Below are 55,424 nucleotides of genomic sequence, written 5' to 3'. Positions count from 1 at the left end.
CGTCTCGATACGGCTATCAGATGCTTGACCATAGGATAAAATATGACCGCCGGCCGCATAAACGACAAACTGCTCGGGGCCACTTCCCGCAACCCCGCTTGCGATAATCTTTGCGTGACCATCAATCTCTGTACGGTATTCGCTGGCCGCGGCACCATAATCACCAGACACCGCAACAAGACGCTGACCATCAAGGCAAAAGCGGTCATCGCCATCAAACTTGACCGCACGGATCGTCCCGTCCGGCGTCAGGCTCTGACTGCAGCGGGTAATCGCCGAAAGACCGCCGATCCCCCAGCCAACACCCAAAAGCCCATTACCGCTGCCCGAGCTGTAATAAAGCTCAACCTCCGGCACCAGATCACCGATACCGGGCGGCACAGAAACCGGGATGGCATAACTCGCCTCTCCGCTGGCCGTAACATCAAACTGACCGGAAAAATCACCCGAAACAGGACTTTGCGAATATGCTGGAGCAGCAAACAGACCAAAAGACCAAAAACACACTATCCCCGCCATAAGGCGTGACATAAGGCTGCCTGCCTGCATCGATATTCCCCCGAGCTATCGTCTCAGCCAAAAAAGGCTGTCTCTTCAACACTCGAAGATTATCGGCCAATATCAATCACTTCAACTCTAAATGCGCAACCTATGCGGAGTGGGGTGATGATATGATTCACGCAAAAGTTATTCAGCTCAAAGATCCAGTTTTTTAACTTCACTCATCCGTTGACGTAACTCGTTGGTCACCGCCCGTGATTCATCCGAGTTTCGAATAACTTTCGGAGTGATCAGGACAAGCAATTCAGTCCGAACCTTACTCTCTGACGTCGTTTTGAAAAGATTACCTAACAAAGGAATATCAGAAAGCACCGGTATACCGCTTACACCATCTGTATCTTTGGACTTAATCAGCCCCCCCAATGCAACGGTTTCACCGCCTCGGACAGCAATACTGCTAGATATCTGTCGTTGTTGAATGGTTGGAGAATCGATATCTGAAGTTGTTGTTTCAACAACATCAGAGACCTCTTGACTAACGTTTAAAACAACAGTTCCGGCAGCAGTAACACGTGGTGTAACGTCAAGGATCACGCCGGTATCCTTGAATTCGATCGAATTAACAATCGGAGAACTATCACTATCTGTTGAAACCGCAGACTGAGTGGCTATCGGCACTTGGTCTCCGACCTGTAACCTTGCCGTCTGGTTATCCAAGACCATTAACTGCGGTGACGAAATCACGTTTACGTTCGTAACTTGACTTAAAGCGTTTAGAACTACATTAGCGCTCGCACCAGCCAACGAGTATGAAAAACCAGGGAAAGCAGAGCTAACATTTCCGCTGCTAAGTGAGGAAAATGTAAAAGAACTGTCACCACTTGAGAACAGCCATTGAAGACCATATTTCAAGTCATCATTAAGAGTGACTTCAGCAATAGTTGCCTCAATCATCACTTGAAGAGGCATAACATCCAACCTCTCAAGTGCCTTCTCTAACAAGCCGTACTCATGCGGGTAAGCAAGTAGCAATAGAGAATTACTGCTTTCGTTAGCGATAATTTTAAACTCACCCGCTGCATTGTTCCCGCTGGTCATCAGGGGCTCAGTACGTGCCGCAGCATCCGAGCTACCAAGCTCAAACTTCTCAAGCCCCGGCGCAACATCGCTGATCGCGCTTACGTTTGAAGAATCCGCTGAAGAGCCCGTAAAAACTTGGTTCAGTAAAACAGCAAGATCTAACGCGCGCGCATTTTTTACAGAGTAGACATAAAGTTGACGCCCATTCCCACCACCAGAACGATCCAGCTCATTAATCCATGAGCGAACTTGAGAGAGGTAACGTGGTTGAGAAGAGATAATCAACAATGATTGCAACCTTTCGATCGCCATAAGTCGGACGACGCCTTTGAGAGGACCATCTTGCAAACTCAAAATATTATCGACTTCGGCCTTGACGGATTCCGGGTCCGAATTCACCAGCGGCTCCATGGCAAAAGACATGCCTCGCATCCAATCGACATCAAAGGTCTCCACCAGATCCACCAAGTTTCTCGCATCTGTACTACTCCCTGAAAAAAGGAGGACGTTGCGAACTGGATCTGCTGAGACGCTCCGGCCTGAATCCTGTTTCAGCGACGGGAGCACATCAAGCAACCCCGAAGCAGACACATATTGAAGTGGAATCACATAAAGCCCGTGCCCTTCAGAAAACTGCAAATTTCGGACTTGTGGCAACTGCTGCTGGATATCCGATGAAACGGCAATACGATAAAACTCGTCCTCTTTCAGCAGAGAAAGGCCGTTTGTTGCCAAGATGGTTTCAAAAGTCTTTAAAAGATTATCCTTGGAAATCGGTTTGGCAGTGCGCGCCGTAACAGTACCAGAGACATCTTGATCCATGATATAGCTGAGGCCAAGAGTATCCTTCAGAATGACGTCAGCAGCTTCTTTTACGGATACATTCAAGAGGTTTAACCCCACCTCACCCGAGGGAAGACGGTTAACAGATTTCGAAACCGAACGCACAAACTGCCCGGTCCCTTGCTTCGTAAAGCCTTCCCGCTCTTTCTCTTGCCCAACGGAGGTGTGGTCAACCATTGGCATCGCATCTAGAGGCTGAGGGCTCTCCACATTCAGCCCTGAGTGTTTAGCTTTCACCTGCTCAGCCTGTTCAACACCAACGGAAGTTGTATCGCTGAGAACGCAGCCACCGACTGTCGTAAAAAGCAAAATTAAACTCGGCAGCTCCCAAACCCTCAATGCCCGTCTCTTCAGCATTTACCCCCCAACTCCGATAATGCTTAAGCCATCAACAATGCACCTGCCAACAAGCATAAGTTGATGCAACAATCAATCGTCTATCTAAAGCTTTACTCGGAGAATGCAGCAAACGGTCACCAAAATTGAGTCATACCCCCGAATTATGACAAATTGGGTGATTGCTAGTTCAAACTGTTTCTATATCTATCTAACAATAGCGAAGCAGGTGTTCCTCTCGCCAACAACCAAAACATTTGATTGCGCATAATCAGATAAGCTTGCGCTAAAGTAGCATAACGCCCATGATACTTTTTAACAACAACACTGGGCGAATGGCCCCAAGGCACTCGACCAAACAGCAGAATACTAACTAAAGCTCCACGTACTAAACCTCCCGAGAGGATTCTTCGCGAGCCGCGCTTAATTACATCGGCGGACTTCGTGTCACCCCAAAACGCTAATTTACAGCTGTATTGGAGAAGGTAATGGAAAAATTGTGTTTCGTTATCATGGGGTTTGGCAAAAAGACCGAATACCCTTCCGGAAGAACTCTGGATTTGAACGCAACATATGAAGAAATAATACAGCCTGCAGTTACAGAGGCTGGCTTAGAGTGTGTTCGTGCCGACAAAATTGTAGAGTCTGGAACGATTGATCACTCAATGTATGAAATGCTCTATCGGGCAAATTTGGTCATCGCCGACCTATCCACAGATAATGTCAACGCAACATATGAACTTGGTGTCCGACACGCACTGAAACCCTATTCGACTATCGTCATGAAGGAGAGCGAAGGACAACTGCATTTTGACCTCAATCACATTCGAATTTTTCAATATCAACACTTGGGGACTGATATAGGAGCGAAAGAGGCAAGAAGAGCGATTGCCTCTCTGCGTGAACTAATTGATCGCTGCATATCCCAGAAAACCCCAGACAGCCCTGTATATACTTACTTGCCAAACCTTCAACACCCAAGAATGTCGAATGAAGAGTTTGAAGAACTTGTCGAGGAAACCAAAAATGCTGGCGAAGACCTTACTGAATTAATGAACAAAGGCAAGGCTGCTATGGCCAGCAGTAATTTTGATACTGCCGTGACCTGCTTCTCTGCAGCGCACGTGTTTCGTCCAGATGAACCATACATTACACAACAACTAGCACTAGCGTCTTACAAAAGTAAAAACCCCACACAACTCGACGCTCTTAACAAAGCCCTAGCAATAATCAGAAGCCTTAATCCTGACGATTCCACCGATCCTGAGACGCTAGGAATAGCCGGCGCGATCTGTAAAAATTTGTACAACTTATCTAAAGATCAGTCCCACCTAGACAAGGCTACTAAGTATTACAATAGGGGATTTGTAATTCGCAGAGATTACTACAATGGGGAAAATCTTGCATTATGTTACGACCTAAGGGCCAGAGAGAAGCGTAACTCTGAGGACGCAATTTTCTGCAGCGTCGCCGCACGCGAAACTAGAAACTCTGTAATCAATATTCTTCAAACAATCACTGCGGCCAGCAACTTTGAGGAACGATCCGATCACAAATGGGTATATGCAACATACGCAAACTGTATGCTTGCCTTGGGCTCTGAAGCTGATGCAGCGTTTTGGGAAGAAAAATTCCTATCAGAGAAGCCAGCGGAATGGGAGCTGGAAACTTATGAAAAAGGAAAGTCAAATCTGCTGGACCAGAGGTAACAAATGCACGTTGTTGGTGGATTTTATAAGGAACTATGTGAACTACCTAGATGGCAGGAAGAATTTGGATCCGGTGGACGTGCCGCTGCTCTCCTAAGTGGACTATCGGACGACACCACCCTACATACTTACAGCCGAGATCCAGCCTCTCCGGGCCTACTTAGCCTTAAAAAATTAGGTGTAAATCTCAAGATAGCCCCAAGAGCAACAGATTTCATATTTGCGTACTTTCATCCACTTTCCCGTCCACATATTGAACCTCAAACATACAGAACAGCAAAAGAACGCCCCATCCGCGTAGAAGCCGAAAACATCTTAGTCTTTGGTTTTCTAGAGGGTGAGTCCATAGTTTCTGGTGACAGAGTTGTCTTTGACCCGCAAAGCCCAATTCCAGGCCGAAGATTTAGAAGCAATGGCTCGAAAGCTCGACAACTTGCACTGGTACTTAATGAGCACGAAGCGCTAGTGTCATCGAAGAAGAACAACATAAATGAAGCAGCCTCACACTTGTTGACAGAGCATGAGTCTGACGTAGTCGTTGTTAAAGCAGGTGTTCGTGGCGCATGGGTATTTGAACGAAATCAGCCAGAACTACATGTTCCAATTTATCACTCTGACCAAGTTTTTAAAATTGGCACAGGGGACATATTTAGCGCAGCATTTTCCCATTTCTGGGCTGAAAAAAATGAAACTCCTGGAGTTGCTGCAGATAAGGCTTCTCGCATCGTATCAAAATACTGCCAAACCCCCATTCTACCGCTTGCGGACTCAAGTATTGAGAGTTGCCTGCCGATTAACGGGAGAAAATGCGGATGCGTTTTGGTCGTTGGTAAGGGAAATACTCTCGGCAGGAAATATGCTCTCGAGGAGGCCACTCATTGCATCTCAGCATTAGGCGCCCAACCAATCCCTGTCACCTTAGATTTACTTCACCTTTATGGCGATGACAAAGCTCCAGCTTTATTGATCTCCGATGGAATTCAAAGTGAAGAAATAGATAAATCATTGAATTTACTGCACAAATGCAAGCACATAATTGTTTACTGCGAAGAAGACAAAGCAACCAACAAACCAGATGAAAACAAAAACCGATCCTACGTTAATGACTTTGTTACTTCTGTATACAAAATATCATGGTTATCCATGAGCTAGAGCACCAGGAAACAAGAACGCTTCATCATCCAAGTCCGAGAGGGGAAAAAGGAAAAATGAAGAGACCTAGTCATGGCTGATATTTTCATTTCCTACTCCAGTCGAAATAAGGAATTGGCAAAGATCTTATTTTCTATTTTGTCCTCACAATGGGAAGCTTGGTGGGATGATGAATTAGTCGGTGACTATGTTGAAGAAATTGAGGCTCAACTACAATCGGCACAGTGCCTTGTTCCAATATGGTCAACAGACTCCCGCAAAAGCAGAAAAGTCAGAGATGAAGTGCGTATTGCTGAAAAACGCAACATCCCTATTATCCCGCTGAAGATCGACGATTGCGATATTCCTTATGGTTTTGGCGGATTCAGCAGCGTCGAATTAAAGGACTGGGACGGAAAAAGCAACCATCCGTGCCTAGCACAACTCAAGAGGAAGATTGCTCGGATTATCCCCCCTCGACAAAAGCCCGCCAGAACGGGCTCCCTTTCGACGCCCGTATTAAGCCTACCTGCGCTATTCATGTCTGTCTCTTCTCATGAGACACGACTACCGCCGCTAGACGCTATCCGAGCACTACGCCTATATAAAGCCAAATCCATTCTTGTTTCTGCTTACGATCTCCACCCTAAGCGAAGATCTCCTGAAATGATTGAGGAACTCACCCAGTATCGAACGGATGGAGGCATCCTATTGATCGATTCAGGGAACTACGAAGCCGATCGGACAGGCGACAAACAATGGCAACCGCAAAGTTTTTGGAAATCGATCAAAGACGTGCCATTTGATATGGGTTTTAGCTTCGACCAAATGTCTTTACCAATCTCAGTAGACAGGTCAATTGCAAAGATCGTATCAGGAGCTGCCCGAGACCGGCGTCAGCTTAAAAGAGAAATTTTACCAATAGTCCACGCCCCAGTAAGTGGTAAAAAGAAACAGATTAGGTATGACCTTCTCCCTGACATTATTGTTGGCGTGTCGAAAGAATTGCACCCAAGTTTAATAGCTGTACCAGAGCGGGAATTAGGCCCAGGCTTGGTAGAGAGAGCAAGAACAGTTTTCAAAATACGCCAAGCGCTGGACACCTTACCCTACTATCAACCAATTCACCTGTTAGGCACAGGAAATCCATGGAGCTTAGCTATATTTACAGCCGCAGGAGCGGATAGCTTCGACGGCCTTGAGTGGTGCCGGATCGTAGTAGATCGTCAAACAGGCAGACTCCACCACTACCAACATCTGGACTTCTTTATGTATCAAATGGAGGCCTCCTCCTCAGAGCTAGTTCGCGCAGTTCGCGAAGATGATGAAATCGGCTACGCAGGGAAAGTGGCCTTTCACAATCTCGACTATTTCTACGAATTTGCAGAAGATTTAAGAAAAAAACGGGTAGATCAATTAATTCCGTTACTAATGGGAAAAGATAACTTCGACCAACTCAACGAACAGTTTCCGGAGTTGTTTTCATGAGCCTTTACGACGCGAAAGCACTCCAGAGGGCAATACAAGAAATTTACCCAAATATTGAGGACAAGGCCCCGAAAAATCGGTCCTCAATGGCCCCGGACGAGCGTGCTTTGTGGTGGGAATTGTCATGCTGCTGCTTGAGCAGCCAAGTACCTTACTACGTCGCAGTTGCAGCGGCTGATGCAATTGATGCCGACGGGTTCCTAAGCTGTCAATCCCGACTTTCTACAAAAGCGTTGAACATTGAATTATCGCGGGCTTTGTCTAAGCCACTGGCTGTCAATGGTAGCTACCGACTTTATCGTTTTCGGTTCTCAAAGGCAGACCAACTGGCAAGAATGAAACGTGCGGTAGCTGAACAATTTGGCTCTTTGACAGAACTCGTCTGTCATTTTTCAGAAGCTTCCGATTTAAGAAATTGGTTAGTAAAAAATGCTCCTGGGATAGGACCAAAGCAAGCGAGTATGTTTGCGCGCAACACAGGCTTGAGTTACGATTTGGCAATCATAGATCGCCATGTCCTTGATTATATGTACAGATCGGGACTGTTCTCTGAACAAACCTCATCGATTAGTAGTTTTGGTAAATATTGTCACCTTGAAAATACGTTACGAGATCATGCTGAGAGCTTGGGTGTAGTCGTTGGACTTCTTGACTGGGCAATCTGGATCGTTATGCGTGCAGCAAAGTCTCTTGAAAGTGAGATTAAAGTAGTATGAGTATCGTTGTCTTAGTCTCCGGGGGCCTAGACTCCACTCTAGTCGCTCACCTTGCCAAAGAAGAAGGCGTCAATGTCCACCCACTCTTTGTCAACTACGGACAAAGAGCTATGGAGCGAGAGTTCAAAGCCTGCTTGATGTCAATGAAAGCAATGAACTTACCTGCGCCAGAGGTCGCTGATCTGGCCGGGTTTGGAAAATTGATACGCTCCGGCTTAACAGATAAAACCCTCAGGGTACTTGAGGATGCATTTACACCAGGCCGCAACGCTCTCTTCTTGCTCATGGCAAGTTCATATGCATACCAAGTAAATGCTGATGCTGTTTCAATTGGCTTATTGGGCGAGGAAACAAGCTTATTTCCCGACCAAACAAAACGATTTCTCAGTGAAGCTGAGAGCTTTATCGAAGTTGCTCTCGGGCGTAAAATATCCGTTCTTGCACCGTTAGCGGACTTTAATAAACAAGATGTTGTGCAGCTAGCGGCACAGAAGGGTATAAAAGGCACCTATTCTTGTCATGTTGGGCACGAACAGCCTTGCGGAAAGTGTATTGCCTGCCTGGAATTTCTGTCGGAGGACACTTAAATGGGTGGTGGAGGCGGAGGAAGCTGGAGCTCCTTGGGTGATATCAGGTCCCTAGAGGAAAAAGCGAAAGCTGCTCTTCAAAAAGGTCGGAAAAATGTCTTCATTAGCTTTGCGACTGAAGACCTAGATGAAGTTAATCTACTGCGTGGACAAGCCAAAAATCAAAACAGTGACTTGGAGTTCAACGACCATTCGGTTCGGGTTCCGTATGACAGCGAACGCGCTACATACATCAAAGCCAAAATCACAGATAGAATTAACAGAAGCTCAGTCTGCGTTATATTTGTTTCCGACGATACAGCTCAGAGCAAATGGGTAAAGTGGGAAGTTGATCAAAGCTTGAAGCTAGGGAAAAAGGTCATTGCGGTTTATTCACAGAACAACAAACCGACGAAAATGCCAAGCTGGTTTTCCGAAAACAACATTAAATCTGTAAAATGGGCGGACCTACACCAGGAACTATCAACATAAAGATATTTTTACGGTAACATACAGTAATCACTCATAAAAATAGATAAAATTTATGCAATCACGATGCACGAAAATTAAAACCTGAACTCAAAAAATTTTGCAGTGAACAACACTTTATAACTTAATAGACGCATCCATGGACCACATTAATATCCATTATTTTTGAATTATTCCGCATTAGAAATAAATTGGGAAAGCGGCATCACGAATACATGCCCAGATGACATGAACTAAATTTATGTTGAGGTTATAAATCTACATGAAGTAAAGAGAATGGTGGGCCCGGCGAGACTCGAACTCGCAACCAGACCGTTATGAGCGGTCGGCTCTAACCAATTGAGCTACAGGCCCTGATTGAGCAAGAGTTAGCGGATACTCATTACTCAATACGCCGCCGTAAACTAGATAAATTTGGGTTCAGGTCAAGCACAAACACTTGTCGACGAGCCCCCTTTCGACAATCGATGTATCCAGATTGTTTGCATCGCAGCTAACGGCAAAATCTCCGGATTTCCCTCAGACAATTCCCCTACAAGCTAAAGAGCGCTCTCAGCTTCGAGATATTCTTTGACGTGGAAAATACCCTCAACGCCTCTTTGCACCATCACCTCCAAGGCACTCAGACCACCGAAGGTTTGGTTAGGCTTCTTCACCCACTGATAGCCTCGACGTTTATCGACAAAAAGCACCCTCAGCTGTTTATGAATGCCTAGCAACAAATGCGCCCGAACCAAAATATCCTCGTTTGGGCACTGCTGCTCGTTCCTAAACGCTATCTCGTCGCCACCAAGAAGAACCCGCACTTCGGCATCCGAGAGCTCCCAGTTCTTCAGCAATCTGAATGCCGCTCGGCACAATGCTTGGGCTTCCTTCTGAGTAAGTACGTTCTCCACCTGCTTTTTAGACATTCTCACCTCCAGTCGGGAGCACACTCCAGAACTAGAATTCACCAATATCACTGAATAGCCCCTGGAATTGAAGAGACCCGGTTTGATCAGATTTGTGGTCTCTCGAATTCGAGGGGCAGCACTATTCCGTTGGCACTATGTTTTCTATTCGGGATGTAGACTATTTCTATGTAATCGAAGACAACCTGATGTGCCTCATCCCGTGATTTATAGGCCCTGCGGCGAATGCGCTGACGCATCACTTTGAAACACCCCTCTCATTCAGCAAACGCATCAACCGGTTTCTGAAACGCGACAATTCATAGATCCACTGCTTCCGCACCACCTCGACGACTTTCAGTCTTTGATCTGGACAGTTAACAAAGTAACTCTCAGCTGCGGCAATCAACTTTTCCGCAGTGACCGGAAGCTTTGACCGCAAAATCGATCCAGCAACTTCAAAGACATTTGCTTCAATCTGACTAGTTGCACTCTCGCGTTCGCCACGGGCAACGGCAACGCATTTTTCCAACAAATCATCTTCAAAATCTCTTGCCGGCATTGGCACACCATTATCCAAAGAAGCTTCGCACCAGACAGAGAAAGGGCTGAATGCCAAATCAACCGATCAGAACTGCCCGTGAGAGCAAAGCTAATCATCGACGGCTCGCTAACCAGCGCTCCAAAGTCATTACATTCACAACTTTTCAAGTAGAGCTTTCAGCTTTGCCGCGCCTCTTGAGTAAAGTAGCTCCAGGCTCTCAAGCCCCCCTGTTCCTTCGAATGCCGGCGGCAAGAATCTTTCCATCTGCTCACGATGTAAACTCTGAGCTTTGATCTGATCAATCACGCGTTCGAGGTCACCAAGACACGCGGTGAAGAGCACGACTTGCTCCAAGGCATCTTTCATTAACTCCCCAGAAAATGCATCCTCAGAAAGATCAACAAGCTCCGAAGCAAGTTCGTCATTCAGTGCAACGCTTGGAAGAGTTTTACCAAGGTTCTCTTTGTACGAACCGACTTCAAGCGCTTTCTCCCCCTGATCATACAGCACGGAGACCTTGATGCCTGGTGCCTTCGCGGAAGGTCTAACGCTAAACCACCCACCTGACTGATCAAAATAACATTGCCCAAAAACGAATGGTTCGCTCTTGGAGCTCTCAAACAACACCTCAGGCCCAGCCCTGGAAATCTCGTCTCGGAATGATTTGATGTTTTCAAGCGGATTGACAAGGGTAAGGCGAACTTCATTCGGAGCACCAAAACCAACTACTGAGGCAAACAATGAAGTGCGACCAGACAATCCAAGACTGCGATATTGCATAAAGTCCTCTGAAAGCGCGCTTATAACAGTTTTTATATCTGCTGGTTTGTGGCCGTGAATAATAGCGTTCTTAGGCTCATGTTTAGACCGCTTTGCAATCAGCTTCTTGCATTCAACCTCAAGCCATGAGCCATGAGATGATGCCAGTGCCTCGATGGACTTGAGCTCATCTACCGTCGGCTCAGCAAGGATATCATGGAACCTCCATCCCCGCTCATAGGCGTTAAGCATTTCTTGTTCACTCAAGCGCCTTTGCTTGTCTCCCTGCCAGAGCAGTGCACGCAAGAAGGTCAACCTGCTTCGGTCAACCATTTACCAAGCCCGTTCGACGTTGGCGGACAGTTGTTAAGTTAGCCCTCCCAAGACCTCCTTCATCATTGAAAAGCTTATGGAGAACTTCCGGATCAACCCCAAACTTAAGAAATCCTCTTTCCGTTTGGGAGTACATCAACAACTCGACTTCACCCTCTCTGATCATTTCCAACAGCCTTACATAAGATAGTCCTTGTTTATTGTATTTTTTTACCGCTGCGATCAGCTGTACAGGCCTAATTTTTGAGATTTCGGCGTGCACCTCTAACTCATAGAGAAAGCCTTCAAGCACTTTTTGATCAAACCGCCAGCAATGATTTCCATCCAAATCTGGTGAATGAACCGGTGTTACAAACCCCGCCCTGACGAGTTCCTTCAAAGTGTAGAGGGAAATCGAAAGCATGTATGCGGCAGCACCAATGCCAATCAGCCGTTTCTTCAAGTCATTATATGCTTCGAGGCTTTCGTGAGTGACCAAACGGTCGACACGACGTCCCCTTCGAATGGTAATTGTCTGGAGAAGACCTTTTCTTATTAGTCTGTCAATTCCTGCGCGACTCACCTTCAACCAGTTGCGCGCATCCGAAGAACTAACAAGCCATTGGTGACGACCTGGACTGGGAACCACGGTATTATTAACGTATGGAGCACGACCTTCCGAAACCAAACGCAAATAGGCCTCAAATCCTTCATAGACGGTTGGAAATCTCTCCTTTTGTGTTGAGCAGGTTCGATATAGTCGCTCTAGTCCGAAGGCAAAGAATTCATTTTCCAAATACCAATCGGTTGGAGCTATCATTTTCCCAATGAAGCGAATGAAACCTTCCGGCCAGTTTGCAAGAGCACCCGCTGCATCAGAGACGTGGATAATGGTGTTTGCTTCACTTACACGGAGGTAGCCGCGACCATCTGGATCTCCTTCACGATGAAGAGAAGTTCCAAGCAACGCGATCGTCTCCAACACCTCTCGGCACGACGCTCTCTGAATGAGCTCCGGAAATCCGTACCGTGCCAAATCGAACTTAGTCCCTGAGTATTTGTTTGAAAGCAGTCTCAGCAAACCAATATGGGCTTCCGATATTGACGAATCACCAACTGCTTTGGCGGTCAAACACTCACAAAAGTCGATACTTGTGCGGTAAAACCTCACAACCTTTCCGCACTCAGAGCAGGCGTCACGTAGCTTACAACCATGCCTTGGGCAATGAGTTACGAAACGCAAATCCCAAAGACTAGAGAGATATCCGTTCTCCCGTGCGCACAGGGAACAGATTGCTTTAGTCGGCCACTTTAAAAAGTATCGCGATACCGCCTCTCCATTGAGCAATGTCACCTTCGAATGGTTACCTTCGAATGTATTCAATGGCGCTAGATTACTGATTGCCTCCAAAGGCTGACCTAAAATCGAAGCAAGCTCCGGTAATTTGCTCCTCCAAGTTGAAGCTTTTGTCTTCGCATAGCTAAGCCCTACATGCCTCAACGGCCATGCCGAGCTTTCATAAGCATTAAGACCCGCAATTCGGATAAGATACCCGATAAGGCTCTCGTCTTTGATTGGCGATGCAATAATTGGAACGGCTTCAGAACGGTTCATCTTGAAGCCCTTTTTTCTGACGGCTAATTACTCTTCCTACTGTTTGTTTCCGTTTCGATTGCAATGGTCGCGCAGCTCTAGTGTCGAGTTCATCAGACGCTTCCTTTAGCTCTGATAGGGCAACCGTCAGATGCTGCTCTGTAAGCGTTGTACTATTGCTCAACAGAGCAATTTCTACAGATCGATAGATAACCTTGGTGATGTATCCAATTAACCCTTTGCATGATCGGGCCAACTTCAGCATTACTTCGTTACTTTTCAGCACTGAGCTTGAAGGATCAGGTAAGGGAAGTTCTTGGTTCAAGAAATGGAACAACATTAAGAGCTCTTTTGCGCCATCCTTAGTAGAGGGATCAAAGGGATGCAGCTCAATTCGTCCGCGCCGACGTGTTTCAAGTTGCGGGTTCACCATGAAGATATCGTTGACCTCTGGAAGTCCGACGAACAGCACAGGTCTATGTAATATTTCAAGCTGTGTCTTCAGCCAGTCGGCAGTATCGTAGCGACGAGCTTGGCTACCTTTGTTGGTCAAATGCTGAAACTCATCAAAGATGAGCATGCTAACACTGGCATGATCCGCGAGCATTGCAATGCGGCGTTCCATAGACTCTCGCGTACCCATACTTGCGCAGGGGTCCCCCAACGCATATAGAATGCGTGATGCGAGATTCTTTATCGTACAGCTCTGCGGGATGATAATTGATAGAACACAGCTATGACTGTCTCCACTGTTGGCCATTGAGCAAAAATTCTCGACAACAGAGGACTTTCCCGCACCTGTCTCTCCAACGAATGTCATTATGCCCGGCGCATAAGCCCGCGTACCTGACCTGTGGAAGTTGGTAATTCGGGCAATTGCGTTCTGGAATTGGCCATGATGGACTCTCTGGTTTTGAAAGTTCGCCAACCCATCTGCTTGAGCATCTGTTAGGAACATTTCTTCATGCATTCTTGTCTCCTGTGCCTCTGGACGGAGACGTCGATTTCCAGTGAGATTTCTCGATTTCCGCTGCAATCTCATCAGATGAAAAATCAAATTCCTGAACTGGAATATCTTCTCTTTGCTTATCCTCTGATGCATTCTCGAAATTAGTCACCACTTCAGCTATGACTTCTTCTCGAACATATCTGTGAGCCTTGTTGCGCCGGGTCTTTCTCTTACTCGTCTTCAGCTGCTGAGCGAGTTCGAAGGTTGTCACCCGCGCATTGAGGAGCTTTTCTTCAGAGTGCTTACGCGCGCCGTTCGTCTCATTGGAAACAACCCTGCTGATCAACTTGTGACGCCAAACTGACAAACCGTCAGCATATGAGGCATATACGCAACTTGCAGGTAAGAAAATTCTGTTCTGAGCATCCTCTACATAAACCACGAGCAGGTTTTCCGGATCATATTTGACGCGAACTTTCGGGTTGCGCCCCAAGTTCATTCTTCCGGTCATCAGCCGACGATAAAGCAGTTGAATCGCTTCTGATTGGAATTGCAGATTGAACAACCGCACGCCAATACGCGATAGCGTACAAGTTTCGACGCACGAGGTCAGAACACTCAGGTCTTCGAGGTTACTTAGGAGGCGGACAGGATGCTTTTCCGTACCTTTTGTCCACCTGTGTATTGGGCAATCTTTGATTCCTTCGTGATAGGTGTTTGAGTACTCGTCCACCACAAACTTCGTCACAAGCAACATCAGATCTTGAATGGTAAGCTTTGCGTTCTTTTCGGACTCATAATCCCCACGCTGTTGAGTGTTGGAAAATGTCGTCCCATCAAGTGTATGGATCAGTTTGGAATTCAGGGTTTGGAAAAACCGCTCGACCTTACCCTTGTAGCGGGGCATTCGCTTCGGGTTGTATTCGATAGAAATTGCAAGCTGGCTCAAAGCGTCAAGCAAGTTCTGTGAATGGAACTCCAGGCCATTGTCGACAACCAAAACAACGATCAAGCCAAAACAAGGCCATTCATTTTCGATGTCAGCTTCAATGTCATTTCCGCTTTGGTCTTTGAATTCATCAACAACGCTCTGAATGAACTTGTCCTTGGGGGCTATCGCATTTCTCAAGCACCTCATGATTGAGCGATAGGAAGGTGGTTCAGGACTAATATCAAAGCCGACAACCATGCGACTGTAGCTGTCTATGGCTAACGTCAACCAAACGCGGCCCATCACATCACCGTTTGGGTAGACAACTAACAAGTCAATCAGGTGGTGATCTATCTCGACCCGCTCCAGGGGATAGTCAGTACCAATCCCCGAACCAACAGGACGAAACTTTTGATCTGCTACTTGTTGTCCATGATGGGCCAGCAGCACCTCGTAGGGGTCCAGCTTGCTGAGGTACCTATAAATTGTTCGACGGCTGGGAGCTTGTAACTTCATGCCAACTGACGCTGTCTGATTTTCCTTTTTTATTCGGCGACAGATAGCCCGATATATCTCCGTTCCAGTACTGTATTCCGGCTTCAAATACCGTTCATGCACAATTTCCCAAACGATACTTTCAAGCCGGTTGTCAAAACGCATCTGGCGCGGGCCCTTGAAGCAATTTCTGGGCAACAAGGCACGAATATCCTTCCCACCGGAAATCCAGGATTTGTACCAGCGCATTAGAGTGCGCTTGGACGGAAGTTCACCGTAACCGTCTTGATCGTAACGCCGAATTACACAGCTAACCGCTTGATTAAGATTGCTCGCACCTGAAGCTTTATCCACGTGCCTGACAAACTCGAGTCTGGCTCGGGCTTCAGCTCGCTCCTGATCGCTAAAAGAGTCGAATGAGACCAACTGGTGATGAGCATAATTGGGAAAGGCGCTCAAAATCTCGACTTCACCGTCAAATACTGCCTGCGCAATCTCTTTAGACGGTATCAGCAGCGGCTCGCCCGTATCCAGACTACTGAGATGAACGTCTTGGTTTTCGGTTAAAGTCACGACCTTATATTGCGCACCTTGAAACGCGAGGCGAGAGCCTTCAGGAAGATGAATTCTCGTCATTTCCTTCCTCCCTCGTCCGCGAGTTCGACAGAGGACATCATCCCGATCTTTTCATCCAGATTGAGCTTCAGTTGTCCCGTTGCGACCAGTGTCAAAGCGTCATCAAGGGTCGCTTCTTCACCCATGATTTCCACCACATCCTGAATCAGGAAACTTCCTGCGCTCTCGGAATAGGACCTGAGCATACTCACATCGAACTCTGGGGAAGCACTCAAGCGGTGAGGACTAAGCGACCTGACGTTCGAACTTCTTGGTTCACGCCGAATGTCATCTTCCGTCCAAATCTCGAACTGATAGCCTTTTTCGCCTAGCACCGTTTCGATTACCGGAAACCGCTTCAAATTCTCCCGTTTCCCGAGATCACGCTTGGGCTTGACCTCAATCACTGTCCGACCGAAGTCACCACTGATCAAGATGTCCGGAAAATATACTCTCTCCCGACCATCAAATTGGTAGTTCAATTTGAATGGCTGCACCGCAATATCATCAACTTCAGGAATAAGATCGAGAATGATGAGGGCATCTCTTTCAAGCTGAGATTCCCACGGAAGCAGACGTTTGACCTTACGACTGTAGTAAAGCCCGTGCACTCGCCCTTTGCTGCGGCTTACAACTTGGCGTACCGGTTTCATAACAGTTATCTCCTTCGCATGAAGCAGGCAAAGCTCATCCGTGGCGTGCTGACACGCAGTGCTTGCCTTGAATTTGGCAACGTGCTAAAGGAGGAGGTGCAAACTATCTCGCTTTAGCGACGTAATTGACCGGTTCAGTTCTCTGGATCGGTTTTTTGCGTTTTTGGGGCTCCCTTTACGGATTTATTTCGAGCTTCATAATCCTGCCACAGGCATTTTTGTCAACTTGCCCTCAAAGCAGAAAACATACCAGTGGTTGCATAGTATTTTTTGTAAATACTGCCGATTCTGCATTACACATCCACGTCCATTCTGTATTTTCCAAATCAGTTTTACAGAATTCGCCTTAGTACAGAATTTTTTTTGTATTAAAATTAGGATTATATCAGTTCTCTGTAAGTCGTCCAACAATGGGACGCCCTTCAATAAATAACTGACAATTTTATGTTTTTCCGAAAACAAATCCGAATTCTGTATCCATTTTCAAAATACATAATTCAACTTATAATTTAATTTCGTTTTGAAATGAAGTGGTCTAAGAAGCCTGTTGTAGGCTAAGCCAGCCCGGAAAAGACCTGATGCCGATTGAATAACTTACAAGACTCGGGGCTGTTTTCTTAATTTATGCTCGGGCTGGGCAACGCATGGCCGACCAGGTCAACCACCAGGCGCGAATTTCTGGTCAGTGTGAACAACAAACCAGCTGATTGCTGTTTAGATGATGCTCTAGATATTGGTGAGAAGAAGCTAGCCACCGTAGAGCAAAATCGTTGTCAACTTCTTGGCACGAATGACAACTTTTGTGGCACGTGACAGTATTGCTGCACGGTAGGCCCGGAGGGACTTGAACCCCCAACCAGACCGTTATGAGCGGTCGGCTCTAACCAATTGAGCTACGGGCCCCCAAGACAAAAGTCCGGGTAAAGAAAAGACCGCACCGGTGGTCCGGTGCGGTCCCGAAAACTAGCGATTTTCCGGGCAAGGTCAAGCCCGAACCGCATGTGATTTCTTAATAATCGAGGAACGAACGCAGTTTGCGCGAGCGCGACGGATGCTTGAGCTTGCGCAGCGCTTTTGCTTCGATCTGACGGATACGTTCGCGGGTCACAGAGAACTGCTGACCGACCTCTTCAAGCGTGTGGTCGGTGTTCATGCCAATCCCGAAACGCATACGCAGAACACGTTCTTCACGCGGGGTGAGCGATGCCAGAACGCGCGTGGTGGTTTCACGCAGGTTGGCCTGGATCGCCGCATCAAGCGGCTGAACGGCGTTCTTGTCTTCGATGAAATCGCCGAGATGGCTGTCTTCCTCGTCCCCGATCGGGGTTTCGAGAGAGATCGGCTCCTTGGCGATTTTGAGAACCTTGCGGACCTTCTCAAGCGGCATCTGAAGCTTTTCAGCCAGCTCTTCCGGGGTCGGTTCGCGGCCGATTTCATGCAGCATCTGACGCGAAGTACGCACCAGCTTGTTGATGGTCTCTATCATGTGGACCGGAATACGGATCGTGCGCGCCTGGTCGGCGATCGAACGCGTAATGGCCTGACGGATCCACCAGGTCGCATAGGTCGAGAATTTATACCCACGGCGGTATTCGAATTTGTCCACCGCCTTCATCAGGCCAATGTTGCCTTCCTGAATCAGGTCAAGGAACTGAAGACCACGGTTGGTGTATTTCTTCGCGATCGAAATCACGAGACGCAGGTTGGCCTCGATCATTTCCTTTTTCGCACGGCCGGCTTCGCGTTCGCCCTTGTTGACCACGCCATATACGCGGCGGAATTCCCCGATCGGCAAGCCGACTTCGGAGGAAACCCCACCAACGCCTTCGCGCAGGTTAGCGATTTCTTCGGAATAGCGTTCAACAAAGGTTTTCCACCCTTTGCCCGGCAAGCCGCCAACGCGTTCCATCCAGTTCGGGTCAAGTTCATGGCCCTGATACTGTTTGATGAAGTCCGGACGTTTGATCTTGCAACGGTCGGCAAAGCGCAGAAGTTTACCTTCCAGGCCAAGCAGTCGGTTGTTCAAACCGGTCAGATGATCAAGAAGCTCTTCAATGCGGAAGTTGTTCAGGTGAACATCTTCCATCAGATCGACCATCTCGTTCTTGAGCTTGTTATAGCGCTTCTCGGTTGCGGCCGGAACGGCTTCACCTTTGTTCAGCGCCACAAGACGCTGTTCCTGCGCCTTGTGCAACTTCTCATAGGTCTTGGCGATCAGCTCGAACTTCTCGAGAACCTGCTCGGTCAGTTCCTCTTCCATTTTGGAAAGCGAAACGTTGACCTGCTCGTTCTCGTCATCGTCGTCGTCTTCGCCGTCACCCTCACCTTCTTCGCCTTCGGACTTTTCAGACTCGTCGTCGTCTTCGTCCTCTTCTTCATCAGACTCGTCGGTGATACCAGCGGGGGTTTCGGTCTCGGCTTCTTCGTCATCGTCATTGGCCGATTCGAAGCTTTCGACGTCTGCTTCTGCATCGACGTCGGTATCTTCTTCCTCTTCACCTTCGGCTGCGGCAATTTCCGCTTCCGGGCCACCGCCATAGGTGGTCTCAAGGTCAATGACGTCACGCAGCAAAAGCTCGCCAGCCTGAAGCTGGTCATGCCAGTTCACAATCGCACGAATGGTCAGCGGGGATTCGCAAATCCCGCCAATCATCATGTCGCGACCGGCTTCAATACGTTTGGCAATGGCGATTTCGCCTTCGCGCGACAGCAGCTCGACACTGCCCATTTCGCGCAGATACATACGCACCGGGTCATCGGTCCGGCCAACATCTTCTTCCGAGATGTTGCCACGCGGATCGGCTTCGGCCTCGTCGCTGTCGTCATTGTCGTCGGCTTCATCCGCATCGATGACATTGATGCCCATCTCGTTGAGATTGCTCATCACGTCTTCGATCTGCTCCGAGGAGAAGTGCTCGGACGGCAGGGCCGCGTTCAACTCATCGACCGAGATGTGGCCTTTCTCCTTGCCCTTGGCAATGAGCTTTTTAATGGCCGCTTTATATGTATCGAGAAGAGGTCCGTCTGCGTTTTCAGAAGAGTTCTTTTTCTCTTCAGCGTTCGAAGTCTTAGACGACATCTATTCCCCGTTTCCCGCTGGGTACGTTCGTACCGTTGTTGTCCCAAGCGCCGTATCTCTTAGCGCAAATCACAAATAGCCCGAGCGCTGATCCAGACCACACATTGATCCAAGATCAGTCGTCGAGCTTAAACACTTTCTCCCGGCGTCGGGCGAGATCTTCTCGGCGATGAGAAAACCTTTCCCACTCTTCCTCGCTGGTATCTGCTGCCAACTGTCGGACGGCGTATTTTGCCTCTTCGTCCTCCAGGGAGCTTACAGCCATGGAAAAAACCTGCTTCCAACCCGTCAGGGCCCGTTCAAGCGGCGTTTCGGGCTTGGCGAAAGCAGCGTGCGCTATTACCTCCGCACTGACCACCCGCAAAACTGTCTCTGACAGCCCGTCGCGCTCCAAATGAGCCTTGATCGTCTCGCAATCAAGTCCAGGATCATCGTCAAGCAGCTTTAAGACGGCCCGACGAAGATTGTCAAGCGCGGAGTCTGCACAACTATAGATTCCGAGCTGTTCGCCGATCTCGTCATGCAAGGCAGGATGGTTGATCAGCGTCAGCAAAAGAATGGAGTCCTGCAGGTCGCGCTTCTTTTGCATGGGCGGTCGCGACATGCCCGGCACCGCTTTACCGGCCGGACCCCAGAAATGGTCATTTTTTCCGCGTTTGCCACCCCAGCCGGCCTTTTTATTTTGAAAACCGCCGGAATAACCCGCGCGATTTGCCGGCTTGCCCCCGCGATCGCCCTTGAACAGTTTCCAGATCCGGTCACGGAACATCGCATTATATTGTGAGCGCACCGCTTCATCGGCGATCACGGAAATCCGCTGATTGATCGTCGCTTCAAGCGCAGCCCGCCGTTCGGGCGTGTCAATCTTGTGCGTCCCCACATCCATGCGCCAGACAAGCTCGGCCAGCGGTACTGCATGATCAATAATCTTGCGGAAACTGTTAAAGCCATCCGGGGCGGCCATCAAACTGTCGGGGTCTTCACCCTCCGGCAGGATGGAAAACAGCAATGACTTTCCCGGACGCAGGATCGGCAAGGCCCGCTCAGCCGCCCGCACAGCGGCACGTTTCCCGGCGGCATCCCCATCCAGACACAGGATCGGCTCGTTGGTCATTTTCCAAAGCTCGCCAATCTGTTCTTCGGTCACGGCCGTGCCAAGGGGGGCCACCGCCCCGCGAAAGCCCGCACGATGCAGGGCAATCACATCCATATAGCCTTCGGTGACAATGATCGGCGCATCGTTACGTGATGCTTCGCGCGCCTGCGGCAGGCCATAAAGCAACCGCCCCTTATGAAACAGCGGCGTATCCGGGCTGTTAAGGTATTTCGGCTTGGCATCGCCCATGACGCGCCCGCCAAAGGCCACCACCCGGCCGCGACGATCCAGGATCGGGAACATCACCCGGCCACGGAACCGGTCATAGCTTTGCCGTCCGCTATCTTCGGGCTCGATCAGAAGCCCGGCTTCGATCATCAGCTTTTCGTCGATGTCTTCACGCTTGAGTGCGGCCTTGAGCGCGCCGCGATTATCGGGCGCATAGCCCAGCCGGAAGTCACCAATCGTCTGATCATCAAGCCCGCGCTGATGGAAGTAATCAAGCCCTTCCTTGCCTTCGGGCATGCGCAACATGCGTTCAAAAAACGCACAGGCGGCTTCCATGACCTCATACAGGGTTTTGGCCTTCTGTTCGCGTTCCTGGGCTTCGCGGGACTGTTTGGGGACCTCCATACCGACCTGATTGGCCAGCACTTCGACCGCCTCGACAAAGGTCAGGCCACGGGTATTCATCACAAAGCTGATGACATCGCCATGCGCACCACAGCCAAAGCAGTGATAGAACCCCTTTTGCTCATTGACCGTGAAGGACGGGGATTTTTCCGAATGGAATGGGCACAGCCCGGAATATTCCCGGCCGCGCTTAATCAGCTTCACCGATGTACCGACGACATCCGCCAGTCCCACCCGTGCCCGCAGGTCGTCAAGAAACGACTGGGGAAAGCTCATGTGTGCCCCGTTCCCGTAAGGTCGCAACTTGGCGCTGCGACGAAGTTGATTGGTCCCTGCCCCGGTCGACCTGATTTGATGTGATTATTGTCCGGTCCCGGGACGACGAAAGCCGGACGATTTTACACGCCCGGCTTCCAAATAACAGTGTGCTGTTGCGATTAACCCAACAGTTTTTTGGCAACACCACCGGCTTTGCCGAAATCCATCGTGCCGCTGTATTTTTCGCGAAGGGCGACCATCGTGCGGCCCATATCCTTAAGGCAGGTCGCACCGATATCGGAAACCGTGCCGCGCACGGCTTCTTCGATTTCGTCATCAGACAGCTGGGCTGGCAGGAACTTTTCGATCACTTCGATCTCTTTGGCTTCCTGTTCGGCCAGTTCCGGGCGGTTGCCCTTGGTGTACATTTCAATGCTTTCACGGCGCTGCTTTACCATCGCCTGAAGCAAACTGATGATCTCGTCATCGGAAATGCCGTCCGTGTTGCCGTCGCTCCGTGCGGCAATATCGCGTTCCTTCAGTGCCGCCAGAATGAGGCGCACGGTGGTTACGGAGCAGGCATCCTTAGCAAGGACAGCCTTTTTCAAAGCGTCATTAAGCTGCGATCGCAGCATGGCTCATCTCTGATTCTGTGGAAGAAAGGAGCGAACATACCGCAAAACAGCATTCGACGCAAAGAAAACGTTAACGTCTAAGTTATTGTTTTTATTGATAAAATAAAAGTTTAGATGCGTTCTTGACATGCCATGCCGACTCCCGTAGACATCCGCCAATTTGCCTGCCGGGATCACGCTTTGCCCCGCTTTCAGCATACAACGCTGACGTTCATGACATGGTCAGTTCATCTTGCTGGAAACCACTTGGCGCGTCTGCATGTCCGGTATGCAGGTTAAAGGCAGCCGTTTTTGTCGGCTTGCGCAGAAATATTATATATAAAAAGACTCCGTGTTTCACCGTGGAAAGATCGAAAGGACATTTGCCAATGTCAGCGCCCACGCACACCCCGCCACCTGGTGCTTCTGCCGTTCTGGTTCTTGCAGATGGTTCAGTTTTTTGGGGACGCGGCGTCGGGGCCCGAGGAGAGGTCGTTGGTGAAGTCTGCTTCAACACGTCGATCACGGGCTATCAGGAAATCATGACCGACCCGTCCTACGCCGGTCAGATGATTACCTTCACCTTCCCCCATATCGGCAATGTAGGTACCAACGACGAAGATATCGAAAACGCCAAACCGGTCGCCCTCGGCTGCATCCTGCGCCAGGACATTACCGACCCGTCAAGCTACCGTGCCGAGAAACACTTCAACGACTGGCTGAGCGAACATGGCCGGATCGGGATTGCCGGCGTTGATACCCGCCGCCTGACCAAACGCATCCGGACCGAAGGCGCGCCAAACGGTGTGATCTGCCACAACCCAGACGGCACCTTTGATATCCCCGCCCTCATCGCCAAGGCCAATGACTGGCCGGGTCTTGAAGGCATGGACCTTGCTAAGGATAACAGCTGCACCACAGGATATGACTGGGACGAAGCACTTTGGTCGCGCGAAGGCGGATACGGCAAGGTTGGCAACGCCAAGCACCATGTCGTTGCCATCGACTACGGTGTTAAGCGCAACATTCTGCGCAACCTCGCAAGCCTCGATTGCAAGGTCTCGGTGGTTCCGGCAACCACCCCGGCTGATGAAATTCTTGCGATGAACCCCGATGGCATCTTCCTGTCAAACGGTCCGGGCGACCCGGCGGCGACCGGCGAATACGCCGTGCCGACCATCAAAACCCTGATCGAAAGCGGCAAGCCGGTGTTCGGGATTTGCCTGGGTCATCAGATGATGGCGCTCGCCCTTGGGGCGAAAACCATGAAAATGGATGTCGGCCATCGCGGTGCGAACCACCCGGTCAAGGACACCACCACGGGTGTTGTTGAAATCACATCCCAGAACCACGGCTTTGTCGTCGACAAGGACAGCCTGCCCGACGGCGTCGAAGCGACGCACTTCTCGCTGTTTGACGGATCGCTTGCCGGTCTGCGCCTGAAAGACAAGCCGGTCTTCGCGGTCCAGTATCACCCGGAAGCATCGCCGGGGCCGCATGACAGCCACTACCTGTTCAAACGTTTCGTTGGTCTGATCGAGGACGCCAAAGCCTGACCTGATCCTCAGGACACGCCCAAGATTACGCGATTAACGGACTTAAACGAGGCGGTGCAGCCATCGCGCCCGCCCTGCTAAAAGCGGAAAACGACATGCCGAAACGTACAGATATCAAATCAATCCTCATCGTCGGTGCTGGCCCGATTGTTATTGGTCAGGCTTGCGAGTTTGACTATTCCGGTGCCCAGGCCTGTAAGGCGCTCAAGGAAGAAGGCTACCGCGTCATTCTGGTCAACTCGAACCCGGCGACCATCATGACCGACCCGAACCTGGCCGATGCCACCTATATCGAGCCGATCAAACCGGCCATGGTTGCCAAGATCATCGAAAAGGAACGCCCGGACGCGATCCTGCCGACCATGGGCGGTCAGACAGCCCTTAACACCGCGCTTGCCCTGCATGATGACGGCACGCTCGAAAAATACGGTGTCGAGATGATCGGTGCGAAAAAGCACGTCATCGAAAAGGCCGAAGACCGCCAGCTGTTCCGTGAAGCCATGGACAAGATCGGCCTTGAAAGTGCGCGCTCCGCGATGGTCAGCACCTTCGAAGACGCGGTCAAGGCGCTTGAGGTTACCGGCCTTCCGGCGATCATCCGGCCGAGCTTCACGCTTGGTGGTGAAGGTGGCGGCATTGCCTATAACCGCGAAGAATTCGAGCAGATCGTGCGCAATGGTCTGGCAATCTCGCCGACCCATACGGTTCTGATCGAAGAATCCATTTTGGGCTGGAAAGAATATGAGATGGAAGTGGTCCGCGACCATGCGGATAACTGCATCATCATTTGCTCGATCGAAAACGTCGACCCGATGGGCATCCATACCGGTGACTCGATCACGGTTGCCCCGGCGCTGACCCTGACCGACAAAGAATACCAGATCATGCGCGACGCATCGCTTGCCGTCCTGCGCGAGATCGGTGTCGATACCGGTGGCTCGAACGTTCAGTTCGCGGTCAACCCGGATGACGGTCGTCTGATCGTGATTGAAATGAACCCGCGTGTGTCGCGTTCTTCTGCGCTGGCCTCCAAGGCAACCGGCTTCCCGATTGCCAAAATCGCCGCCAAGCTTGCGGTTGGCTACACGCTTGATGAGCTTGATAACGACATTACCGGCGTCACCCCGGCATCGTTCGAGCCGACCATCGACTATGTCGTCACCAAAATCCCGCGCTTCACCTTTGAAAAGTTCCCGGGCGCCAAGCCGCTTCTGGGCACCGCGATGAAGTCGGTTGGCGAAGCGATGTCGATCGGTGGCTGCTTTGCCGAAAGCCTTCAGAAAGGTCTGCGCTCGATGGAGACCGGGCTTACCGGTCTGAACGAAGTCAAAATCGAAGGCGCACCGGACAAGGCCGCGATCCGCGCCCAGCTGACCCAGCCGATACCGTTCCGGGTACTTTATGCGGCCCAGGCCTTCCGCCACGGCATGACGCTTGAAGAAATCCAGACCGCAACCAAGTTCGATCCCTGGTACCTCAAACAGATCGAAATGCTGGTCGCCGAAGAAGAAAAAGTTAGTGCAAACGGCATTCCGACCGACAAGCAGGAATTGCTGCGTCTCAAGAAGCTTGGCTTCTCGGACGCGCGCCTTGCCGAACTGGCGGGCCGCGAAGAAGACGCCGTGCGCGCCGATCGTCAGGCGCTTGGCCTGCGCCCGGTTTACAAGCGTATCGACACCTGTGCCGCCGAATTCCCGTCACGCACCTCTTACATGTACTCCATGTATGAAGGCGATGGTTTCTTTGAGCCGGAAAACGAGGCCGAAGTCACCGATCGCAAGAAGGTCATCATTCTTGGTGGTGGCCCGAACCGTATCGGTCAGGGCATCGAGTTTGATTACTGCTGTGTGCACGCGGCCTATGCGCTGCGCGAAGCTGGTGTCGAGGCCATCATGGTCAACTGTAACCCGGAAACGGTTTCAACCGACTATGACACCTCGGATCGTCTGTATTTCGAACCGCTGACCGCCGAAGACGTGATCGAGCTCTGCCAGCTTGAACAGTCCAAGGGCGAGCTGATGGGTGTGATTGTTCAGTATGGCGGCCAAACCCCGCTGAAACTTTCTGCAGCACTTGAAAATGCCGGCATTCCGATCCTGGGCACCAGCCCGGACAGCATCGACCTTGCCGAAGACCGTGACCGGTTCCAGGAACTGATCAACAAGCTCGGCATGAAGCAGCCGGCCAACGGCATTGCCCGCTCGGTCGATGAAGCCGTCCAGATCGCCGAAGGCATTGGCTATCCGATCGTCATCCGCCCAAGCTATGTTCTGGGTGGCCGCGCAATGGAAATCGTTCACACCACCGAAGATCTTCTGCGCTACATGCACGAAGCCGTGCAGGTCTCGGGCAAAAGCCCGGTTCTGATCGACAGCTTCCTGCTTGATGCGATTGAAATTGACGCCGATGCGGTCTCGGACGGCGAGCATGTCTTTGTTGCCGGCATCATGCAGCATATCGAAGAAGCCGGTATTCACTCTGGTGACTCGGCCTGCTCGCTGCCGCCCTATTCGCTTGATGACGCGATGATCGAACGCCTTAAGGCTCAGACGGTTGAACTTGCCAAGGCACTTGATGTGGTTGGCCTGATGAACGTGCAGTTCGCGATCAAGGACGAAGAAATCTATCTGATCGAGGTGAACCCGCGTGCCTCGCGTACGGTTCCGTTCGTCGCCAAGGCCACCGGCAACCCGATTGCCAAGATCGGCGCGCGGATCATGGCGGGTGAAAAGCTTGGCGACTTTGACATTGATCACGGTCCGTTCAAGCATATCGCGGTCAAGGAAGCCGTCCTTCCGTTCAACCGCTTCCCGGGTGTCGATACCCTGCTTGGCCCGGAAATGCGCTCGACCGGTGAAGTCATGGGCCTTGATACCGATTTCGGGCGCGCTTTTGCCAAGGCACAGATGGCAGCCGGTCATACCCTGCCACTTGAAGGCAAGGTGTTCATTTCGGTCAAAAACTATGACAAGCCTGCCGCTATTCAACTGGCACGCGACGCCATTGCGCTTGGTTTTGGCGTGGTTGCGACCCACGGAACCGCACAAGCTCTTGAAAAAGAAGGGCTGGACGTCACCCCGGTCAATAAGGTACAGGAAGGACGTCCCCACATTGTGGACATGATGAAGAACGGCGATATCAAACTGGTGTTCAACACCACCGAGAGCAAACAGGCCGTGGTCGACAGTTTCTCGATCCGCCGCACCGCTCTTACCGATGACATCCCGTACTACACCACTGTCGCCGGTGCCCGCGCCACGTTGCGCGCCATCGACAACCTGAAACGCGGCGCACTTGCAGTCCGTCCCGTTCAGGAATATCTTGGGGACAAGTACTAAGGTTCTCTTTTGAACCAAAGGCAAGAATTCAGACCGCCCGGCGGGATGCCGGGCGGTTGATTTTGTAGTATCGACCGCTAATAAGAATAGGCTGTGAGCGCGATGGAAAAAGTACCAATGACCCCCCAGGGGCATCAGCGTCTCGAAGAAGAACTGAAGCATCGCAAGTCCGTCGAACGTCTTGAAATCATCAAGGCCATCGCGGATGCCCGCGAGCATGGCGATCTTTCGGAAAATGCCGAATACCATGCCGCACGCGAACGCCAAAGTTTCTGCGAAGGTCGTATTGCCGAGCTCGAAGACGTGCTCAGCCGCTCCGAAGTCATCGACGTGCCATCACTGGCCGGCGATGTCGTGAAATTCGGCGCAAAGGTAGAGCTCGTTGACGAAGACACCGACGAGGAAACCACCTATCAGGTGGTTGGTCCGATCGAAGCCGACATCAATGCCGGCCGTATCTCGACCACATCCCCGATCGGGCGTGCTCTGATTGGCAAGTCGGTCGGTGACTCTGTCGAAGTCACCGTCCCGGGCGGCATCAAAAGCTATGAAATTCTGAAGGTCGATTTTTCCTGACCCGGAAACAACTGATCAGCATCAGGGCCCGGGAAATTCCCGGGCCTTTTTCGTTTCAGACTTTCATTCGAGACACAGACACAAAAAATCCGGGCAAGATGCCCGGATTTTTTGCTGGTTGGGATGCTTGTTAGCCTTATTCGGATTTTGCCAACTGATCGAGAACCGCTTCGACATTGCGGTTAAGATCGGTTGCTTCTGATCCAAGCTGATCTGCACTGCCCAGAAGTTCGGTCGCGGTTTGACCCGTCTGATCGGAAATTTCCGATAGCTGATGGATCAGGTCTGACAGATCACGGGTCGCATCGACCGTGACATTCAGGCTTTGGGCAATCTCGCGCGATGCGGCCTGCTGCTGGTCCATGGTCGAGGAAATCGTGGTGGTGACTTCCACCAGATCACCGATGGTCTCCGAAACCCCATTCACCGCCGAAACGGAATCGCCCGTTGCGGCCTGGATTTCCGAGATCTGCTGGGCAATCTCGTCGGTTGCACGCGCAGTCTGGTTGGCAAGGTTTTTCACCTCGTTTGCCACCACGGCAAAGCCCTTGCCGGCTTCCCCGGCACGGGCCGCCTCGATCGTCGCATTCAGGGCCAGAAGGTTGGTTTGGGACGCAATATCGGTAATCAGATTGACGACCTCGCCGATCTTCTCGGCTGCTTTTGACAGCCATTCGATCCGCTCACTCGCCGTCGAGGACCGCGAAACCGCATTGTCGGTGATCTCGCGGGCGCGGACGACTTGACGGGAAATCTCTTCGGCTGATGCATTGATCTCATCAACGGCGGATGCCGCCGACTGCACGTTCTGCGAGGTTTCCTCGGACGCGTGGACCGCGCCGACAGACGCCTCACGACCGGTACGTGCCCGATCATCAAGAAGCTGGGCGCGTTCTTGCAGTTGAAGCGATTCCGCATCCACCGCACTGGCAGACTTACCAATCATCGAAGTGATCTGATCGGCCAGTTCACGTTTGAAGTTTTCACGTTCGATCTTGCGCTGATCACGCAGTCGCTCGTTTTGTGCCAGAAGGTCCTGTGCGGATTTTGCCGCTTCTTCGGCTTCGGCCCGTGCGGTATCGGCATTGGTCAGTGTCGAGTAAAGGCTTTTGCACGACCAGATCAGAACCCCGGCTTCGACAATCACGACCACCGCATGCAGAACCACCCGGAAGAAGTCGGCGCCATTCGGGAACACCCAATAGGGCACGGCAAAGTTCAGAATCAGGTGGTGCAGGGCAATAACGCCAGCGGCAACCACAATCGTTTTCCAGCAGACCAGCGCGCCAAGCACAGCCAAGGCTGCAAAGAAATACATGTGAATGTCGAGCTGCCATTCATGCCCGCGGAAGGCATAGACCAGAACCGCGACCTGCAGGATCATGGCAGAGGACACAATAAAGCGCGAAATCTGCGCCTGCGGTCCCGCCCCCCGGCAGACAACAAATGCAATAGCGGCAAAAACCGCGCTGGCAATAAGCGGTGATAGCGCGTCACCGCTTGCAAAATAACCGGCAACCGCACTGAGAACGATATGCACGACCAAAATGACAAACAGCGCCTTTATCGCAATGGCACGAATTTCGAGTAACTTTTCCATAGGCTTCCACCCAAATATCAGAAGGCTTTTATATCTTCGTCCGCGTCAAAACAGGCTGATGCGACAAGCGGCGACAAGGCAAACAAAGCGCCGAAATCATCAGCTTCGGGCACCGCGCCATCGTCACGTATAACGACCGCCATATGCCCAAAGCCGCCAAATCTCGAGACGCGACCACCGGAAGCCCCGACCCGCTCAAGGATTTCCTCTTCACTCATGGCAAAAGGAAACACCATTCCCACACCCGCCAGCGCGTCGGAAGGGCGATAAGACAGAACGACCAGCAACATTACACCGGCAATCGCAAACAGCATTGTCGGCACGATTCCACGCCAATCGTCTTCCTCAACAGCTGGAATTACATCGGGTTCAAGTTCTTTTTGAAACGCTTCCAATTACGATCCCAAGACAATCACTATCCTAAGAGATAAACAATACACCATTGGCATAGGTACTTACTACTTAATGCCCTTGCCACGTCACTGACAAGGACTTTCACCCATACGCTTAGTGTTCACCATCCGGTAAACGTGCGCCATCACACCGTTTAACTTATTGTTTCTGTGTACCTTTCCACGGTGTGAACCCGGCCTGGATCACATCTTGAGGATGATGCATGGCTCCCTTGTTCAACGGGCATAACGCGACCGCAACACGGATAGGTTTTGGACATGATCCCTTGCCCCGGCCCTTGCAAGGGTCGCAAAACAAATAAACCGGCGTGAAAAAGCGCCGGTTTTTCCGCCTTGATCAGGAATGTCAGCTCAGATGTTGAATATCTGTGGGCGCATCGCGCTCAATCGTCGACGTCGATATCGATCGGAACGCCCGGCATATTCTTCGCCGTTCGAATCGAAAGTGCTGATTTGACGTGGTTGACGTTCTCGGCAACGGTCAGTTCGGTGGTCAGGAACTTCTGATATTCGTCCCAGCTGTGCGACACGATCTTAAGCAGGAAGTCCATTTCGCCGGCCACCATGTGGCATTCGCGAACTTCCGGCCATTCTGCGGCACGGGCTTCAAAGGCGCGCAGATCATGTTCAGCCTGACTTGCCAGCCCGACCATCGCAAACACGGTGACGTTATAGCCAAGTGCCTGCGCATCGACTTCGGCGTGATAGCCCTGAATGAATCCGGTTTCTTCGAGTGCGCGCACACGACGCAAGCAAGGGGGCGCTGAAATACCTGCACGGCGTGCAAGTTCCACATTGGTCATGCGGCCATCTTCCTGCAGATCGCGCAAAATCCTGCGGTCGATCTTGTCGAGTTTGACCCGTTGCATTTATTCCTCGATTCTGTGCGCGAAAGTTACCCCGATTGAAACAATATTACAGCGAGGCAAGTTGCTGGCAATAATATAATCGACGCAAGAATGCAATCTTGCGCTTTGATGCCGTAACTGAAAATGCTGCAAAATCCGGTTTTTGACCGTTGCACGACCTGCTTGCGGCGGGGCACTCCAAGCCGGCTGGCCTTTTACAAATTCTACCCGCCCCAAGCGTGGAATGCCCTCTTTGCCAAAACACGCATTGGCGTGTGCAAACTTTTCCTCTGGCGGTTGCGTCTTGGGCGCTCTCCCCATATGTTCGACGTCAGTTTTTTACTCATCTCGGACAATTACAAAGACCATGGCCCAGGAACATCAGACCAAAGTCCTCATCATCGGATCCGGCCCTGCCGGGTACACTGCTGCGATCTATGCTGCGCGCGCCAACCTTGAACCCATGATGGTCATGGGCCTTCAGCCTGGCGGTCAGCTGACGATTACCACCGATGTCGAAAACTATCCGGGCTTTGCCGATGTCATTCAGGGCCCGTGGCTTATGGATCAGATGAAAGCCCAGGCCGAACATGTCGGCACCAAAATGGTGCATGACCTGATCACCGAAGTCGATTTCTCCAAACGCCCATTCGTCTGCAAGGGCGACTCCGGTGATACCTATATTGCCGAAACCGTGATCATCTCGACCGGTGCACAGGCCCGCTGGCTGGGTCTTCCGGGCGAAGAGAAATTCAATGGCCGCGGCGTTTCGGCCTGCGCGACCTGCGACGGCTTCTTCTATCGCAACAAGCCGGTCACGGTTGTCGGCGGCGGCAACACCGCCGTTGAAGAAGCCCTTTATCTGGCTGGTATTTGCTCCAAGGTGACCCTGATCCACCGTCGCGACGAACTGCGTGCGGAAAAGATGCTTCAGGAACGCCTGCTCAAGCATGAGAAAATCGACGTTGTCTGGGACAGTGTCGTTGAAGACATTCTCGGCGGCGACGGTCCGATGGATGGCGTTGAAGCCGTGCGTGTGCGCAACGTCAAAACCGACGAAACTCTCGACATCCCGGCAGATGGCTTCTTTGTTGCCATCGGTCATGATCCGGCAACCGCCGTCTTCAAGGATCAGGTCGATATGGATGACGAGAACTATATCCTCGTCAAGCCGGGCACCACAGTAACCAATGTCGAAGGCGTTTATGCCGCAGGCGATGTCACCGACAAGGTTTACCGTCAGGCCGTCACGGCGGCGGGCATGGGCTGCATGGCTGCCCTCGAAGCTGAAAAGTTCATCGCCGAGAACGAAGCCTGATCTTTCGCTACAGATGATCCAAACGACAAAGGGGACGCTTCTGGCGGCCCCTTTTTTAATGGTTCCATCTTGGCGCGATCCCGCCACCAGCCTGACATTGGACCCCAAATCGCGACGCGCCCCGCCCCCTGCTTTAAAATGTCTTCTTGCAGAAAACGCCACAGGCCTCATATTGATTGAATAATCATGTACTTGGTCAAAGCCTGTGACGCACTTAATAGTGTGGAAACCAAATTGGCCATAAAAGAAGAGAACCATTATCAGGGGTCTGGCGCATCGACCGTGCGCTGGTGACATCTAGGAGCAGGTCTATGGACTGGGACAAGCTGCGTGTGTTTCACGCTGTTGCCGAAGCCGGGAGCTTCACCCACGCAGGGGAAAACCTTAATCTGAGCCAGTCGGCCGTCAGCCGACAGATCAGCGCACTCGAAGAAAGCGTGAAAGTCCCGCTTTTCCATCGTCATGCGCGTGGCCTGATCCTGACCGAACAGGGTGAGCTGCTCTATCGCACGGCCCACGATGTTTTCGCCAAGCTGTCCATGGCCGAGGCGCGCATTCGCGAATCAAAGGAACGCCCCAGTGGCCCGCTCAAGGTCACGACAACGGTTGCCTTTGGCTCGACCTGGCTGACCCCGCGTATCAACGAGTTTTTGGAACGCTATCCGGAAATCGAACTGTCGCTGGTGCTCAATGACGAGGAACTCGATCTTGCCATGCGCGAGGCCGATGTTGCCATCCGCATGCAACCACCTCGTCAGGCGGACCTTGTCCAGCGCCAGTTGATGACGCTGCGCTATCATGTGTTTGCATCGCCCGAATACATCAAACAGTTCGGCATGCCCAAAACCCCGGAAGAGCTTAAAGATCACCGCCTGATCATTTATGGTGCGGATGCCCGCCCGCCGGTTTCCAACGTCAACTGGATGATGGCAACCGCCCAGCAGTTCAAACCGGACATGCGTCCGATTCTGAAGCTGAACAATATCTATGGCATCTTCCGTGCGACCGAGTCTGGCTTGGGTATTTCCGCCCTGCCGGATTATCTGTTGCCGTCCAACAGCAATCTGGTGCGCATCCTGCCGGAACTCGAAGGGCCAAGCTTTGATGCCTATTTCGTCTATCCGGAAGAACTGCGCCATTCCAAACGCATCGCCGTCTTCCGTGACTTCCTGATCGAGGAAATCACCAAGGTCAAGGCAAAGGCCGCCGCAGCTGCGAGCGCAACGACCGACAAATAGCCGCCAGAAACCACGGCTATCAAAGACTTTCACACAGCCCGGCCATGCCGGGCTGTTGTCGTTTGGGTGCCCTTGCCTCCAAGCATTCGCCGTCGCCAATAGCCCCCTGTGATAAGAAACGGAAATTTCAACCATCAGAGGGCGATTTTCACATCACGCAATGAACATCAAAGCGCGTGAAACGGTGACCGTGCCATAATGTCTTAAAATTGCTGACATTTTATTGTCATGCGTTTGGCGCATGGTTGATTTGTAGTTATTCAATTTTCAATCCACTCAGAGCTCACCTATATTCACATCATAAGTTGTGAGCAGCCGCACAAAGCGTGATCGCTCCGACTTCCTGATTTTGGACGTTTCGTCCGCCGGAACGATATCCGGCACGGGAATCTTCCCTAGATTCCCTACGTCTCCCAGACGTGAAGCCTCCCTGATAAACTTGCCGGGCACATTGATGCCCGGCATTTTTTTTGTGCTCCCGCACAATGAATTCACCCTCCAAACAGTGATCCAGTCCGAAAACGGCTTAGCACCCGAATATATTTCTTTTTGATATCAATTAGTTACACTGACACTTCGCACCTCTGAAGATTTATGCAGAAAATGCATGGCTGAAAAAGCAATTTGGCAGTGGTCATTATCGTCAAAAACGCTATCTTCCCTCTCGAACCGCAGCGGCAAACGCCGCACCGCGGTACAGAGTTTTCTCCCTGACCGACTATGTCGGTCATTAGCCGGACGCCCTGTCCGGCTTACCCAGGGCCCTGCGAAGGGTCCTACGTCTCCCAGACGTGAAGCCTCCCTGATAAACTTGCCGGGCACATTGATGCCCGGCTTTTTTTTTTTGCTTTATCCCCTGCCGATAGCCGATCCCCGCACGCAGCTGTGATCACCCGTCATCGCATCGCGACTTGGCAAGCAACGCTTGTGGTTCCACTATGGGTGCCATCACTGTGTCCATAAAAGACACCCATCTGAATGATCGGGACACCGGCACCATGAAAAGCACGCTAAGTGCCTTCCTGTTTGGCAAGAACGCCAACAGCCATCTGCCAGAACGCGTGCAAAGCGCGATTGAAAAGCAGCAATATGAAAGCGAAAAGCTCATCGGCTGGGTACAACTGCTGTTGGTGACAATCTTTGCAAGCCTCTATGTCATCTCGCCCAAAACGGCGATGTCCGATGGCATCCATCCGGTGCCCTGGGCACTTGGCCTGTATTACCTGTTTACCCTCAAACGTTTGGCACTGACTTATCGCAACAAACTGACCGACTGGTTCCTGACCCTGTCGGTGATTGCCGATATCGGACTTCTGATGGTCCTGATCTGGAGCTTTCATATCCAGTACATGCAACCGGCCAGCTTCTATCTCAAAGCGCCGACCGTGCTTTATGTCTTTATCTTCATTGCGCTGCGAAGCTTGCGCTTCGATCCGCGCTATATCCTGATTGCCGGCGGCACGGCGGCGGCGGGCTGGATCATCCTGACCGGCTATGTCATCTGGTCGGAAGGCGGCAAAAGCATGATCACGCGCGATTATGTCACCTACCTGACCTCGAACTCGATTCTGATCGGGGCCGAAGTCGACAAGATCATCGCCATCGTTCTGGTCACAGCCGTTCTGACGATTGCCGTCATGCGCGCCAAACGATCCTTTATCCGGGCGGTGACCGATGAAATTGCCGCGCGTGATCTGTCGCGCTTTGTCTCACCCGAAATTGCCGATCGCATTACCCACGCGGAACAACAGATCCGTCCGGGCGATGGCGATGCGGTCAATGCCACGGTGATGTTTACCGACATCGAGGGCTTTTCGTCGGTCTCTGAGAAACTCGCGCCAAAAGAACTGGCCACCATGCTCAATGAGTATTTTACCGAAACCAGTGCGATGATTTCGCATTTTGGTGGTGTGATCACCCAGTTTGAAGGTGATGCGATGCTGATCACCTTTAACGCTGTCACCCCTGATAGCGACCATGCACTCAATGCAGTGCGCACCGCCCTTGCCATTCAGGACCTCGCAAATCGGCGTATCTATTGCCATGGCGGGCAGCTTAGAACCCGCTGCGGCATCAATTCCGGCGAGATTGTCGTCGGTGCGGTCGGCTCCGAAAGCCGCCTGACCTTCACCGTCCATGGCGACAACGTCAACATCGCCTCCCGGCTTGAGTCGCTGAATAAGGAGTTCGGCACTTACATCCTCGCGACCGAGGACACCGTGCATGCCTGCGGCAACCATGATGACATTCCGGCATGGGAAGAACGGGGCGACGTCACCGTGCGCGGGCGCAAGAAGCCGACAAAGATATTCTCGCTCTCACCGATGAAAAATTCTGTGCCTGTTTCGGATCAGGCGACAGACAGCACAGTCGCATCTCGCGACGGATAAAGCCGCCCTCAACATCTCGACCATTGGCGCCGGACAAATTAAAAGCCCGGGGAGCTTGAAGCTCGCCCGGGCTTTGGGGACAGATGGTCTTGGGGAGACCTGTCAGATGCGCTGCCTTGCCCGTGGGGTGCAATGACGCCTTGGGGGGGAGGTAAAACGTCTTTTTCGGGCCTCGATGCCGTGAGGGAGAGCACCGCATCGATGTTTTCGCATCCGACAGTTAGGAATATGCCTTTGAAATGCGGCTCAAAAATCGGTGATTGGTGACATTTTGGGGGCAAATTGCGGCAATTGCGGCATAGAACACCCGCCCGGCAAGCATCCCCGAAATCCGGACAAAAAAAGTGGGGCGGGATAAAACCCGCCCCAATCTATTCGGGGTCATCATGGTCTTGGGGAGACCAGGTCAGTCGGGGTGTTTCAGGTGGGGGAACAGCCTGAAACCAATCGGGCCAGCATCGTGAGGGGGGACAGAGACTGCTGACCGCGTCCTCGACTGACAGTTGTGAATGTGCCCTGAAATCAAGGCGGGAAAACAGGTCACATTGGGCCATTTCGGGGCGAATTGTGTTCCAATCAAGGCACTAGAAACCCAACCCATTGATTTTATTGAGTCCGCCAAATGCAAACCCGGCCCAAAACCTATGAAATTCTTTTTTTGCCCGTATGCCCACCACACTCCAATGATCGGATTCGGCCATATCGATGGCCCACGGGAATATCCCTACTTTCAGTAATAGAATTGCCCTATCGCAAACAATTAAACAATCAATTGGTGTAATTAGAAAATATCTTGCATACTCTTTTCAATGTAAAAGAGAACACACATACCCGCTTGCTTCTAAAGCGGCGAAAGGAGATAACCATGCAGATTGATATTGGCATCAATGAATCCAACCGCACCGAGATCGCCGACGGCCTTGGCCGGGTTCTGGCAGACAGCTACGCCCTGTATCTCAAAACGCACAATTTCCATTGGAACGTCACCGGCCCGATGTTTAATGCCCTGCACAACATGTTCGAGGAACAGTATACCGAACTGGCAACAGCCGTTGACGAAATCGCCGAGCGCATCCGGTCGCTGGGAGCGTTTGCCCCGGCCAGCTTCTCGGCCTATGGCGAACTGACCGCGATCAAGGAAGAAAAAGGTGTGCCCGCCGCCAAAGAAATGATTGCACAGCTGGTTTCGGGCCACGAGACCGTGATCAAGACCGCACGTTCGCTTTATGCCCTGTGCGATAGCGCTGACGATGACGCCACTGCAGACCTTCTGACCGCCCGCATTCAGGTCCATGAAAAAACCGCCTGGATGCTGCGTTCCCTGCTCGAAGGCTAAACCCCGATTTATCCCGTCCCAACGCAAAACGGCCCGGATTTCTCCGGGCCGTTTTTCTATGCACACACTACCAAATCAGGCAAACAGTGCGTCAATCAGGCGGCCCACATTCAGGACGACCTTGTCCTGCCCGTGCGGTGCCGCAATCATCAGGGCGGCTGGCGCCTTTTCACCGGGAATATCAACCGGCATTGAAAGCGCGCAGGCATCAACCAGATTAAGCATCCCCGTATTACGCAGCATCAGCGGGTTCAGGGTTTCGATATCGGCTTCAACCTCGGCAATCTTTGGCGCCATGCGAGCAAGGGTCGGTGCGATCATGACATCCACATCGGCAAGTGCGGCCCCGAAACGGGCAATAACATCGGTGCGTTTGGCATAGGCCGCGATGACGTCATCCTTGGTCAGGCCATCGGCAAACTTCAAGCGCGACAGAACATATGGATCGCCGCAGGTTTCAAGGGCGGCGAAATCCTTGGCATAGATCGCGTTTGCCTCACTCGACACCAGATCACGGGTCACAAGGGCATTCTCGGCAATAAATCCAAGATCAATCTCGATCAGCTCATGCCCCGCCTTGCGCAGGGTGTCACAGATCATCTCGAAATCGGCCTTTACCCGATCCGAAACATCATTGGTAAAGGCATTGATCGGCACCCCGATCCGAAGCTTTTTATGCTCCGGCTGCGGGACGCTTTGCCCACTGATGACCTCAAACACCGAAATCGCGGTCTCAAGATCGCGCGCCAAGGGCCCGGGCGTGTCAAAGCTTTCAGCCAGCGGCAAAATACCTGTTCTGGGCACAGAAAGGCGACTTGGCTTAAAGCCGTAAAGACCATTAATTGCCGACGGAATGCGGATCGAGCCCCCGGTATCCGTCCCCATCGCAATATCTACCAGACCGAGACCTGCACTCACCCCGGCACCGGATGACGAGCCACCAGGGATCCCTTCCGGGTCAAACACATTGCCCGGTGTGCCGTAATGCGGATTAAGCCCGACCCCGGAATAGGCAAACTCGCTCATGCTCGTGCGGCCAAACGGAATGGCGCCCGCCGCCTTGATCCGGCGCACGCATTCGCAATCCTCTATGGCCGGTGCACGATCCATCAGGAGCTTGGATGCGGCTGTTGTCCGAACCCCGGCCTCATCATAGAGATCCTTGATCGACACCAGCATACCGCCAAGCGGCGCCCCGGGGTTTTGCGCGCAATATTTTTCGGCCTCTGCGGCGGCTTCTAAAATCCGCTCGGAATCAAACTCGGTAAAGATCTTGCCTTTCAGATCGCCAAGTTCATTGACCTTGTCGATTGCCGCTTTTGCCTTATCGATCATTGCACCCATCTGACACCCCGATTTGCTGTTTGTCGCGATAAAACAAATCCGTACGATCCGTCCCGCGCATTCTGTTTCACTGTCATAGGATGGCGCATGCGTGCGATCAAGGATCAGATCGGCAATTTCTCCCGTACAACCCTGATAACAACCGCAAAGGGTCATCGTTTCACCAAACGATCACCGAGCCGTGACTTGCCCAAATCGGCTTTTGCACGGACAGTAGCCCAAGGATCAACGGAGGACGCCATGCTGATACGCCGCAAGAAGGGATGGGAAATCCCTGAAAAAGACGCCACACCGGAATCAATCTATAAAAACCGCCGCCAGTTCCTTAAGGGCATCGCGGCCGGATCAATCGGCGCAACGGCATCGAGCCTCCCGCTTGGCAGCGCACTGGCGCAAGGGTCTGGCACCACAGCCGATCTTTATCCGGTTGATCGCAACCCGGCCTATACGGTCGAACGCGAAATGACCGAAAAGGCCAAGGCGCTGACCTATAACAACTTCTACGAATTCGGATCGCACAAATCGATCTCGCAAGCCGCCCAAGCCATGCGCATCCGCCCCTGGACCGTGGTGATTGACGGGCTGGTCGAAAAGCCGATCGAAATTGATTTCGAAGACCTGGTTCGCAAGATGCCGCTCGAAGAACGCGTCTATCGCTTCCGCTGCGTTGAAGCCTGGGCAATGACCGTGCCGTGGTCCGGTTTCCCGATGAAGGCGCTGGTTGATTTCGCAAAGCCCCTGTCAGGTGCGAAATACGTTGAAATGGAAACCGCCAGCCAAAAGGACACCATGCCGGGCCTGCGCCAATTCTGGTATCCGTGGCCCTATATCGAAGGGCTTTCGATGGCCGAGGCCACCAACGAACTGACCATGATTGCCACCGGCATCTACGGCGAAGAACTGCCCAAGCAGAATGGCGCGCCGCTGCGTCTGGTGACGCCTTGGAAGTACGGCTTCAAGAACATCAAATCCATCGTGCGCTTTACCTTCACCGACAAGCGCCCCAAAAGCTTCTGGGAAGACATCAACGCCGACGAATATGGCTTCTGGGCCAACGTAAACCCCGAAGTCCCCCACCCGCGCTGGTCACAGGCGCATGAACGCCTGCTCAATAACGGCGAAAGCGTGCCCACCCGGATCTACAACGGCTACGGCGAATATGTCGCAGATATCTATAAGGGCATGGAGAACGAACGTCTGTTTATGTAATCAGCATCCCTTCGCGCCAAAACACAAAAGCCGGTGTCATCAAACACCGGCTTTTTGCATGACATCCCCACAGGATTACGAGTCCGTTTGGGCGTAGTGGCCATAAATCTCTTCAAACGTGCCGTCATGACGCATCTCGATCAGATGCTTCTCAAGAACGGTAAAACTGCCATCAATGAAAAAGTCGGACTGGCGTGATAGCGCAATGAAAGATGGCTGTCCCTGTATCAACAGATCGGCTTTCTTGATCCGAAATGGTCCGAATTCCCGGATATGGGCCGCGGCCAGAAGTTCTGGTGCGATCAGGGCATCAATCCTGTGAAGATCGAGCATCTTGAACAGCGTTTCATAATCAACGGCCTCGACAAAGCGGATGTCGCGCGCGTCATTCAGCTTCCAGCCATAATTGGCCCCGCGTAAAACGCCGACCGACTTGCGCCGAAGGTCCTTGACCTCAATCACATTCGCATCCACCTCGCCGGTATAGATCACCTTTGGCTCATTCGGAAGCGCCGCCCCAAAATAATACATGTATTCCGCACGTTCATCGGTGCGGTTGGGGCCAAGCATCAAGTCTGCTTCGCCAATTTCCATCAGGAAAAGCGCGCGTTTAAACGGCACGACGTCGAACACAAGGTCAATCTCCGCACGCCTGGCGGCTTCCCGTATGACATCAACATAAATGCCGCTATAGACCGGCTCATCAAGTGTTTCGGTAACAATGCGATACGGCGGGGCGTCGTTGATCGCAACAACCAATGTCCGCGCAGCAACGTCATTGCCAAACCATCCTGCTCCAAACAGGAATACCGTGATGCCCAGGCACCAGGCGATCAGACGCCGCATCAAGCTTACTCCATCTCGATCACACCGCACTTTGCGGCGCTTCTTTTATATGTGATCGCGATGAATATTCTCAACAGCGAATACAACCGGTGTTTGCAAAATATCCAGGTCCTTATGCCCCCTTGCGGCGACGTCCCTTGTATTTCGGTTTGTTGGCCGATTTTGATCCCGGTCCGACAGTACCGATTTCGCGCGCCATCGGCCCGGCTTCGGCAAGACCAAGCTCCTGGTCCTCAAGCCGCTTGATCTCGTCACGCAGACGTGCTGCTTCCTCGAACTCAAGGTTCCCGGCCGCATCGCGCATGCGTTTTTCAAGGTCCTCGATATGGGCACGCAGGTTATGACCCACCATGATGTCGCCCGAAACGCCGGTATCGACGGTGACGTAATCCTGCTCGGCCACACTTTCGAGAACATCATTAATCCGCGAGCGCACGGTTTCGGGCGTAATGCCATGTTCCTCGTTATAGGCCATCTGCTTTTCACGTCGGCGGTTGGTTTCGCCAATCGCGTATTCAAGGCTGTCGGTCATCTTGTCGGCATAAAGCAACACACGCCCGTCAACGTTACGCGCCGCACGGCCAATCGTCTGAACCAGTGACGTCTTGGAACGCAAGAAACCTTCCTTGTCCGCATCCAAAATCGCCACCAGCGCACATTCCGGAATATCAAGGCCTTCTCGCAGAAGGTTAATCCCCACCAGCACGTCAAACACGCCAAGGCGCAAATCACGGATGATCTCGATCCGCTCAAGCGTATCAATATCGGAATGCAGATAGCGCACACGAATGCCATGCTCATGCAGGTATTCGGTCAAATCCTCGGCCATGCGCTTGGTCAGGGTCGTGACCAGAACACGCTGCCCCTTGGCGGCACATTCCTTGGCCTCGCCCAGCAGATCATCGACCTGGGTTTCAACCGGGCGCACGATGCAAACCGGGTCAATCAGGCCGGTCGGGCGAATGACCTGCTCGGCAAACACACCGCCGGTGCGTTCCATTTCCCAATTGCCAGGCGTTGCTGAAACAAACACGCTTTGCGGGCGCATTGCTTCCCATTCCTCGAACTTGAGCGGCCGGTTATCAACACAACTGGGCAGGCGGAACCCATGCTCGGCCAGGGTCGCTTTGCGATTATAGTCACCTCGGAACATGCCGCCGATCTGCGGCACGGCCACATGGCTTTCATCGACAAATAAAAGCGCGTTTTCCGGGAGATATTCAAACAGAGTCGGCGGCGGCTCCCCCGGGGCCCGGCCCGAAAGCCAGCGGGAATAGTTTTCAATCCCCTTGCAGTGCCCGACGGTTTCCATCATTTCGAGATCAAAGGTCGTGCGCTGTTCGATCCGCTCAGCTGCCAGCAACTTGCCCTCGGCCTGGAATTGCGCCAGACGGTCTTTGAGCTCCTGCTTGATACCGGCCATTGCCTGCACCAATGTCGGGCGCGGGGTAACGTGGTGCGAATTGGCATAGACCGTGACCGAATCCATGGTGGCAAACTTGTGCCCGGTCAGCGGGTCGAACTCTGCCAGTTCTTCGATCTCGTCGCCAAACATCGAAACCCGCCAGGCCCGGTCTTCGGCGTGGGCCGGGAAAATCTCAAGCACGTCACCGCGCACCCGGAATGTCCCGCGCGAAAAGGCCGCGTCATTACGGGTGTATTGCAACTCCACCAGACGCTTCATGATGTCGTTGCGGTCAACCTCATCCCCCACCGAAATGCGCTGGGTCATCTCAAGATAGGTTTCCACCGCCCCGATACCGTAGATGCACGACACCGACGCCACGATAATACAGTCATTGCGCTCCAAGATCGCACGCGTGGCGGCATGGCGCATCCGGTCAATCTGCTCGTTGATCGAGCTGTCTTTTTCGATATAGGTGTCCGAGCGCGGGATATAGGCTTCCGGCTGATAATAGTCGTAATAGGACACGAAATACTCGACCGCATTGTCCGGGAAGAACTGCTTCATCTCGGCATAAAGCTGGGCAGCCAAGGTCTTGTTCGGCGCCAGAACCAATGCCGGGCGCTGGGTATTGGCGATGATATTGGCCATGGTAAAGGTCTTGCCCGACCCGGTCACACCCAACAGAACCTGATCCCGTTCATCATCGTTGATGCCCGCCATCAGCTCGGCAATCGCAGCGGGCTGGTCGCCTGCCGGCTCATATTCGGTCACGAGTTTGAATTCCCGTGATCCTTCAACAGGCGGGCGACGTTTGGTCAGAAATTCCGGCAGCGCATTCATCGGGCAGATCCCTGTTTTATCCTGCCTCTAGTTATAGGTCAGATACACCCAATCGCAAGCCCCACCCCTGACCGTTCCTGTCAGGAAGTGTCAGGAGACGTCAGGAAGGCAAACGGGAACAACACGGCAATTGTTGCGTTAAAGTATCCAGTTCTTTCCGCTCGGACTTCTGAATGGCCGTAAAATTGGATAAAATCATCCCAAAGAACCCGCAAAAGGCCCTAAACAGCCTTGAATTGGAATAAAGGCAGGCGTAGGGTCCGAACCGAAAGAACGAGATTCTTTTCACTCTCATAAATTCCAGGGAAACAGACCAATGGCGTTCATTGCCGACCGTTTGAGCCGTATCAAACCCTCCCCCACCATTGCTGTCACCACCAAGGCTGCCGAACTTAAGGCTGCTGGCGTTGATGTGATCGGTCTTGGCGCAGGTGAGCCGGATTTCGATACCCCCGACAACATCAAAGAAGCCGCAAAAGCTGCGCTCGATGCTGGCAAGACCAAATACACTCCGGTCGCTGGCACACCTGAGCTGCGCAAGGCGATTGTCGAAAAGTTCAAGCGTGAAAACGATCTGGAATACACCATCGACGAAATCACCGTCGGTTGCGGTGGCAAACAGACCCTGTTCAACGCGTTCTTCGCAACGCTGAACCCGGGCGACGAAGTCGTCATCCCGGCACCGTACTGGGTATCCTATCCGGACATGGCCCTTATGGCCGAAGGCACCCCGGTCATTGTCGAATGCCAGGAAGAAAACGACTTCAAAATCACCGCAAATGAACTTGAAGCCGCGATCACGCCGAAAACCAAATGGGTTGTTCTGAACTCTCCGTCCAACCCGACCGGTGCCGCGTATTCGCGCGAAGAACTGCGTGCGATTGCCGACGTGCTTCTGAAACATGAAAACGTCTACGTCATGTCTGACGACATGTATGAGCACCTTGTCTATGACGGTTTCGAATTTACCACCATCGCCCAGGTCGAGCCGAAGCTTAAAGAGCGCACGCTGACCTGTAACGGTGTGTCGAAATCCTATGCCATGACCGGTTGGCGCCTTGGTTATGCCGCAGGTCCGAAAGACCTGATCAAGGCGATCAACAAGGTTCAGTCGCAGTCGAGCACCCATACCTCCTCGATCAGCCAGGCAGCTTCGATCGAAGCGCTTAGCGGCCCGCAGGACTTCCTGGCAGAGCGCGCTGAAGTCTTCAAAAAGCGTCGTGACCTGGTCGTTGCAGCGCTCAACGAATGCGAAGGCCTGTCGTGCAAGACGCCTGAAGGTGCTTTCTATGTCTATCCGTCCTGTGCGGGCGCGATTGGCAAAACCACCCCGGATGGCAAGAAAATCGAAACCGATACAGACTTCGTCACCTACCTGCTCGAAGCAGAAGGCGTTGCTGCGGTTCAGGGTTCGGCATTCGGTCTGGCACCGTATTTCCGCATTTCCTATGCGACGTCTGACGATGCCCTGACCGAGGCTTGCGCACGTATCAAACGTGCTTGCGCGGCCCTGAAATAAGGTCTGTATTCCCGAACTTCGGGATTAAAACGTATCAAACAGGGTCCGGCACTTGCCGGGCCCTGTTTTTTTGTCCATGATCGCAACCAAATAATTACGCACCAAATTACCGATATATCGCCCCAACCAAGATTGCCCCAAAAGAGCTATAAGTCAGATGAAGATCGAAAATTTCTATGCCACGGTGAATGGCATCAGCCTGTCGTGCCAGCGGATCGTTCCCGATGATGTCCGCGCCGATGCACCGACCATCCTGTTTCTGCACGAGGCCCTTGGCACCATTCGCATGTGGCGGGATTTCCCGGCCAAACTGGCAACCGCCACACGCCATCCGGTGATTGTCTATGAACGGCGCGGCCATGGTAAATCCGATCCGCACGCCACGGGCGATGTTCCGCGTGCCATTGATTTCCACAACACCGAAAGCGATGTCTATCTGCATGGCCTGATCATGGAACTTGGCCTGACCAAACCGATCCTGTTTGGTCACAGTGACGGGGCGACCATCGCCCTGAAATATGCCGCGCGCTTCCCCGACAACGTGACCGCCGTGATTTCAGAAGCCGCCCACGTCTTTGTCGAAGACGTCACCGTCGCCGGCATTACCGAGGCGGCGAAAATTTACGCCGAGACCGACTGGAAAACCAAACTGCAACGCCATCACTTCGCCCAGACCGACGATGTCTTCCGTGCCTGGGTCGATACCTGGCGCCAGCCAGATTTTCTGGAATGGAACATGGTGGATGAACTGGCCAACATCACCTGCCCGCTTCTGGTCATTCAGGGCGACGATGATCAGTTTGGCAGCGATGAGCAGGTCCACACCATCTGCGCCAAGACCGGCGGCCCGGTGACCAAGATGCTGATCAAGGAATGCGGCCATATCCCGCATTTCGATCAACCCGATCAGGTGATTGCGGCAACCCTCAAGTATCTTGGCATTACAGAACCTGCCGCGGCGTAATGGCCACTCTGCCAATCCGCGCAAAACAAAAGCCCCGGCACCATCAGGTGACCGGGGCTTTCTTTTGGGCAATTGCCCGAATTCGGTGACGTGACTTAGTCCGCCAGCGCGTCTTCGGCGTCAATCACGACGGCAACCGCGTGAATGACCGATGCGATACGGATGGCGTTCTGGATGGTTTCCTTTTTAACGCCAGCGTTTTTCAGCACCTTGTCATGGCTATCGATGCACATGCCGCAGCCATTGATCGCCGAAACAGCGATCGAAAACAGTTCGAAATCGGCTTTGTCGATGCCCGGCTTGCCGATGATGTTCATGCGCAGGCGTGCCGGCATGGAGCTGTATTCTTCATCCGACACCAGATGGTTGAACCGGTAATAGATGTTGTTCATGCCCATGATGGCCGCTGCACCTTTGGCAGCCTCGATGGCCTCATCGGTCAGTTTTTCTGCGGCTTCGGCAGCAACGGCCTTGGTCAGTTTGGCGTTGCGCGATGCAAAGGCACAAGCGAGCGCGGTACCGTAAACCTGCTGGTCGGTCATGCCCGGATTGTTGGCCATGCTCGAAAGGTTCAGCTTAAGGTCCTTGGCATAGGCCGGCATGGAGTCCTTGATTTCAACGATCGACGTCATGGGAAAAATCCTCTGAAACTGTCTGAAGCGATAAGCGCGTAATGCAAAAACGAATTTGGGATCAGCCGTGTCTGTGTCGCGCCCGGTGGACGCGGACGATGCAAAAGGCAGCATTCATCACAGGCTGAAAAGCGGGACCGGGCCAAAGCCCGATCCCATCATCATGTCCGGACCGGACTTAGAGGGTTTCGTCACCCTGGGTCCAGTTGCACGGGCAGAGTTCGTCGGTCTGCAGAGCGTCAAGAATACGAAGCGCTTCCTGCGGGTTACGACCAACGTTAAGGTCGTTGACCTGTACGTGACGGATGATGTTGTCCGGGTCGACGATGAAGGTCGCACGCAGAGCAACACCGGCGTCTTTGGCCAGAACACCAAGGGCGGTCGAGAGTTCTTTTTTCTCGTCAGCCAGCCATACGAACGGGCTGTCACCCAGATCTTCGTGGTGGGTACGCCATGCAGCGTGCACGAAGTCGGTGTCGGTCGAGCAACCCAGAAGAACGGCATCGCGGTCTTCGAAGTCACCGTTCAGTTCGCCGTAACCAACGATCTCGGTCGGGCAAACAAAGGTGAAGTCTTTCGGCCAGAAGAACAGGATCTTCCATTTGCCTTCATAGGACTTGTCGGTAACCGGAGCGAAGCTGTCCGGGCCTTTGCCCGAAACGCCGGTCAGATTGAATTCAGGAAGCGTATCACCAACGGTAAGCATTATGGTTTCTCCTAACCCAGTTTTAAAAACACAGAACGGCCCCCGACAGGCCGCAGAAATTTGTGTGAGCAGGTGCAAAAAATGCACTGCTTGCTAGCGATTTGTAGAGAAATGCATTACCTAAGACAAATAGATAAAACTTCGAGTTTTGATAGGAAAAATTAATGGCTGCCCAACCGAGCATCAAGCAGCTCAAATACCTTGTCGCGCTGTCCGAGACCGGACATTTTGGCCGCGCTGCAGAGGCTTGCTTCATTACGCAGCCAAGTTTGTCGGCTGCGATTAGCGAGCTTGAGAACCTTCTCGGTGCGCAGCTGGTCGAACGCAACAAGCGTCAGGTCCTGATGACCCCACTGGGCGAAGAGGTCGTTTCGCGGGCGCGAAATATCCTTCAGGAAGTCGATGAATTGACGACCATGGCACAGGCCGCTGCCGACCCGTTGTCGGGCCCGATCCATATCGGTGTCATTCCGACCATCGGCCCCTATCTTTTGCCCGATGTCATGGCCTCGCTGAAATCCGGTTTCCCGAAATTGCAGCCGCTCCTGCGCGAAGACCAGACCGCCAATCTGATCGAACTTCTGATGGCCGGCAAACTCGACCTTGCCCTGATTGCCCTGCCGATTGATGAAAACTGGCTTGAAGAGTTCGAGCTGTTTGAAGATCGCTTTGTCTTTGCCTGCGCGCCGAACAATCCGCTGACGCATAAAAAGCATCTCGAAATCGGCGACATCAAGGATGAAAAGCTTTTGCTGCTCGAAGACGGGCACTGCCTGCGCGATCAGGCACTCGAAGTCTGCCAGAAAGCAGGCTGGAGCAAATCTGCCGATTTCCAGGCCAACAGTCTCTCGACCCTGGTGCAGATGGTCGGTGCGGGTATCGGTGCCACACTGTTGCCCGAAATGTCGCTTGAAGTCGAAGCACGTCGGCCGGATTTGCTCAAGATCATCCCGTTTGAAAATCCGGTTCCGATCCGGCGCATCGGCATGGTCTGGCGGCGCAGCTCGGCACGTAAACGCGAATATCGTCAGTTGGCCGCTTATTTGCGCGATCGCCTGGCCCCGCGTGATGAGGCCGTGGTTGCCTGATCGGGGGCTTGTTGCCCGCCGTACCGTTTAAGGACACGTTTCAGGACACAGACAACAGGCATAGCCAATGCTGCCGATCAAGGACAACAACCCGACAACGATCACGCCATGGGTCACCTACGCGATCATTGCGATCAATGTCGTGGTGTTTCTGGGCACGGTTACCCTTGATCCACGCGCAGCGGTTCTGATGAACCTGCAATATGGCGCGATCCCGGCCGTGCTGTTTGGTCATGCCGAACTGCCACCGGGCTTTTCCCCCTTCCCGGCCGGTTTCGGGTTCCTGTCGATATTTTCGGCCATGTTCATGCATGGCGGCTGGATGCATCTGGGCGGTAACATGCTCTATCTCTGGATCTTCGGGAATAATGTCGAAGACTCGATGGGCCATTTCCGCTTTCTGATCTTCTATCTTGCCTGCGGGGTGGCGGCCGCCCTTGGCCATGGCCTGCTGGATACCCAATCGGAAATCCCGATGATTGGCGCATCCGGTGCGCTGGCCGGTGTGCTGGGTGCCTATTTCCTGCTTTATCCCAAGGCGCGCGTGCTGGTCTGGTTCTTCTGGGTGTTTATCTTTTATGTGCCGGCCGTGGTCGTGCTCGGCTTCTGGTTTGTCAGTCAGGTGATCAATTTCGGCAGTGGTGCCGGGGGTGGCATTGCGTGGGTGGCCCATATTGCGGGCTTCCTGGCTGGTCTTGCCCTGATCCCGCTGTTCAAGCACCGCAATGTGCCACTTTGGCATGACGGATCTCCCGCCCCGGCCTTTGGCATCTATCGCCCCGGCCGCAAGACACGCGGCAGCACGTCCAATATCCCGCCTTGGGCAGCTGCCTATGAGGCAGAGCGCGCCGCCAAACGCGCTAATATGCGCCGCGAGCAGCGTGGTCCATGGGGGAAAGAGGGCGAGGACCACGATACCTCCCCATGGGGGCGCTATCAGCCAAATGCGGCGCCAGAGCCGAAACCCAAACCAAAATCCAAACCATCGGTTGGCGTTCCGAAAGTTGTTCGCTTGCATCCGGACCGCGACAAGGACGATACTTAGCCAACAATAAGAAACAACGTCCAACAATACCAAAAACGGACGGTCGTTATATTTGTGAAATACTAGGAAAACCCCGCAATGCGGGGCGGCACCCCGGATAAGGGGTTTGACGCAGGAGTTCGCAAATATAACGACCGTCGGCTTGGAGGAGCTACCATCATGCGCGCAGCCTACTTCACCGAATATCAGGGCCCGATCGAGGTCCAGAACCTTCCCGACCCGACCCCGGAAAACGGGGGTGTGGTGATCAAGGTCGGCGCGACGGGTCTGTGTCGCAGTGACTGGCATGGATGGATGGGTCATGATTCCGATGTCCAGCTGCCGCACGTGCCCGGCCACGAATTTGCCGGCACTGTCGTCGCCGTCGGCAAGGACATCAAACGCTGGCAGGAAGGTGACCGCGTCACGGTCCCGTTTGTATCAGGCTGCGGTCATTGCCCGGAATGCCATAGCGGCAACCATCAGGTCTGCGATCAGCAATTCCAGCCGGGCTTTACCCATTGGGGCAGCTTTGCCGAATATGTCGCGATTGATTACGCCGACACCAATCTGGTGCGTCTGCCCGATGAAATGGATTTCGCCACTGCCGCCAGCCTCGGCTGTCGCTTTGCCACCAGTTTCCGCGGCGTGATTGATCAGGGCAAGGTATCCGCCGGTCAAATCGTCGCCGTCCATGGTGCGGGTGGTGTCGGGCTATCGGCTATCATGATTGCGGCTGCCGCCGGCGCCTATGTCGTGGCGGTCGATATTGATGACGCCAAGCTCGACTTCGCCAAGGAGCTGGGGGCCAACGCAGTTCTCAATGCACGGGCAATTGATGACATCCCGGCGGCGATTAAGGACATCACGCGCGGCGGCGCACATGTATCGGTCGATGCGTTGGGAAGTGCGGTGACCTGCTTTAACTCGGTTGCGTGTTTGCGCAAACGTGGCAAGCACATCCAGATTGGCCTCATGACCGATGATCATGCCCATGCCAGAGTCCCGATGGATCGTGTGGTCGCCCATGAACTTGCAATCCTTGGCAGCCATGGCATGCAGGCCTTTCGCTATGACGCGATGCTCGACATGATACAGGCGGGCAAGCTCGCACCGCAAAAGCTGATCGGCGATCACGTTACCCTGGCCGAGGGCGCGACCGCACTGATGAGCATGGACAGCTTCGTCGGTACCGGCGTCACCGTGATTGATCGGTTCTGATCCATGCTGGCCGGTATTGCCTTTCACCCCAAAGACCCGATTGATGATCTGCTGGCTGCCATTGCCGACGGGATGCTCGCCAATGGAAAATCGGTTGCCGGATACGTGCAAAAACGCCGCAAGGATGCCGACTGCGGCACGCTTGTGCATGTCCGAAACCTGCGCAGCGGTGATGAAATGCCGATCACCAAGAATCGCGGCAAAATGGCCAAGGGCTGCAAGCTGGATGGCGATGCGCTGTCCACCCTGGCCGCCCAACTGTCACGCGATGTTGAGGCCGGCAGTGACATCCTGATCATCGCACGCTTTGGCCGAAGCGAGGCCGATGGCCGGGGCTTGCGTGATGTCATCTCGCGCGCAATGGATCTGGAAACTCCGGTGCTGGTCGGGGTGCGCGATGAATATCGCGATGCATGGGACGATTTCCATGGCGGCTATGCCACCGCCCTTGCCTTTGACGAAACGGCAATCGAAGACTGGCTGTCAGCAAATCCGGCAGATACGGTTTCTGCCTGACGACACAGTAGTGTTTAGCTGCTTTGTCCGACGTCGTTTGGCACATGGCCCTTGACCAGGACCTTTTCGGCAAAGCGTTCAAACCATGCGCCGAACGCGGCGTCATATTTCGCCCGTCCCGCCCGCTGGGTATCGGGGCACTGGCCGTTCGGGCGATCGGTTTTATCCCCGGCATTGGCAAGCCAGCGCTCATGGCTTTCATCATCGACTTCGGGATGGAACTGAATGCCCCAAATCCGCTCATCAACATGATAGGCCTGATGGGGGAAGGTCGGCCCGGTTGCCACCAGCTCCGCCCCGTCAGGCAGCCCGAACCCTTCGCTGTGCCAGTGATAGACCATCATTTCTTCCGGGAAAAGATGTTCGCCGGCAGGTGTGGGCTGCACCGGGTAATAGCCGATTTCGGTCATGCCTTCGGGATGGGGTTCGACCGCGGCACCAAGGTTGCGCGCCATCATCTGCGCGCCCAGGCAAATGCCCAGATACATCGCATCACTGGAAACCACAGTCGGCAACCAGTTCATGATGGCACTGACATTATCAAGATGATCATCATTGGCACTCATCGGCCCGCCAAACACGACGACCAGATGATATTTGCAAAGATCGGTCGGCAACTCGTCGCCTTCACCGGGGCGGCGAATATCAAACTCGAACCCGTAACGGCGCATGACTGTTCCCACCCGTCCCGGCTGTCCGGTGGCGGAGTTGAAAACCAGTAAAATGCGTTTTTTCGGGCTCAGGTCGTTCATGCCATCCTCTTTGCTGCAATAGCGAAGGTAGACTGCGTTTCCCCGTTTTGACAAGCCCTGCATGGGCAAAACGATGCCGCCAAAAACCAAAGGCCGCCCTGCTGTGCGGGGCGGCCTTTGAAATCATTATAAAAAACGCTGATTTAAACGTTGAATTTGAAGTGGAAGATATCGCCGTCCTTGACGATATAGGTCTTGCCTTCCTGACGCAGCTTGCCCGCATCGCGCGCGCCGGATTCACCGTTGAATTCGATGAAATCGTCATAGGCGATGGTTTCGGCCTTAATGAAGCCGCGCTCGAAATCGGTGTGAATAACGCCAGCCGCGTTCGGAGCGGTCGCACCAGTAAACACCGTCCATGCACGCGCCTCTTTCGGACCAACCGTGAAGAAGGTCAAAAGATTAAGCAGCTTGTAGCCTTCGCGGATGATGCGGGCGAGACCCGTTTCGGCAAGACCAAGACCTTCGAGAAACTCTTTCTTGTCTTCGGCACTTTCAAGCAGGGCCACTTCGGCCTCGATTGCTGCTGAAATCACAACCGAACGTGCACCTTGTGCGGCTGCCATTTCGGCAACCTTGTCGGAAAGTGCGTTGCCTTCGGCTGCGTTGTCTTCATCCACGTTGCAAACATAAAGGATCGGCTTGCTGGTCAGAAGCTGCAGCATACGGAACGCCTTGGCTTCTTCCTCGCCATCAATTTCGACGACACGGGCCGGTTTGCCTTCGCGCAGCACTTCAAGCGTGCGCTCGATCAGATCCATGGTCAGCTTGGCGTCCTTGTCATTCGAACGCGCTTTTTTCTGAAGGGCCGGAACGCGCTTTTCAAGGCTTTCCATATCCGCCAGCATCAGCTCGGTTTCGATGGTTTCCGCATCACGCACCGGATCGACCGAGTTATCGACATGGGTGATATCGTCATCTTCAAAGCAGCGCAGAACATGCACGATGGCATCGGTTTCGCGGATGTTGGCCAGGAACTGGTTACCCAGACCTTCGCCCTTGGATGCGCCACGCACCAGACCGGCAATATCAACAAATTCCAGCTGGGTCGGAATGATATTGGCCGATTTTGCAATGGCCGCAATCTTATCAAGGCGCTCGTCAGGAACGCTGACACGACCGGTATTGGGTTCAATCGTACAGAACGGGAAGTTTGCAGCCTCGGCTGCTGCCGTCTGGGTCAGGGCGTTAAAAAGGGTCGATTTACCGACATTTGGCAGACCGACAATACCGCATTTGAATCCCATCTTTCCGGGCTCCGTAACTTGAATTTCTGTTCATCATGATCGGTCTGCATACGCGCAAACCAGACTATTTCTTTTTGCCAAATGCCTTGGCAAGCGCATCAGCCATCGCCGATGCTGCATTACTGACCGGGGTATCGGCGCGCTCAAGCCTAACCTTTGCTGCCCCCGAAAGATCTTCGATCCCCTCACCGGCCTGTGGCTGGTTGTCGGCATCTTTGTTCTTCGCGCCTTTGGCTTTGTCCGCCGCCGGCTTGTCCTTTTTTGGCGCCTTTGGCTTGGGCGGGGATACGATGGCGGAAACCTTGCTCATAAAGCCGCCATCATCGCCCTTGGCCAGGCGTCCGAATTCTGCCGCCACCGCATCAAGCAGCGTCATCAGCCAGCCATCCTGTTCGGCCTTGGAAAAATCTCCAAGCACATGACCATGCACACGGGATTTGTCCCCGGGATGGCCAATACCCAAACGAATGCGGCGATATTCCTTGCCACAATGGGCATCAATCGACTTCAGACCGTTATGGCCGCCATGGCCGCCGCCGCGTTTGACGCGCAGCTTGCCCGGTGGCAGGTCCAGCTCATCATGCAGGACAATAACGTCTTCGACCGGAATCTTGTAAAAGCGCAGCACTTCGCCAACGCTTTGCCCCGACAGGTTCATGAAGGTTTCCGGCTTCAACACCAGAACCTTTTGCCCGTTCAAGTCACCTTCGGAAATCTGTCCCTGAAACTTCTTGCGCCAGGGACCAAAAGAATAGCGGCGGACGAGTTCGTCCGCCGCCATGAAGCCAATGTTGTGACGATTGGCGGCGTAGCCCGATCCCGGGTTTCCCAATCCAACCACCAGTAACATCGTAAGACCTCGATCTTATTCTTCGGTCGATTCTGCTTCTGCACCTTCGCCTTCTTCGTCAGAAGATTCGCTTTCTTCCGATTTCAGAGCGGACGGAGCAGCAACGGTCGCAACCGTGAAGTCGCGGTCGGTAATGGTAAGCTCAACACCTTTCGGCAGTTTAATTGCCGAAATGTGGATCGAGTCACCAACTTCGACACCCGTAAGGTCGAAGACCAGCTCTTCCGGAATTGCGTTCGGTGCGCAGAGAACTTCAACGTCGTGACGAACAACGTTAAGCACGCCACCTTTTTTGAGGCCCGGAGATGCTTCTTCGTTTTCGAAGCGAACCGGAACTTCAACGTTGATGGTCTGGCCTTTAGAGAAGCGCAGAAGATCGACATGCATGATTTCGTCAGAAACCTTGTCGAACTGAACGTCGCGCGGCAGAACTTCGTATTTCTCTTTGCCAACCTGAACGGTCAGAACGTGGGAATAGAAGCCCGGCGCATGCAGAAGTTTCCAAAGCGGACGCGGGTCAACCTGGAACAGAACAGGATCCTGTTTTGCACCATAGATAACACCAGGGACCATACCGGCACGACGCACGGCACGGGCGGCCCCCTTTCCGGCCCGTTCACGGATTTCCGCATTGATAACAGTATTTGCCATCGGAAAATCTCCTTGAACTAAAAGTAAGTTGCCCCCGCAGGTTGGTGAGATTCACCGCTGAAAGCCTGCGAAAACAAGTGCGGTGGCCTCCAGGGGTGCCACCGCAGCGAGGGCCTTATACCCTCAATCGAAAAGAACGGAAACAGATTTTTCTTCCGAAATGCGACGGATGGCTTCTGCCATCAGCGGCGCGATCGGAAGCTGTCTGATTTTTCCACAATCACGCACCGCATCGGATGCCTTGATCGAGTCACTGGTAACCACCTCGGACATCGGCGAATTGGCGATACGCTCAACCGCCGGACCGGACAGAACACCATGCGAAACATAAGCCGCAACCGACGATGCACCACGATCTTTCAGCGCACCGGCCGCATTGCACAGCGTGCCAGCAGAATCGACGATGTCATCCACCAGGATGCAAGCCGCATCCTTGACGTCACCAATCACGTTCATGACTTCGGAAACACCGGCCTGCGGACGCCGTTTGTCGATAATCGCCAGTTCAGCGTCCAGACGTTTTGCAACGGAACGCGCGCGCGCCACGCCACCAACGTCGGGGCTGACGATTACCAGTTTCTGGCCTTCAAACTTGTTGCGGATGTCGCTGGTCAGGACCGGCGATGCAAACAGGTTATCCAGCGGAATATCGAAGAAGCCCTGAATCTGACCGGCATGGAGATCCATGGTCAGAACGCGGTCTGCACCGGCAACCGTAATCAGGTTGGCAACCAGTTTCGCCGAGATCGGCGTACGGGGACCCGATTTACGGTCCTGACGGGCATAGCCGAAATACGGCATGACAGCCGTGATACGACGGGCCGAACCGCGGCGCAGCGCATCAAGCATCACCAACAGTTCCATCAGGTTGTCGTTTGCGGGATAAGAGGTGCTCTGAATGACAAAAACGTCCTCACCGCGGACGTTTTCCTGAATTTCGCACCAGATTTCCTCATCAGAGAAACGCTTCACATCTGCACGGGTAAGCGGCAGGTTAAGATGGTCAGCAATTGCCTCTGCCAACGGGCGGTTACTGTTACCAGCGAGGATCTTCATAGCGGGGCCTCGGTTAATGGGTGCCGGGAAAGCGAATAACTAAATCCTGTGCGACTCCGCTCAACACACTCAGCCGTCATCAGCCCTGTTTGCCCTTGCCGCCCAACAGCCCGGAAACTGGGAACTTCCCGCCGGTTCAACGACACATTCACGACACTCAAAGACCAAATCTCGGCGATTCTGCATATCGGCAGATCGCGGCGGCTTTATAACCAGCCGTTAACAGTCTGTAAATGGGGCCAGTGCCGAATAACGACAAGGCAGTCATGCATGCCTTGCCCATCGGCCATTTGCGCGCGCATCACGTGCCAGTCCAAGAACGACCTAACGCGCCGACGCGGTTTTATTATTGTCGCGCAGCTGAAGCTTCTTGCTGTTGGCGATCTGGCCCAAAACCCCCTCAAGGGTTTCGACCGCCGCCTGGGCTGCAAGCGACGCCACAGAGCCCCACCGCTCATCCAATTGACCGCGGGGCACGACATTGTTCTGGTTCATCTGCCCCAGTTCCGTGCCATCGACTTCCATGATGATCCATTCGATCGATACCCGATCAAGCGGGGTGGTGGTTTCTTCGGTAACCGGGCTAACATCAATCGTGGCGGACAGGATGACACTGTTGTCATCGATCTCGCGGTTATCGACCGTGATGCCGCGTGC

Annotated in this window: 45 protein-coding genes, 2 tRNA genes and 2 pseudogenes; 20 read left to right on the top strand and 29 right to left on the bottom strand. The window is 52.9% G+C overall.

The window, feature by feature from the left end:
• Both ACXAIA_RS19585 and gspD read right to left on the bottom strand, forming a co-directional pair.
• A partial coding sequence (locus ACXAIA_RS19585; RefSeq protein ID WP_475350832.1) for a SpvB/TcaC N-terminal domain-containing protein occupies positions 1-507 on the bottom strand: 507 nt, incomplete at its 3' end.
• Between the two features lie 189 nt (positions 508-696).
• Positions 697-2,781 carry a type II secretion system secretin GspD gene (gene gspD / locus ACXAIA_RS19580; protein WP_475350831.1) on the bottom strand — a complete coding sequence of 695 codons (2,085 nt, stop codon included), beginning with the start codon at positions 2,779-2,781 and terminating at the stop codon, positions 697-699.
• Positions 2,782-3,248: 467 nt separating this feature from the next.
• Here gspD and ACXAIA_RS19575 point away from each other — a divergent pair, with 467 nt between their 5' ends.
• The 6 genes from ACXAIA_RS19575 to ACXAIA_RS19550 all read left to right on the top strand — a co-directional run bounded on the left by ACXAIA_RS19575 (position 3,249) and on the right by ACXAIA_RS19550 (position 8,862).
• Positions 3,249-4,469 (top strand): TRAFs-binding domain-containing protein, encoded by a 1,221-nt coding sequence (locus tag ACXAIA_RS19575; RefSeq protein ID WP_475350830.1) that lies wholly within the window; start codon positions 3,249-3,251, stop codon positions 4,467-4,469.
• Positions 4,470-4,472: 3 nt separating this feature from the next.
• Positions 4,473-5,621: a carbohydrate kinase family protein gene (locus ACXAIA_RS19570; RefSeq protein WP_475350829.1), complete on the top strand. Its 1,149-nt coding sequence runs from the start codon at positions 4,473-4,475 to the stop codon at positions 5,619-5,621.
• A gap of 72 nt (positions 5,622-5,693) precedes the next feature.
• The gene (locus ACXAIA_RS19565; protein ID WP_475350828.1) at positions 5,694-7,088 is read left to right on the top strand and encodes a toll/interleukin-1 receptor domain-containing protein; all 1,395 of its coding nucleotides are present in this window, start codon (positions 5,694-5,696) and stop codon (positions 7,086-7,088) included.
• The gene (locus ACXAIA_RS19560; RefSeq protein ID WP_475350827.1) at positions 7,085-7,804 is read left to right on the top strand and encodes an 8-oxoguanine DNA glycosylase; all 720 of its coding nucleotides are present in this window, start codon (positions 7,085-7,087) and stop codon (positions 7,802-7,804) included. Before ACXAIA_RS19565 ends, ACXAIA_RS19560 begins: the two co-directional genes overlap by 4 nt.
• Entirely contained in the window at positions 7,801-8,391 is a 591-nt protein-coding gene (locus ACXAIA_RS19555; protein ID WP_475350826.1) for a 7-cyano-7-deazaguanine synthase, read from the top strand. The genes ACXAIA_RS19560 and ACXAIA_RS19555 overlap by 4 nt, the downstream gene beginning before the upstream one ends.
• Positions 8,392-8,862, top strand: a complete 471-nt coding sequence (locus tag ACXAIA_RS19550) for a TIR domain-containing protein (protein ID WP_475350825.1) — start codon at positions 8,392-8,394, stop codon at positions 8,860-8,862.
• 274 nt (positions 8,863-9,136) lie between these two features.
• On the opposite strand, the gene ACXAIA_RS19545 is transcribed toward ACXAIA_RS19550, so the two are convergent.
• The 13 genes and pseudogenes from ACXAIA_RS19545 to ACXAIA_RS19485 form a co-directional block, all read right to left on the bottom strand.
• Positions 9,137-9,213 (bottom strand) — tRNA-Ile (locus ACXAIA_RS19545).
• A gap of 185 nt (positions 9,214-9,398) precedes the next feature.
• The gene (locus ACXAIA_RS19540) at positions 9,399-9,770 is read right to left on the bottom strand and encodes an MbcA/ParS/Xre antitoxin family protein (protein WP_475350824.1); all 372 of its coding nucleotides are present in this window, start codon (positions 9,768-9,770) and stop codon (positions 9,399-9,401) included.
• Between the two features lie 86 nt (positions 9,771-9,856).
• A pseudogene (locus ACXAIA_RS19535) lies at positions 9,857-10,006 on the bottom strand (IS3 family transposase); the annotation flags it as partial.
• Positions 10,007-10,008: 2 nt separating this feature from the next.
• Positions 10,009-10,368 carry a hypothetical protein gene (locus tag ACXAIA_RS19530; RefSeq protein ID WP_475350823.1) on the bottom strand — a complete coding sequence of 120 codons (360 nt, stop codon included), beginning with the start codon at positions 10,366-10,368 and terminating at the stop codon, positions 10,009-10,011.
• 78 nt (positions 10,369-10,446) lie between these two features.
• On the bottom strand, positions 10,447-11,319 hold the full coding sequence (locus ACXAIA_RS19525) for a hypothetical protein (protein WP_475350822.1): 873 nt from the start codon (positions 11,317-11,319) through the stop codon (positions 10,447-10,449).
• Positions 11,320-11,377: 58 nt separating this feature from the next.
• Complete coding sequence (locus ACXAIA_RS19520; RefSeq protein ID WP_475350821.1) at positions 11,378-12,979, bottom strand: TniQ family protein; 1,602 nt, start codon at positions 12,977-12,979, stop codon at positions 11,378-11,380.
• Positions 12,966-13,928, bottom strand: coding sequence for a TniB family NTP-binding protein (locus ACXAIA_RS19515; RefSeq protein WP_475350820.1), 963 nt, complete (start codon positions 13,926-13,928; stop codon positions 12,966-12,968). Before ACXAIA_RS19515 ends, ACXAIA_RS19520 begins: the two co-directional genes overlap by 14 nt.
• The gene (locus ACXAIA_RS19510; protein ID WP_475350819.1) at positions 13,921-15,969 is read right to left on the bottom strand and encodes a Mu transposase C-terminal domain-containing protein; all 2,049 of its coding nucleotides are present in this window, start codon (positions 15,967-15,969) and stop codon (positions 13,921-13,923) included. The genes ACXAIA_RS19515 and ACXAIA_RS19510 overlap by 8 nt, the downstream gene beginning before the upstream one ends.
• Positions 15,966-16,601 carry a TnsA endonuclease N-terminal domain-containing protein gene (locus ACXAIA_RS19505; protein ID WP_475350818.1) on the bottom strand — a complete coding sequence of 212 codons (636 nt, stop codon included), beginning with the start codon at positions 16,599-16,601 and terminating at the stop codon, positions 15,966-15,968. The genes ACXAIA_RS19510 and ACXAIA_RS19505 overlap by 4 nt, the downstream gene beginning before the upstream one ends.
• 829 nt (positions 16,602-17,430) lie before the next feature.
• A tRNA-Ile gene (locus ACXAIA_RS19500) sits at positions 17,431-17,504 on the bottom strand.
• 106 nt (positions 17,505-17,610) lie between these two features.
• Complete coding sequence (rpoD, locus tag ACXAIA_RS19495) at positions 17,611-19,680, bottom strand: RNA polymerase sigma factor RpoD (protein ID WP_475347110.1); 2,070 nt, start codon at positions 19,678-19,680, stop codon at positions 17,611-17,613.
• 115 nt (positions 19,681-19,795) lie between these two features.
• The gene (gene dnaG / locus ACXAIA_RS19490; protein WP_475350817.1) at positions 19,796-21,685 is read right to left on the bottom strand and encodes a DNA primase; all 1,890 of its coding nucleotides are present in this window, start codon (positions 21,683-21,685) and stop codon (positions 19,796-19,798) included.
• Positions 21,686-21,846: 161 nt separating this feature from the next.
• The gene (locus tag ACXAIA_RS19485) at positions 21,847-22,302 is read right to left on the bottom strand and encodes a GatB/YqeY domain-containing protein (RefSeq protein ID WP_475350816.1); all 456 of its coding nucleotides are present in this window, start codon (positions 22,300-22,302) and stop codon (positions 21,847-21,849) included.
• 368 nt (positions 22,303-22,670) lie between these two features.
• Between ACXAIA_RS19485 and carA the strand changes: the two genes are divergently transcribed.
• From carA to greA, 3 genes are all read left to right on the top strand, one after another.
• The gene (gene carA / locus ACXAIA_RS19480) at positions 22,671-23,837 is read left to right on the top strand and encodes a glutamine-hydrolyzing carbamoyl-phosphate synthase small subunit (RefSeq protein WP_475347107.1); all 1,167 of its coding nucleotides are present in this window, start codon (positions 22,671-22,673) and stop codon (positions 23,835-23,837) included.
• A gap of 95 nt (positions 23,838-23,932) precedes the next feature.
• A complete protein-coding gene (gene carB / locus ACXAIA_RS19475) occupies positions 23,933-27,175 on the top strand; it encodes a carbamoyl-phosphate synthase large subunit (protein WP_475350815.1) in 3,243 nt (1,080 codons plus the stop codon).
• Positions 27,176-27,277: 102 nt separating this feature from the next.
• A complete protein-coding gene (greA, locus tag ACXAIA_RS19470) occupies positions 27,278-27,751 on the top strand; it encodes a transcription elongation factor GreA (RefSeq protein ID WP_475350814.1) in 474 nt (157 codons plus the stop codon).
• 136 nt (positions 27,752-27,887) lie between these two features.
• Here greA and ACXAIA_RS19465 read toward each other — a convergent pair whose 3' ends face one another.
• The 3 genes from ACXAIA_RS19465 to ACXAIA_RS19455 all read right to left on the bottom strand — a co-directional run bounded on the left by ACXAIA_RS19465 (position 27,888) and on the right by ACXAIA_RS19455 (position 30,633).
• Entirely contained in the window at positions 27,888-29,351 is a 1,464-nt protein-coding gene (locus ACXAIA_RS19465) for a methyl-accepting chemotaxis protein (protein WP_475350813.1), read from the bottom strand.
• Between the two features lie 17 nt (positions 29,352-29,368).
• Positions 29,369-29,746: a hypothetical protein gene (locus ACXAIA_RS19460; RefSeq protein WP_475347103.1), complete on the bottom strand. Its 378-nt coding sequence runs from the start codon at positions 29,744-29,746 to the stop codon at positions 29,369-29,371.
• 401 nt (positions 29,747-30,147) lie between these two features.
• On the bottom strand, positions 30,148-30,633 hold the full coding sequence (locus tag ACXAIA_RS19455; RefSeq protein ID WP_167720494.1) for an Lrp/AsnC family transcriptional regulator: 486 nt from the start codon (positions 30,631-30,633) through the stop codon (positions 30,148-30,150).
• A 346-nt stretch (positions 30,634-30,979) separates the two neighbouring features.
• Here ACXAIA_RS19455 and trxB point away from each other — a divergent pair, with 346 nt between their 5' ends.
• The 4 genes from trxB to ACXAIA_RS19435 all read left to right on the top strand — a co-directional run bounded on the left by trxB (position 30,980) and on the right by ACXAIA_RS19435 (position 36,894).
• A complete protein-coding gene (gene trxB / locus ACXAIA_RS19450; protein ID WP_475350812.1) occupies positions 30,980-31,930 on the top strand; it encodes a thioredoxin-disulfide reductase in 951 nt (316 codons plus the stop codon).
• Between the two features lie 311 nt (positions 31,931-32,241).
• The gene (locus ACXAIA_RS19445) at positions 32,242-33,168 is read left to right on the top strand and encodes a LysR family transcriptional regulator (protein ID WP_475347101.1); all 927 of its coding nucleotides are present in this window, start codon (positions 32,242-32,244) and stop codon (positions 33,166-33,168) included.
• Between the two features lie 998 nt (positions 33,169-34,166).
• Complete coding sequence (locus ACXAIA_RS19440; protein WP_475350811.1) at positions 34,167-35,558, top strand: adenylate/guanylate cyclase domain-containing protein; 1,392 nt, start codon at positions 34,167-34,169, stop codon at positions 35,556-35,558.
• A gap of 865 nt (positions 35,559-36,423) precedes the next feature.
• Positions 36,424-36,894, top strand: coding sequence for a Dps family protein (locus tag ACXAIA_RS19435; protein WP_475350810.1), 471 nt, complete (start codon positions 36,424-36,426; stop codon positions 36,892-36,894).
• 75 nt (positions 36,895-36,969) lie between these two features.
• On the opposite strand, the gene ACXAIA_RS19430 is transcribed toward ACXAIA_RS19435, so the two are convergent.
• Entirely contained in the window at positions 36,970-38,229 is a 1,260-nt protein-coding gene (locus ACXAIA_RS19430; protein WP_475350809.1) for an amidase, read from the bottom strand.
• A gap of 249 nt (positions 38,230-38,478) precedes the next feature.
• Between ACXAIA_RS19430 and msrP the strand changes: the two genes are divergently transcribed.
• Positions 38,479-39,447, top strand: coding sequence for a protein-methionine-sulfoxide reductase catalytic subunit MsrP (gene msrP, locus ACXAIA_RS19425; protein ID WP_475350808.1), 969 nt, complete (start codon positions 38,479-38,481; stop codon positions 39,445-39,447).
• Positions 39,448-39,522: 75 nt separating this feature from the next.
• Here msrP and ACXAIA_RS19420 read toward each other — a convergent pair whose 3' ends face one another.
• A complete protein-coding gene (locus ACXAIA_RS19420; protein ID WP_475350807.1) occupies positions 39,523-40,293 on the bottom strand; it encodes a substrate-binding periplasmic protein in 771 nt (256 codons plus the stop codon).
• Positions 40,294-40,405: 112 nt separating this feature from the next.
• Positions 40,406-42,541: an excinuclease ABC subunit UvrB gene (uvrB, locus tag ACXAIA_RS19415; RefSeq protein WP_475350806.1), complete on the bottom strand. Its 2,136-nt coding sequence runs from the start codon at positions 42,539-42,541 to the stop codon at positions 40,406-40,408.
• Between the two features lie 316 nt (positions 42,542-42,857).
• On the opposite strand from uvrB, the gene ACXAIA_RS19410 reads away from it, so the two are divergent.
• A complete protein-coding gene (locus ACXAIA_RS19410; RefSeq protein ID WP_475350805.1) occupies positions 42,858-44,060 on the top strand; it encodes an aspartate transaminase in 1,203 nt (400 codons plus the stop codon).
• A 157-nt stretch (positions 44,061-44,217) separates the two neighbouring features.
• Positions 44,218-45,024, top strand: coding sequence for an alpha/beta fold hydrolase (locus ACXAIA_RS19405; protein WP_475350804.1), 807 nt, complete (start codon positions 44,218-44,220; stop codon positions 45,022-45,024).
• A 95-nt stretch (positions 45,025-45,119) separates the two neighbouring features.
• Here ACXAIA_RS19405 and ahpD read toward each other — a convergent pair whose 3' ends face one another.
• Both ahpD and ACXAIA_RS19395 read right to left on the bottom strand, forming a co-directional pair.
• Positions 45,120-45,656 carry an alkylhydroperoxidase, AhpD family gene (gene ahpD / locus ACXAIA_RS19400; RefSeq protein ID WP_475350803.1) on the bottom strand — a complete coding sequence of 179 codons (537 nt, stop codon included), beginning with the start codon at positions 45,654-45,656 and terminating at the stop codon, positions 45,120-45,122.
• A 178-nt stretch (positions 45,657-45,834) separates the two neighbouring features.
• On the bottom strand, positions 45,835-46,362 hold the full coding sequence (locus ACXAIA_RS19395) for a peroxiredoxin (RefSeq protein WP_044827842.1): 528 nt from the start codon (positions 46,360-46,362) through the stop codon (positions 45,835-45,837).
• A gap of 164 nt (positions 46,363-46,526) precedes the next feature.
• Between ACXAIA_RS19395 and ACXAIA_RS19390 the strand changes: the two genes are divergently transcribed.
• The 4 genes from ACXAIA_RS19390 to ACXAIA_RS19375 all read left to right on the top strand — a co-directional run bounded on the left by ACXAIA_RS19390 (position 46,527) and on the right by ACXAIA_RS19375 (position 50,211).
• A complete protein-coding gene (locus tag ACXAIA_RS19390) occupies positions 46,527-47,450 on the top strand; it encodes a LysR substrate-binding domain-containing protein (RefSeq protein ID WP_475350802.1) in 924 nt (307 codons plus the stop codon).
• Between the two features lie 67 nt (positions 47,451-47,517).
• On the top strand, positions 47,518-48,495 hold the full coding sequence (locus ACXAIA_RS19385) for a rhomboid family intramembrane serine protease (RefSeq protein ID WP_475350801.1): 978 nt from the start codon (positions 47,518-47,520) through the stop codon (positions 48,493-48,495).
• 159 nt (positions 48,496-48,654) lie between these two features.
• On the top strand, positions 48,655-49,695 hold the full coding sequence (locus ACXAIA_RS19380) for a zinc-dependent alcohol dehydrogenase family protein (RefSeq protein WP_475350800.1): 1,041 nt from the start codon (positions 48,655-48,657) through the stop codon (positions 49,693-49,695).
• 3 nt (positions 49,696-49,698) lie between these two features.
• Positions 49,699-50,211, top strand: coding sequence for a DUF2478 domain-containing protein (locus ACXAIA_RS19375; protein ID WP_475350799.1), 513 nt, complete (start codon positions 49,699-49,701; stop codon positions 50,209-50,211).
• A 14-nt stretch (positions 50,212-50,225) separates the two neighbouring features.
• Here the strand turns inward: ACXAIA_RS19375 and ACXAIA_RS19370 are convergent, their stop codons facing one another.
• The 6 genes and pseudogenes from ACXAIA_RS19370 to ACXAIA_RS19345 form a co-directional block, all read right to left on the bottom strand.
• Positions 50,226-50,963 (bottom strand): glutamine amidotransferase-related protein, encoded by a 738-nt coding sequence (locus tag ACXAIA_RS19370; protein WP_475350798.1) that lies wholly within the window; start codon positions 50,961-50,963, stop codon positions 50,226-50,228.
• Between the two features lie 143 nt (positions 50,964-51,106).
• Positions 51,107-52,210 (bottom strand): redox-regulated ATPase YchF, encoded by a 1,104-nt coding sequence (ychF, locus tag ACXAIA_RS19365; protein ID WP_475350797.1) that lies wholly within the window; start codon positions 52,208-52,210, stop codon positions 51,107-51,109.
• Between the two features lie 64 nt (positions 52,211-52,274).
• Complete coding sequence (gene pth, locus ACXAIA_RS19360; protein ID WP_475350796.1) at positions 52,275-53,060, bottom strand: aminoacyl-tRNA hydrolase; 786 nt, start codon at positions 53,058-53,060, stop codon at positions 52,275-52,277.
• A 15-nt stretch (positions 53,061-53,075) separates the two neighbouring features.
• Positions 53,076-53,711, bottom strand: coding sequence for a 50S ribosomal protein L25/general stress protein Ctc (locus tag ACXAIA_RS19355; protein WP_475347083.1), 636 nt, complete (start codon positions 53,709-53,711; stop codon positions 53,076-53,078).
• A gap of 123 nt (positions 53,712-53,834) precedes the next feature.
• Entirely contained in the window at positions 53,835-54,767 is a 933-nt protein-coding gene (locus ACXAIA_RS19350) for a ribose-phosphate pyrophosphokinase (protein WP_475350795.1), read from the bottom strand.
• Positions 54,768-55,091: 324 nt separating this feature from the next.
• Positions 55,092-55,424, bottom strand: a pseudogene (locus ACXAIA_RS19345) (hypothetical protein); the annotation flags it as partial.

This window comes from Thalassospira sp. ABL2_045, from assembly GCF_056161285.1.
This window is presented reverse-complemented; position numbering and strand designations above follow the sequence as displayed.

Coding starts and splice junctions, on each gene's coding strand:
- gspD (WP_475350831.1), bottom strand. CDS start 2,781: ATGCTGAAGAGACGGGCATTGAGGGTTTGGGAGCTGCCGAGTTTAATT.
- ACXAIA_RS19575 (WP_475350830.1), top strand. CDS start 3,249: ATGGAAAAATTGTGTTTCGTTATCATGGGGTTTGGCAAAAAGACCGAA.
- ACXAIA_RS19570 (WP_475350829.1), top strand. CDS start 4,473: ATGCACGTTGTTGGTGGATTTTATAAGGAACTATGTGAACTACCTAGA.
- ACXAIA_RS19565 (WP_475350828.1), top strand. CDS start 5,694: ATGGCTGATATTTTCATTTCCTACTCCAGTCGAAATAAGGAATTGGCA.
- ACXAIA_RS19560 (WP_475350827.1), top strand. CDS start 7,085: ATGAGCCTTTACGACGCGAAAGCACTCCAGAGGGCAATACAAGAAATT.
- ACXAIA_RS19555 (WP_475350826.1), top strand. CDS start 7,801: ATGAGTATCGTTGTCTTAGTCTCCGGGGGCCTAGACTCCACTCTAGTC.
- ACXAIA_RS19550 (WP_475350825.1), top strand. CDS start 8,392: ATGGGTGGTGGAGGCGGAGGAAGCTGGAGCTCCTTGGGTGATATCAGG.
- ACXAIA_RS19540 (WP_475350824.1), bottom strand. CDS start 9,770: ATGTCTAAAAAGCAGGTGGAGAACGTACTTACTCAGAAGGAAGCCCAA.
- ACXAIA_RS19520 (WP_475350821.1), bottom strand. CDS start 12,979: ATGAACCGTTCTGAAGCCGTTCCAATTATTGCATCGCCAATCAAAGAC.
- ACXAIA_RS19515 (WP_475350820.1), bottom strand. CDS start 13,928: ATGCATGAAGAAATGTTCCTAACAGATGCTCAAGCAGATGGGTTGGCG.
- ACXAIA_RS19510 (WP_475350819.1), bottom strand. CDS start 15,969: ATGACGAGAATTCATCTTCCTGAAGGCTCTCGCCTCGCGTTTCAAGGT.
- ACXAIA_RS19505 (WP_475350818.1), bottom strand. CDS start 16,601: ATGAAACCGGTACGCCAAGTTGTAAGCCGCAGCAAAGGGCGAGTGCAC.
- rpoD (WP_475347110.1), bottom strand. CDS start 19,680: ATGTCGTCTAAGACTTCGAACGCTGAAGAGAAAAAGAACTCTTCTGAA.
- dnaG (WP_475350817.1), bottom strand. CDS start 21,685: ATGAGCTTTCCCCAGTCGTTTCTTGACGACCTGCGGGCACGGGTGGGA.
- ACXAIA_RS19485 (WP_475350816.1), bottom strand. CDS start 22,302: ATGCTGCGATCGCAGCTTAATGACGCTTTGAAAAAGGCTGTCCTTGCT.
- carA (WP_475347107.1), top strand. CDS start 22,671: ATGTCAGCGCCCACGCACACCCCGCCACCTGGTGCTTCTGCCGTTCTG.
- carB (WP_475350815.1), top strand. CDS start 23,933: ATGCCGAAACGTACAGATATCAAATCAATCCTCATCGTCGGTGCTGGC.
- greA (WP_475350814.1), top strand. CDS start 27,278: ATGGAAAAAGTACCAATGACCCCCCAGGGGCATCAGCGTCTCGAAGAA.
- ACXAIA_RS19465 (WP_475350813.1), bottom strand. CDS start 29,351: ATGGAAAAGTTACTCGAAATTCGTGCCATTGCGATAAAGGCGCTGTTT.
- ACXAIA_RS19455 (WP_167720494.1), bottom strand. CDS start 30,633: ATGCAACGGGTCAAACTCGACAAGATCGACCGCAGGATTTTGCGCGAT.
- trxB (WP_475350812.1), top strand. CDS start 30,980: ATGGCCCAGGAACATCAGACCAAAGTCCTCATCATCGGATCCGGCCCT.
- ACXAIA_RS19445 (WP_475347101.1), top strand. CDS start 32,242: ATGGACTGGGACAAGCTGCGTGTGTTTCACGCTGTTGCCGAAGCCGGG.
- ACXAIA_RS19440 (WP_475350811.1), top strand. CDS start 34,167: ATGAAAAGCACGCTAAGTGCCTTCCTGTTTGGCAAGAACGCCAACAGC.
- ACXAIA_RS19435 (WP_475350810.1), top strand. CDS start 36,424: ATGCAGATTGATATTGGCATCAATGAATCCAACCGCACCGAGATCGCC.
- ACXAIA_RS19430 (WP_475350809.1), bottom strand. CDS start 38,229: ATGATCGATAAGGCAAAAGCGGCAATCGACAAGGTCAATGAACTTGGC.
- msrP (WP_475350808.1), top strand. CDS start 38,479: ATGCTGATACGCCGCAAGAAGGGATGGGAAATCCCTGAAAAAGACGCC.
- ACXAIA_RS19420 (WP_475350807.1), bottom strand. CDS start 40,293: ATGCGGCGTCTGATCGCCTGGTGCCTGGGCATCACGGTATTCCTGTTT.
- uvrB (WP_475350806.1), bottom strand. CDS start 42,541: ATGAATGCGCTGCCGGAATTTCTGACCAAACGTCGCCCGCCTGTTGAA.
- ACXAIA_RS19410 (WP_475350805.1), top strand. CDS start 42,858: ATGGCGTTCATTGCCGACCGTTTGAGCCGTATCAAACCCTCCCCCACC.
- ACXAIA_RS19405 (WP_475350804.1), top strand. CDS start 44,218: ATGAAGATCGAAAATTTCTATGCCACGGTGAATGGCATCAGCCTGTCG.
- ahpD (WP_475350803.1), bottom strand. CDS start 45,656: ATGACGTCGATCGTTGAAATCAAGGACTCCATGCCGGCCTATGCCAAG.
- ACXAIA_RS19395 (WP_044827842.1), bottom strand. CDS start 46,362: ATGCTTACCGTTGGTGATACGCTTCCTGAATTCAATCTGACCGGCGTT.
- ACXAIA_RS19390 (WP_475350802.1), top strand. CDS start 46,527: ATGGCTGCCCAACCGAGCATCAAGCAGCTCAAATACCTTGTCGCGCTG.
- ACXAIA_RS19385 (WP_475350801.1), top strand. CDS start 47,518: ATGCTGCCGATCAAGGACAACAACCCGACAACGATCACGCCATGGGTC.
- ACXAIA_RS19380 (WP_475350800.1), top strand. CDS start 48,655: ATGCGCGCAGCCTACTTCACCGAATATCAGGGCCCGATCGAGGTCCAG.
- ACXAIA_RS19375 (WP_475350799.1), top strand. CDS start 49,699: ATGCTGGCCGGTATTGCCTTTCACCCCAAAGACCCGATTGATGATCTG.
- ACXAIA_RS19370 (WP_475350798.1), bottom strand. CDS start 50,963: ATGAACGACCTGAGCCCGAAAAAACGCATTTTACTGGTTTTCAACTCC.
- ychF (WP_475350797.1), bottom strand. CDS start 52,210: ATGGGATTCAAATGCGGTATTGTCGGTCTGCCAAATGTCGGTAAATCG.
- pth (WP_475350796.1), bottom strand. CDS start 53,060: ATGTTACTGGTGGTTGGATTGGGAAACCCGGGATCGGGCTACGCCGCC.
- ACXAIA_RS19355 (WP_475347083.1), bottom strand. CDS start 53,711: ATGGCAAATACTGTTATCAATGCGGAAATCCGTGAACGGGCCGGAAAG.
- ACXAIA_RS19350 (WP_475350795.1), bottom strand. CDS start 54,767: ATGAAGATCCTCGCTGGTAACAGTAACCGCCCGTTGGCAGAGGCAATT.